The sequence below is a fragment of the Cellulomonas sp. P5_E12 genome (assembly GCF_054049315.1).
This window is the reverse complement of the sequence record NZ_JBFUMP010000015.1, coordinates 53058-96925: the sequence shown is the minus strand read 5'-3', so window position 1 is coordinate 96925 and position 43868 is coordinate 53058. Positions and strand designations below refer to the sequence as shown.

General features: G+C 73.7%; 46 protein-coding genes, 1 tRNA gene and 1 pseudogene (1 of these 48 only partly in view). 27 read left to right on the top strand and 21 right to left on the bottom strand.

Annotation, left to right across the window (positions count from 1 at the left end):
* The 5 genes and pseudogenes from ACXJKA_RS13530 to ACXJKA_RS13510 form a co-directional block, all read right to left on the bottom strand.
* Window positions 1–332, bottom strand: a pseudogene (locus ACXJKA_RS13530) (anti-sigma factor); the annotation flags it as partial.
* Window positions 333–339: 7 nt separating this feature from the next.
* Window positions 340–948 (bottom strand): RNA polymerase sigma factor, encoded by a 609-nt coding sequence (locus ACXJKA_RS13525; RefSeq protein ID WP_456825723.1) that lies wholly within the window; start codon window positions 946–948, stop codon window positions 340–342.
* A 35-nt stretch (window positions 949–983) separates the two neighbouring features.
* Window positions 984–1424, bottom strand: coding sequence for a class F sortase (locus ACXJKA_RS13520; RefSeq protein ID WP_456825722.1), 441 nt, complete (start codon window positions 1422–1424; stop codon window positions 984–986).
* A 207-nt stretch (window positions 1425–1631) separates the two neighbouring features.
* Entirely contained in the window at window positions 1632–2459 is an 828-nt protein-coding gene (locus ACXJKA_RS13515) for a DUF4397 domain-containing protein (RefSeq protein ID WP_456825721.1), read from the bottom strand.
* A 94-nt stretch (window positions 2460–2553) separates the two neighbouring features.
* The gene (locus ACXJKA_RS13510; protein ID WP_456825720.1) at window positions 2554–3255 is read right to left on the bottom strand and encodes an alpha/beta fold hydrolase; all 702 of its coding nucleotides are present in this window, start codon (window positions 3253–3255) and stop codon (window positions 2554–2556) included.
* A gap of 64 nt (window positions 3256–3319) precedes the next feature.
* On the opposite strand from ACXJKA_RS13510, the gene ACXJKA_RS13505 reads away from it, so the two are divergent.
* From ACXJKA_RS13505 to ACXJKA_RS13470, 8 genes are all read left to right on the top strand, one after another.
* Window positions 3320–4033 carry a helix-turn-helix transcriptional regulator gene (locus ACXJKA_RS13505; RefSeq protein ID WP_456825719.1) on the top strand — a complete coding sequence of 238 codons (714 nt, stop codon included), beginning with the start codon at window positions 3320–3322 and terminating at the stop codon, window positions 4031–4033.
* A 120-nt stretch (window positions 4034–4153) separates the two neighbouring features.
* Entirely contained in the window at window positions 4154–5836 is a 1683-nt protein-coding gene (locus ACXJKA_RS13500; RefSeq protein WP_456825718.1) for an ATP-binding cassette domain-containing protein, read from the top strand.
* Entirely contained in the window at window positions 5752–6036 is a 285-nt protein-coding gene (locus ACXJKA_RS13495) for a hypothetical protein (protein WP_456825717.1), read from the top strand. The genes ACXJKA_RS13500 and ACXJKA_RS13495 overlap by 85 nt, the downstream gene beginning before the upstream one ends.
* Window positions 6033–7820: an ABC transporter ATP-binding protein gene (locus tag ACXJKA_RS13490; RefSeq protein WP_456825716.1), complete on the top strand. Its 1788-nt coding sequence runs from the start codon at window positions 6033–6035 to the stop codon at window positions 7818–7820. The genes ACXJKA_RS13495 and ACXJKA_RS13490 overlap by 4 nt, the downstream gene beginning before the upstream one ends.
* Window positions 7821–7901: 81 nt before the next feature.
* Complete coding sequence (locus ACXJKA_RS13485; RefSeq protein WP_456825715.1) at window positions 7902–8897, top strand: hypothetical protein; 996 nt, start codon at window positions 7902–7904, stop codon at window positions 8895–8897.
* A 57-nt stretch (window positions 8898–8954) separates the two neighbouring features.
* Window positions 8955–9170 carry a hypothetical protein gene (locus tag ACXJKA_RS13480; RefSeq protein ID WP_456825714.1) on the top strand — a complete coding sequence of 72 codons (216 nt, stop codon included), beginning with the start codon at window positions 8955–8957 and terminating at the stop codon, window positions 9168–9170.
* A 117-nt stretch (window positions 9171–9287) separates the two neighbouring features.
* Window positions 9288–9938, top strand: a complete 651-nt coding sequence (locus tag ACXJKA_RS13475) for a biliverdin-producing heme oxygenase (protein WP_456825713.1) — start codon at window positions 9288–9290, stop codon at window positions 9936–9938.
* A 100-nt stretch (window positions 9939–10038) separates the two neighbouring features.
* A complete protein-coding gene (locus ACXJKA_RS13470) occupies window positions 10039–11475 on the top strand; it encodes a diguanylate cyclase domain-containing protein (protein ID WP_456825712.1) in 1437 nt (478 codons plus the stop codon).
* 21 nt (window positions 11476–11496) lie between these two features.
* Here ACXJKA_RS13470 and ACXJKA_RS13465 read toward each other — a convergent pair whose 3' ends face one another.
* From ACXJKA_RS13465 to ACXJKA_RS13445, 5 genes are read right to left on the bottom strand one after another with little or no spacing between them, the layout of a single operon-like run.
* Complete coding sequence (locus ACXJKA_RS13465; RefSeq protein WP_456825711.1) at window positions 11497–13482, bottom strand: NHL domain-containing thioredoxin family protein; 1986 nt, start codon at window positions 13480–13482, stop codon at window positions 11497–11499.
* 52 nt (window positions 13483–13534) lie between these two features.
* A complete protein-coding gene (locus tag ACXJKA_RS13460) occupies window positions 13535–14677 on the bottom strand; it encodes a methyltransferase (RefSeq protein ID WP_456825710.1) in 1143 nt (380 codons plus the stop codon).
* 4 nt (window positions 14678–14681) lie between these two features.
* Complete coding sequence (locus ACXJKA_RS13455) at window positions 14682–15287, bottom strand: TetR/AcrR family transcriptional regulator (RefSeq protein WP_456825709.1); 606 nt, start codon at window positions 15285–15287, stop codon at window positions 14682–14684.
* Between the two features lie 37 nt (window positions 15288–15324).
* The gene (locus tag ACXJKA_RS13450; protein ID WP_456825708.1) at window positions 15325–17136 is read right to left on the bottom strand and encodes a sensor histidine kinase; all 1812 of its coding nucleotides are present in this window, start codon (window positions 17134–17136) and stop codon (window positions 15325–15327) included.
* Complete coding sequence (locus tag ACXJKA_RS13445) at window positions 17133–17780, bottom strand: response regulator (protein WP_456825707.1); 648 nt, start codon at window positions 17778–17780, stop codon at window positions 17133–17135. The genes ACXJKA_RS13450 and ACXJKA_RS13445 overlap by 4 nt, the downstream gene beginning before the upstream one ends.
* A 168-nt stretch (window positions 17781–17948) precedes the next feature.
* On the opposite strand from ACXJKA_RS13445, the gene ACXJKA_RS13440 reads away from it, so the two are divergent.
* The 4 genes from ACXJKA_RS13440 (at window position 17949) to ACXJKA_RS13425 (ending at window position 21649) form a co-directional block, all read left to right on the top strand.
* Window positions 17949–18359 (top strand): hypothetical protein, encoded by a 411-nt coding sequence (locus ACXJKA_RS13440; RefSeq protein WP_456825706.1) that lies wholly within the window; start codon window positions 17949–17951, stop codon window positions 18357–18359.
* 111 nt (window positions 18360–18470) lie between these two features.
* Window positions 18471–19733, top strand: a complete 1263-nt coding sequence (locus ACXJKA_RS13435; protein ID WP_456825705.1) for a transcriptional regulator — start codon at window positions 18471–18473, stop codon at window positions 19731–19733.
* A gap of 340 nt (window positions 19734–20073) precedes the next feature.
* A complete protein-coding gene (locus tag ACXJKA_RS13430) occupies window positions 20074–20604 on the top strand; it encodes a DinB family protein (RefSeq protein WP_456825704.1) in 531 nt (176 codons plus the stop codon).
* Between the two features lie 124 nt (window positions 20605–20728).
* Window positions 20729–21649: a hypothetical protein gene (locus tag ACXJKA_RS13425; RefSeq protein ID WP_456825703.1), complete on the top strand. Its 921-nt coding sequence runs from the start codon at window positions 20729–20731 to the stop codon at window positions 21647–21649.
* Here the strand turns inward: ACXJKA_RS13425 and ACXJKA_RS13420 are convergent.
* A complete protein-coding gene (locus tag ACXJKA_RS13420; protein WP_456825702.1) occupies window positions 21646–22560 on the bottom strand; it encodes a transglutaminase family protein in 915 nt (304 codons plus the stop codon). The two genes, ACXJKA_RS13425 and ACXJKA_RS13420, sit on opposite strands and share 4 nt — an antisense overlap.
* Window positions 22557–25142, bottom strand: a complete 2586-nt coding sequence (locus ACXJKA_RS13415; protein WP_456825701.1) for a circularly permuted type 2 ATP-grasp protein — start codon at window positions 25140–25142, stop codon at window positions 22557–22559. Before ACXJKA_RS13415 ends, ACXJKA_RS13420 begins: the two co-directional genes overlap by 4 nt.
* Before the next feature lie 71 nt (window positions 25143–25213).
* Here ACXJKA_RS13415 and ACXJKA_RS13410 point away from each other — a divergent pair, with 71 nt between their 5' ends.
* Window positions 25214–26593, top strand: coding sequence for a DUF1254 domain-containing protein (locus ACXJKA_RS13410; protein ID WP_456825700.1), 1380 nt, complete (start codon window positions 25214–25216; stop codon window positions 26591–26593).
* Here the strand turns inward: ACXJKA_RS13410 and ACXJKA_RS13405 are convergent, their stop codons facing one another.
* Both ACXJKA_RS13405 and ACXJKA_RS13400 read right to left on the bottom strand, forming a co-directional pair.
* On the bottom strand, window positions 26594–27040 hold the full coding sequence (locus tag ACXJKA_RS13405) for a hypothetical protein (RefSeq protein ID WP_456825699.1): 447 nt from the start codon (window positions 27038–27040) through the stop codon (window positions 26594–26596).
* Window positions 27037–27591, bottom strand: coding sequence for an RNA polymerase sigma factor (locus ACXJKA_RS13400; RefSeq protein ID WP_456825698.1), 555 nt, complete (start codon window positions 27589–27591; stop codon window positions 27037–27039). Before ACXJKA_RS13400 ends, ACXJKA_RS13405 begins: the two co-directional genes overlap by 4 nt.
* 150 nt (window positions 27592–27741) lie before the next feature.
* On the opposite strand from ACXJKA_RS13400, the gene ACXJKA_RS13395 reads away from it, so the two are divergent.
* The 8 genes from ACXJKA_RS13395 to ACXJKA_RS13360 all read left to right on the top strand — a co-directional run bounded on the left by ACXJKA_RS13395 (window position 27742) and on the right by ACXJKA_RS13360 (window position 31818).
* On the top strand, window positions 27742–28194 hold the full coding sequence (locus ACXJKA_RS13395; RefSeq protein WP_456825697.1) for an Asp23/Gls24 family envelope stress response protein: 453 nt from the start codon (window positions 27742–27744) through the stop codon (window positions 28192–28194).
* Complete coding sequence (locus ACXJKA_RS13390) at window positions 28191–28583, top strand: hypothetical protein (protein ID WP_456825696.1); 393 nt, start codon at window positions 28191–28193, stop codon at window positions 28581–28583. Before ACXJKA_RS13395 ends, ACXJKA_RS13390 begins: the two co-directional genes overlap by 4 nt.
* A 9-nt stretch (window positions 28584–28592) precedes the next feature.
* Window positions 28593–28772 carry a DUF2273 domain-containing protein gene (locus ACXJKA_RS13385; RefSeq protein WP_456825695.1) on the top strand — a complete coding sequence of 60 codons (180 nt, stop codon included), beginning with the start codon at window positions 28593–28595 and terminating at the stop codon, window positions 28770–28772.
* The gene (locus tag ACXJKA_RS13380) at window positions 28765–29124 is read left to right on the top strand and encodes an Asp23/Gls24 family envelope stress response protein (RefSeq protein WP_456825694.1); all 360 of its coding nucleotides are present in this window, start codon (window positions 28765–28767) and stop codon (window positions 29122–29124) included. Before ACXJKA_RS13385 ends, ACXJKA_RS13380 begins: the two co-directional genes overlap by 8 nt.
* Window positions 29121–29696, top strand: coding sequence for a DUF6286 domain-containing protein (locus ACXJKA_RS13375; protein ID WP_456825693.1), 576 nt, complete (start codon window positions 29121–29123; stop codon window positions 29694–29696). The genes ACXJKA_RS13380 and ACXJKA_RS13375 overlap by 4 nt, the downstream gene beginning before the upstream one ends.
* Window positions 29693–30271, top strand: coding sequence for a hypothetical protein (locus tag ACXJKA_RS13370; protein ID WP_456825692.1), 579 nt, complete (start codon window positions 29693–29695; stop codon window positions 30269–30271). Before ACXJKA_RS13375 ends, ACXJKA_RS13370 begins: the two co-directional genes overlap by 4 nt.
* A gap of 62 nt (window positions 30272–30333) precedes the next feature.
* The gene (locus ACXJKA_RS13365; RefSeq protein ID WP_456825691.1) at window positions 30334–30711 is read left to right on the top strand and encodes a nuclear transport factor 2 family protein; all 378 of its coding nucleotides are present in this window, start codon (window positions 30334–30336) and stop codon (window positions 30709–30711) included.
* Window positions 30712–30714: 3 nt separating this feature from the next.
* Entirely contained in the window at window positions 30715–31818 is a 1104-nt protein-coding gene (locus ACXJKA_RS13360) for an epoxide hydrolase family protein (RefSeq protein WP_456825690.1), read from the top strand.
* 12 nt (window positions 31819–31830) lie between these two features.
* Here ACXJKA_RS13360 and ACXJKA_RS13355 read toward each other — a convergent pair whose 3' ends face one another.
* A complete protein-coding gene (locus tag ACXJKA_RS13355) occupies window positions 31831–33792 on the bottom strand; it encodes a glycoside hydrolase family 15 protein (RefSeq protein WP_456825689.1) in 1962 nt (653 codons plus the stop codon).
* Between the two features lie 30 nt (window positions 33793–33822).
* Window positions 33823–34062 (bottom strand): hypothetical protein, encoded by a 240-nt coding sequence (locus ACXJKA_RS13350; RefSeq protein ID WP_456825688.1) that lies wholly within the window; start codon window positions 34060–34062, stop codon window positions 33823–33825.
* An 83-nt stretch (window positions 34063–34145) separates the two neighbouring features.
* On the opposite strand from ACXJKA_RS13350, the gene ACXJKA_RS13345 reads away from it, so the two are divergent.
* Window positions 34146–34751: a GNAT family N-acetyltransferase gene (locus tag ACXJKA_RS13345; protein ID WP_456825687.1), complete on the top strand. Its 606-nt coding sequence runs from the start codon at window positions 34146–34148 to the stop codon at window positions 34749–34751.
* Here ACXJKA_RS13345 and ACXJKA_RS13340 read toward each other — a convergent pair.
* From ACXJKA_RS13340 to ACXJKA_RS13320, 5 genes are all read right to left on the bottom strand, one after another.
* Window positions 34744–35544: an ion transporter gene (locus ACXJKA_RS13340; RefSeq protein WP_456825686.1), complete on the bottom strand. Its 801-nt coding sequence runs from the start codon at window positions 35542–35544 to the stop codon at window positions 34744–34746. The genes ACXJKA_RS13345 and ACXJKA_RS13340 overlap by 8 nt on opposite strands.
* Before the next feature lie 223 nt (window positions 35545–35767).
* A tRNA-Gly gene (locus tag ACXJKA_RS13335) sits at window positions 35768–35838 on the bottom strand.
* A gap of 58 nt (window positions 35839–35896) precedes the next feature.
* Entirely contained in the window at window positions 35897–36883 is a 987-nt protein-coding gene (locus tag ACXJKA_RS13330; protein ID WP_456825685.1) for an aldose epimerase family protein, read from the bottom strand.
* A gap of 28 nt (window positions 36884–36911) precedes the next feature.
* Window positions 36912–39374, bottom strand: a complete 2463-nt coding sequence (locus ACXJKA_RS13325) for a GH36-type glycosyl hydrolase domain-containing protein (protein WP_456825729.1) — start codon at window positions 39372–39374, stop codon at window positions 36912–36914.
* A gap of 211 nt (window positions 39375–39585) precedes the next feature.
* Window positions 39586–39975 carry a DUF6069 family protein gene (locus ACXJKA_RS13320; protein ID WP_456825684.1) on the bottom strand — a complete coding sequence of 130 codons (390 nt, stop codon included), beginning with the start codon at window positions 39973–39975 and terminating at the stop codon, window positions 39586–39588.
* A gap of 136 nt (window positions 39976–40111) precedes the next feature.
* Here ACXJKA_RS13320 and ACXJKA_RS13315 point away from each other — a divergent pair, with 136 nt between their 5' ends.
* The 5 genes in view from ACXJKA_RS13315 to ACXJKA_RS13295 are tightly spaced (at most 30 nt apart) and all read left to right on the top strand, a layout consistent with a single transcriptional unit that may run on beyond the window.
* Window positions 40112–41221 (top strand): sensor histidine kinase, encoded by a 1110-nt coding sequence (locus ACXJKA_RS13315; protein ID WP_456825683.1) that lies wholly within the window; start codon window positions 40112–40114, stop codon window positions 41219–41221.
* Entirely contained in the window at window positions 41218–41865 is a 648-nt protein-coding gene (locus ACXJKA_RS13310) for a response regulator transcription factor (RefSeq protein WP_456825682.1), read from the top strand. The genes ACXJKA_RS13315 and ACXJKA_RS13310 overlap by 4 nt, the downstream gene beginning before the upstream one ends.
* A 30-nt stretch (window positions 41866–41895) precedes the next feature.
* Complete coding sequence (gene dcd, locus ACXJKA_RS13305; RefSeq protein ID WP_456825681.1) at window positions 41896–42471, top strand: dCTP deaminase; 576 nt, start codon at window positions 41896–41898, stop codon at window positions 42469–42471.
* A 3-nt stretch (window positions 42472–42474) separates the two neighbouring features.
* The gene (locus ACXJKA_RS13300; RefSeq protein WP_456825680.1) at window positions 42475–43611 is read left to right on the top strand and encodes a hypothetical protein; all 1137 of its coding nucleotides are present in this window, start codon (window positions 42475–42477) and stop codon (window positions 43609–43611) included.
* 2 nt (window positions 43612–43613) lie between these two features.
* Window positions 43614–43868 carry the start of an AAA family ATPase gene (locus tag ACXJKA_RS13295; protein ID WP_456825679.1) on the top strand. The gene runs 261 nt beyond the window's last position, so only the first 255 of its 516 coding nucleotides appear in the window; it begins with the start codon at window positions 43614–43616; its stop codon lies off the right edge, out of view.

The following is a 43868-nucleotide window of genomic DNA, read 5'->3' as shown; positions in this document are numbered from 1 at the left end:
CGCCAGGGGCGGGGCGTGCCGCGGCGGGCATCGAGCGGGACCACGGGCGCGAGCGGCTCCGTCGCCGAGGCGACGGGCCGCGTCGGCGCGGCTTCGGTGGCCAGCGCCTGGGCGCCGGGCGAGAGGCCGAGCTCCCCGGCGATGCGGTCCCACACGGCGGGCGCGGGCGCGACGAGCGCGTCGTCGGGGCCGCCGGAGCGCGCCAGCCCGACCACCTCGCGCAGCGACTCGAGCTCGTCGGTGCAGCGCTCGCACTCCTCGATGTGCGCGAGGTCCGACGTCGATCCCGCCTGCTCGCCGAGGGCGAGGAGCGCCAGCAGGTCGTCGTCCACGTGCGACTCATCGAACGGCACCGTCCACCTCCCATCGGGTCCGCAGCCGGGCGAGACTACGCCGGACGTGGCTCTTCACCGTGCCGAGCGGCAGGTCCAGTCTGCTGGCGATCTGGTCGTGCGTGAGGTCGTCGTAGAACGCGAGCCGCAGGATGGTGCGCTGCGGGTCGCCCAGCCGGTCGAGCTCGTCGGCGACCAGCACCCGGTCGACCACACGGCCGTCCACCGAGGGCACCGGCGTCTCGAGGACGCCGGCCACCGACTTGTCCTGCAGTCGCCGGTCCCGTGCGCGCTTCTCGTGCGTGTCCGCGACGACGTGCCGCGTGATGCCCAGTAGCCAGGCCGGGAGCCGTGACTGCGACGGGTCGAACCTCTGCCGGCTGCGCCAGGCCTGGACGAACACCTGCTGGGTGACGTCCTCGGCGTCCGTCAGGCTGCCCAGCGAGCGCAGCGCCACCGTGTGCACGAGCGAGGACCAGCGCCGGTACGCCTCGGCGATCGCAGCCTCGTCGCCCTCCGCGAACGCGGCGCCGAGCTCCTCGACGCCCTCGCCGTCCGGGTCGGACCGGTGCGCCGGGCGCGACGAGCCCGCGGACCCGGTCCCGGGTGCGCTCACCGACAGCTCCTCACTCGCCTGAAGCAGTGTCACGGCTACCCACCTAGCGGCTCGGCCGTGACAACGACGTTGTCCGTATAGTGCCCGATGTCGCGGCGGAACGTGCCCCCGCAGGTCACCAGCACCAGGCGTGGCGCACCCGACCGGTCGAACCACTGGTCGACCGGCGCCCCCTCCTTCGGGACCTTGTCGACGCCCACGACGCGATAGGCGTGCTCGCTGCCGTCGGCGGTCGTCACCGTGAGCGTGGCGCCGACGCCCACGTCCCGCAGCTTCGCGAACTGCCCGATCCCCGTCTGTCGACTGTCGACGTGCGCGGCCATGACGGTCGCCCCCGCGGGGTCGGCGGGTGCGGGACCGAACTCGTACCAGCCGGCGCGGTCGGCGTCCTCGGGGATCTGCATCTCGCCGTCGTCCTGCACCCCGACCGGGTCGACGGGCATGTCGATCCCGACGTCGGGCACGACGAGCCGCACGGGCGCCGGTGTCGCGGCGGCCGGCCCCTGGGGCCGTGGGGGACGGCGACGCCGCGACCACCGGCTCGGAGGTGGGTTCCGGGCCGGTGCACGCGGTCAGCGGGCCGAGCGTCGCGCCCAGGACGACGACGGTCGCGAGCACGCGCGCCGAGGCCCGGGAAGGCGCGAGCGCCGTCCCGGGCCACGACGTCCTGGTCATCGGAAGGATCAGATCCGCTGCGCCGCGGTGCGACGGGCGAACCCGAGCCCGACCAGGCCGGCGACGGCGAGCGCTCCGAGCGCGAACGGCCAGGCGGGGGTCCCGCCGTCGGACACGAGCCCGACCTCGCCGGCGTTCACGCCGGACGGGTTGCCGTGCAGGCCGCTGATGGTCTGTACCGCGAGGGCGAGCGTCGCGGGCGAGGCGGTGGCGCTGCCCCACGCGTAGACGATCGTGTTGGTGCCCTCGGTGATCGGCACGTCGGCCGGGCCGAGCAGCGCGGGCGTCGTCGTGCCGGTGGCCGTCACGCTGGCGGACACCGTGCCGGCGGGGAGGTTGAGGACCTTCTCGTTCGGGCTGGTGAGGTTGGTGATGACCGGGCTGCCGCCGGCCAGGATGTCCACCCCCGGGGCGGCGGCGACGTGCCGGACGGTCAGCCGACCCTGGCCGGCCGCGGTGGTCGAGATGTCGTTGGTGAACAGCGTCGCGGTCGGCGCGCCGGCGGCGTCGAGGTGCGCGACGGCCGTGTAGTTCTGGCCGGCCGCGAGCTGCAGGTCGACCGGGCCGATGGCGGGGGCGCTGGCGTCGGCCGCGTCGGCCGCGGTGATGGCGACCGTGTAGGTGCCGGCCGGGAGGGGGAGCGGGCCGGCCATGGCGCCGGGGGCGAAGTTGTCGAGCGTGAGCTTGTTGTTGACGTAGACGTCGACCGTGAGGCCGGGGACGCCGTGGAAGACGGACAGCTGAGCGTCGCCGTCGGCCGCCGTGGCGGGGACTGCGGCGGCTGTCAGGAGGGCGAGCGTGCCGGCGGCGATGCCGGCGAGGAGTCGAGCGCGCATGGTGCGTCCTTCGAGGACAGGGCCCGGCGGGTTAAGGCCGGGCAGCCGATGTGCTGACACCCCCTCTTCGGCGCTCGGCACGTCCTCGGATGCACTAATCGCGAGCAGCCTCAGCGATCGCCGCCGCCAGGTCGGCGGGCCGGGAGAACATCGGCCAGTGACCGGTGGGCAAGTCGACGTAGGTGAGGTCGGCGCTGTCGCCCAGCTCGGTGTGGAACGGCGGGCCGCCGTGCGCCATCGTCTTGAGCACCTCGGACGGCAGGCTCGTGCAGATCGCCGTGACCGGCACGGTGAACCGGCGCGGGTCGCTCACGTGCACCGCGCCGCGGGCGACGTTCGCCGGGTGGGGCACCGCGCGTCGCCGGAACTCGGCGAGGTGGTCGTCGTCGATCCCCGCGAGGCTCGAGCCCTGGGCCTCGAGCTCCTCCCAGGTGGGCAGCGGCACCTCGACCTCCTCGGTCGTGCCGGCGTCGATGGCCGCGCCCTCCTCCAGGGGTCCCGAGTCGACGTAGATCGCGCGTCGCACACGGTCGGGCCGCCTGTCGACGACCTCGCCGACGACCGCGCCGCCGCCGCTGTGCCCGACGAGGACGACGTCGCCCGAGAGGCCGTCGACGAGGTCGACGACGGCCTGCACGTGGTCGGCGCGCGTGATGTCGCCGCGCGCCGCGCCGTGCTCGAGGCCGGGCAGCGTCACGGGGTGGGCGTCGAACCCGTCCGGCAGGGCCGCCACGACGTCGTCCCATGCCCAGCCGCCGAGCCAGAAACCGGGGATCAGAACCAGGGAAGTTGTCATGGATCCATCGTCGACCCGGTCCGGTGACACCGGGATGTCACCTTTGTGTCACCATGCTGGAACCGTGAACCGCACCGACCGCCTCTACGCCCTCGCCGAGGAGCTCCGCCGCGTCGGCCCCGCCGGCACCACGAGCACCCGGCTGGCGCGGCTGTTCGAGGTGTCCCCTCGGACGGTCAAGCGCGACATCTCGTCGCTGCAGCAGACCGGCCTCCCCGTGGTCGCGCAGGCGGGCCTCGGCGGCGGCTACGTCCTCGCCGCGTCCGTCGCGCTCCCGCCCGTGAACTTCACGCCCGCCCAGGCCGTGGCGCTCGCGCTCGCGGTCCGCGCGCTGCCGCCGGGCAGCCCGTTCGGCGCGGACGCCGACGCCGCGCGCGCCAAGGTCCTCGATGCGCTGGCCCCGGCCGACCGGGCGCGGGCCGACGAGCTGGCCGGCCGGGTGTGGTCGCGGCCCGACGTGCCCGAGGACGTCGCGCCCGCCCGGGTGCTCCGCGCCGTCGAGGAGTCGCTGGGCGGGCGGCGCGTGCTGGCGATCGAGTACCGGAGCTCGTCCGGGGTGGTGAGTCGCCGAAGGATCGAGCCCGTGGTGCTCGCGCGCACGGGTGGCACCTGGTACCTGATCGCGTGGTGCCAGACCCGTGTGGGGCTGCGTTGGTTCCGGCTCGGCCGGATCCTTCGCGCGGACCTCACGCCGGAGCAGTACGAGCCGCGCTCGGTGGCGGACGTCGGAGAGGCGCCGCCCGACGCGCGCCCGGTCTCGGCGCGCGCGTCGGACTGATCGAGCGATAACGGCTGGATGCGGGACGAACCACCCACTACGTTGAGAGCGCTCTCACCTGGTCGAAGGAGTCCGCGTGCGTCTCGTGCTGCCCACCGTCGCGTCCCGCAGGGGTGCCGCATGATCCGGTCCTGGTACCGCTCCGCGGTGCTTCCCCGTCGAGACATCGCCCGGCTGCTGCCGTCCGCCGGCACCGGCCTGGTGGTCGGGCTCGTGGTGCTCGACGTCGTGCTCGGGCTGCTGCCGGTCGCGTTCGTGCTGGCCACGAGCGTGGTGGTCGGGCAGGTGCCGGCGGCGGTCGACGGCGGCACGGGATCGGCAGCCTGGAGCGACCTGGTGCGGACGTTCGTGCTGGCCGCCGTGCTGTTCCTCGCGCGGCAGGTGCTGGCGCCGGTGCAGACCGCGCTCGGCGTGCGGATGCAGCGGCGGATCGACGGGGCCCTGCGGGACCGGGCGCTGCGGATCGCTCTGCGCTCGACGAGCATCGCGCCGATGGAGGACCAGGCGACCCTCGAGGCGCTGACCGAGGCGACCCGCGAGTTCGAGGCCGAGTTCCGCAGCCCGGGATCGTCGGCGGCGGGGCTGCTCGCGCTGGTCGCGCGGTACGTGCAGCTGGTGGGTTTCGCCGTCGTCGTCGGGCTGGTCACGTCCTGGGCCGCGGCGATCGCGATCCTGGCCGCCACGCTGGTGTTCCGGTACGGGCAGCGCGGCGGGCTGCGCAGGTACTCGCAGGTGTGGAAGCACGTGATCGGGTTCCGGCGCCGGTCCGTCTACCTGCGCGAGGTGGCGATGGGGCCGGCCGCGGCCAAGGAGATGCGCGTCTTCGGGCTCGCGGGCTGGTTCACCGACGAGTACGTCGACGCGACCGAGGCGATGCTCGGGCCGGTCGCCGCGCGTCGTCGGCAGCTCTACCTCGTGCCGTACCTCGTCTACACGGCGATCGGCCTGGTGGTCTGCGCGGCCGTGCTGGTGTCGATCGCCCGGTCCGCGTCGGCCGGCGACATCACGCTGACCGCCCTGGCGCTCGGCATCCAGTCCGTCGTCGCGGCGATCGCGCTCGGTGAGTACTACCCGGAGTCCGACGTGCAGACGCAGTACGGGATGCAGGCCGTCGCGGCGCTGGCGGAGTTCGAGGCGAGGATGGCCGACGCCGAGTCCCGCGTCCCGCACGGCGGCGACGCGCTGCCCGTGCCCGCGGACGCGCCATCGACCGTCCTGCGGTTCGAGGACGTGCACTTCTCCTACCCGGGCAGCAGCCGCGCCGTCCTCGACGGCCTCGACCTCGAGCTGCCCGCCGGCCTGTGCACCGCGATCGTCGGTGTCAACGGCGCGGGCAAGACCACGCTGGTCAAGCTGCTGACCCGCCTGCACGAACCGACGGCCGGCCGCCTCACGGTCGACGGGACCGACCTTGCGGACCTCGACGTCGCGGGCTGGCGCCGGCACGTCAGCGTGGTCTTCCAGGACTTCGTGCGGTACGAGCTGTCGGCGTCGGACAACATCCTGGTCGGCGCCGTGCACGCCCCGCGGGACCCGGCGGTCGTCCGGCACGCGGCAGAGCGCGCGGGCATCGCCGACGCCGTCGACGCCCTGCCGGCCGGGTTCGACACCACCCTGTCGCGCGCCTACGAGGGCGGCGCCGACCTCTCGGGGGGCAGTGGCAGCGCATCGCGATCGCCCGGTCGCTCTACGCCCTCGAGGCGGGCGCCCGGGTGCTCGTGCTCGACGAGCCGACCTCCGCGCTCGACGTCCGGGCCGAGGCCGCGTTCTTCGACAGCTTCGTCGAGCTCACGCGCGGGGTGACGTCGGTGCTCATCTCGCACCGGTTCTCGAGCGTCCGGCGCGCGGACCGGATCGTCGTCATCGACGCCGGGCGGGTGGTCGAGCAGGGCACGCACGACGAACTCGTGGCATCCGACGGGCACTACGCGCGGCTGTTCCGGCTTCAGGCGGAGCGGTTCGCGGCGGGGCTCGACGCCGACGGCAACGAGGTGGAGCTGTGATCCAGACAGTGCGAGGAAGCTGGGCGCTGCTGCGCCTGGCGGGGCGGATCAGCCCCGGCAAGCTGGCGCTCTCGGCGGTGCTCATGGTGCTGCAGTCGGTCGCGATGCCGCTCGCGGCCCCCGCGCTGGCGGCCCTGACCGACGCGGCTATCGCCGGGGACGCGCGCCGGGCGTCGATCGCCGCGGTGCTGGTCGCCGTGCTGGTGGTGGCCGCCCTCACCGCCGGGCACTTCGCGCACATCTTCTACTTCGAGCTGGGCGACCTCGCGGTGATCCAGCTCGAGCGCGACCTCATCGGACTGTCGCACGACTCGCCGGGCATCGAGCACCACGAGCGGCCCGAGTACGCGGACCGGCTGCAGGTGCTGCGCTCCGAGCTCGACCGGTCCGGCTGGGGGTCGATGCAGGCGCTGCTGTCCGCCATCGGCCTCGGCGTCGCGCTCGTCATCACGGGTGTCCTGCTCGCACGGCTCAACCCGTGGCTGCTCCTGCTGCCGCTCGCCGCGATCCCGCCGCTGGTCCTGGGCCGTCGCGCGGAGGCCGTGCTGGGCGCCGCGCGCACCGCCGCCGCCACCGACAACCGCCGCGCGCGGCACCTGTTCCTCCTGTCGCTGGACGCGGCGGCGGCCAAGGAGCTGCGCACGTGCGGGCTGGGCGAGGAGGTCCGGGGGCGGCTGCGGACCTCGTGGGACGCCGCGACCGCCGTGCTCTGGGCCGGCGAGGTGCGGGCCGACGCCCTGCGCGCGGCCGGGCAGCTCGCGTTCGCCGTCGCGTACGTCGCGGCCACGCTCCTCGTCCTGCGGGACGCCGTCGCCGGTGAGCGGACGGTCGGCGCCGTCGTGCTCGTCATCACGCTCGCGTCGCAGGTGAACCAGCAGGTCACGGCCGCGGTGACCATCCTGCAGCAGCTGCAGCGGGCCGCGCGGACGATGGCGGACCTCGCGTGGATGCGGGCGCTCGTGCGGTCGCAGAACCCACCGCGGACCACCGTGCCCGCGCCGGACACCTTGCGGGACGGCATCCGGTTCGAGGGCGTCTCGTTCACGTATCCCGGTACCGACGCGCCCGTGCTCGAGGGCGTCGACCTGGTCCTGCCGGCCGGCACGAGCGTCGCCATCGTCGGCGAGAACGGCGCCGGCAAGACGACGCTGGTCAAGCTCCTCTGCCGGTTCTACGCGCCCACCACCGGCGCGATCACCGTGGACGGCGTCCCGCTGGACGACCTCGACCCCGTGGCGTGGCGGGACCGGACCGCGGCCGGCTTCCAGGACTTCTGCCGGTTCGAGCTGCTCGCGCGGCAGAACGTCGGGGTGGGCGACCTGCCGCACATCGGGTCGGACGACGCGGTGCTCGGCGCCCTCGACCGCGCCCACTCGTCGGACGTCCTCGCGCGGCTGGAGGATGGGCTGGACACCCAGCTGGGCACCAGCCACGCGGACGGCGCGCAGCTGTCCGGCGGGCAGTGGCAGAAGCTCGCGCTCGGCCGGGCGATGATGCGGGAGTCGCCGCTGCTCGTGGTCCTCGACGAGCCGACGTCGGCCCTGGACGCCCAGGCCGAGCACGACCTCTACGAGAGGTACGCCGCCCACGCCGCCGCGGTCGGCGCGACCACCGGAGCCGTCACCCTGCTGGTCTCGCACCGGTTCTCGACCGTGCGGATGGCCGACCTCATCCTCGTCGTCGCCGACCACCGGATCGTGGAGTCGGGCTCGCACGAGGAGCTCGTGGCCCATGGCGGCCTGTACGCCGAGCTGTTCGGGATCCAGGCGGCGGCCTACCGCTGACCGGCCTGCGCGTGTGGGCGGTGCAGTGCAGACTTGCAGCGCTCCGGGAGGTACCGGGCGAACCGACCACCAGGGGGATGCATGGACCACGGCGAGGCACGCGAGACCAAGGCGCAGGCCGTCGACCTCGCACGGGAGCTCTCCGAGCGCCTCGTGCGACCGTCCGACGTGGCCGCCGGAGGACCGGCGCTGGCCATCGGCCTCGCGCCGCAGCCCGACGGGTCCTACGCGCTCGCGGTCCGCTACCGCCTGGGTCTGCCGTCGGTCCGCAGCATCGCCCGCAAGGTGGTCGCCGAGCTCCCCGACGCCGACGTCCGGCGCACGGGCCGGATCAAGACCTTGGCTGCCGACGACGACCGCCGCGTCCGGCCCCGCCCGCCCGTCATCACCGCCCGCTCGGTGGGGGAGACCGGGCGCGTCCGCCCGCTGCGGCCCGGCATCTCGATCGCCCACGTCGACGTCACCGCCGGGACCCTCGGGGCGTTCGTGCACCTCGACGGCAAGGTCCACGTGCTGTCGAACTACCACGTGCTGTCGGGCACCCCGCAGGCGAAGGTCGGGGACCTCATCGTGCAGCCCGGGCCTGCCGACGGTGGCCGGGCTCCGCGGGACCGGGTCGGCACGCTGGCCGCGCGCGTGGACCTGACGCCGGGCGGGGACGCCACGGTCGACTGCGCCATCGCCCTGCTCGACGACCAGGAGGTCGACCCCGAGTACCCCGTCGGACGGATCACGACGACGGCCGTGGCCGCCGGCGGCGAGCAGGTGGCCAAGATCGGCCGCACCACGGCGATCACCCGCGGGCACGTGACGGCGATCGAGCTCGACAACGTGGTGGTGGGCTACGGCGAGGAGCTCGGCGAGCTGAGCTTCGACAACCAGATCGAGATCGAGTCGACGGGCACCGGACCGTTCTCCCGCGGCGGCGACTCCGGCTCGCTGGTGTACCGCGAGGACGGCGTCGCGCTCGGGCTGCTCTTTGCGGGCTCGGAGTCGGGGGGAGAGAATGGCACCGGGTTGACGTACATCAACCCGATCGATGCCGTTCTGGACGCGCTCGGGGTCACACTGGTCTGACGATCGTCGGACCGCCGCCCCCGCGGCTCGTCGCGGTCGGCGGGAGGCGGTGCACCCATGGCGGACCTCGAGCAGGCGCGTGCGGCGAAAGAACGCCTGCGCATGGCCTTGAAGGGCCGGTCCGACGTGCGCGGCATCGGGATCGCCCGATCCGGCGACGGCTACCAGATCCAGGTGAACGTCTCCACCAGCACCGGGCCCGACGTGCCCGGCGCGGTCGACGGCGTCGACGTGTACGTCCGCGTGGTCGGCGCCATCCGCGCCAGCGCCTGAGCCCTCAGCCGGCATCGTCGGCCCGGTCGCGAACAAGTTCCTCCACACGGACGCCGAGGGCATGCCCAACCTTTGCGGCTAACGTTCCTGACATCTCGTCACCCTCCGAGGAGTCCCGTGACCGCCACGTCCGTCCTGCCGCAGGCCGTGCCGCTCTCCCTCGCGCTGCGCGAGGGCACGCGGGGCGAGCACGAGGCGGCGGAACGCTCCGGCTTCGTCGAGCTCCTGATGTCGGGCGCGCTCGACCGGTCCGCGTACGCGGACCTGGCTGCCCAGCAGCTGGCCGTCTACACGGCGCTCGAGGCGGCGGGGTCGCGGCTGGCGGGCGACGGCGGGCTGGTCTTCCACGAGCTGGTCCGCGTGCCGGCCATCGAGCAGGACCTCGCGTTCCTGTACGGCGAAGACTGGCGCACCCAGGTGCGCGTCCTCCCGGCGACGCAGGCGTATGTCCGACGGCTCGAGGAGGTCGGCGGCTCGCTCCCGCTGTACGCCGCGCACGCCTACACGCGCTACCTCGGGGACCTGTCCGGCGGCCAGATCATCAAGCGCATGCTGCAGCGGCACTACGGCTTCGAGTCAGCCGGCATCGCGTTCTACGACTTCCCCCAGATTCACAAGCTCAAGCCGTTCAAGGACGTCTACCGCGAGCGGCTGGACGCCCTCGAGCTCGACGCCGGCGCCCGCGCGGTGGTCGTCGAGGAGGCGCGGTACGCCTTCCGGCTCAACACCGCGGTCTTCGGAGAGCTAGGCGCCGTTCACGTCCGCTGAGCCGACTCCGCACGTGCTGCCGCATTTGTGTGATTCAGACGGGTGATCTCACCGTCCACTCATCCATCTGCGTCGCCCGGGACGCGGAACAGGGTCGATGATGGGCGACGTGACGCGTCGCGGGGTGGCCGCTCAAGGTGCGCGCGCGGGCAACAGGTCCGCCGCGGACCTGGTCGGCGTGCGCGCGCTGGCCCTGGCTGCCCACCGCCTGGACCGCTGCCGGTCGATCGACGAGGTCGCCCACGTCGCGGCATCCACGGCGGTCGAGGTGCTCGACGCGCGTCGCGCCGCGTTCTGCCGCATCGACCAGGACACCTGCCGGATCGTGCTGGTCGAGCCGCCGCCCACGGACCCTCGCGTGATCTGGATGGCCCGCGCGTCGTATCGCGCCGACGACCGCCCGGCTCTGCGTGCCCTCATCCGGGACCGTTCCAGCTGGGTGGCCCACGCCCGCACCGTGCACGACGAGCCGACCGTCCCGGACGACCCCGACGCGGGCGACGCCGTCGAGGTCGACACCCTGCGCGAGCTGGACGCGTCCACTGCGCTGTCGTCCCCGATCATCGTCAACGGCAGCGTCTGGGGTCAGCTCTACTCCGTCCGCTCCCGTCCGGGAGCGCCGTTCCAGGTCGACGACGTCGCCCGCTCCGAGGTGCTCGCCGCGCTCGTCGCCGGGGCCGTGGCGCGCGTGGACCTCGAGGCGCAGGTCCGTCACCTGGTGGCCGACGACCCGCTGACCGGCCTCGCCAACCGCCGCGTCGCCGACGCCGAGGCCGAGGCCGCGCTCGAGTCGGGCCACGAGACCTGCATCGTCATGTGCGACGTGGACGGCCTGAAGCGCGTGAACGACGAGCTCGGTCACGACACGGGCGACGACCTGCTCCGCTCGGTCGCGGACGTGTTGCGCCGCGCCGCCGACGCCCTGCCCGGCAGCACGGCCGCGCGCATCGGCGGCGACGAGTTCTGCCTGGTCACGGTCGGGCGCCGGCGGTCCGAGGTCGCCGACGTCATGGCCGCGACCATCGCCGAGTTCCCGCTGCCGCACGGCGCCGCCATCTCCTACGGCATCGCCTCGACGGCCGTCACGGGCTCCGTCTCGGCGCGGCACCTCTTCCGGCAGGCGGACACCGCGCAGTACAAGGCCAAGCGGGCCCGCGCCCGGGCGCTGCGCTCGCTGGTGCCGGCCACGGCCGACCCTGCGGTCACGGCCGAGCGCGTGCTCGTCGCCGGGACCGCGGCGATCGTGGCTGCCCAGTCCGGCGTCGTCCCCCGCCTGTGCGCGTTCGCGGCCGCCGCGACCGAGACCCTGGGCGGGTCGGCGTGGGCGGTGCTGACGCGGCGCAGCCCCGACGAGCCGCCGTCCGCGGTCGCCCGGGGCGGCAGCCCCGCCGAGCTCGGCGTCGAGTCGTCCACCGCGGTGGTCATGCACGACCTCTGGCAGGTCGAGATCGGCATGTCGACGACGGCGGCCACCGGCGAGGTCGTCGCCACCTCGCTCGACGCCCTCGCGGCCGTCGCCATCCTCGGGGCGCGCTGAGTCCAGGCGCGCTGAGCCAGCTCAGCCGTGCAGCGGCAGGGTCAGGGTCGTCGACGCGCCCTCGACCAGCCGGATCGGCACGCCCCAGTCCTGCGCGTTGAGGTGGCACGCCGGGTACTCGATCGCGGGGTCGGCGTCGCAGCTGGCCGCGTGCGCGGTGACGTGCAGGACACCCTCGGTCACCGACGGGTCGAGGCGCAGGAGGCGGTCCAGCGGGACGTCGTCGCCGGCGCCGTCGAGCAGCAGCCCGGGCGGGGTCGACGACACCTGCAGGCGGGTGGACGGGCCGTAGCGGTCGTCGTACTTCTGGCCCGCGGCCGGCGTGAACACGACGTCGAGCCGCACCTCGCCGGGCGCCAGCTCGGTGACCGGGCGCTGGGTGCGGTGCGAGCCCGAGTCCAGGATCTGTCCGACGAGCGTGGCCGGCAGGGCGATCCGCGCGAGGCGGTGGGCCGCGGACTCGACGACGAGCAGCGTCGACCCGCCGTCCAGCGCGACGATGCCGCTCGGCTCGGCCAGCCCGGTGGCCAGGGTGCTGACCTCGCCCGACCCGCCGTCGTAGCGCCGGATCGCGCCGTTGTAGGTGTCGGCCACGACCACGGAGCCGTCCGGCAGGACCGCGGCCCCGAGCGGGTGCTGCAGGCGGGCCTCGCCGGCCGGGCCGTCGCGGTGACCGAAGTCGAAGAGCCCCTCACCGACGACGGTGTGCACGGTCCGCGCCACCGGGTCCACCCAGCGCAGCGCCGAGGTCTCGGCGTCGGCGAGCCAGATCTTGTCGTCGGCACCGACGGCGAGCCCGGACGGCTGCGCGAACCAGGCCTCGTGCAGAGGACCGTCCAGGAGCCCCTCGTTCATGGTGCCGCCGAGCAGCTCGATCGAACCCTGCTTGTCGTCGAACTCCCACAGCGTGTGGTTGCCGGCCATCGCGACCACGAACGCGCCGAGCGGCTGCGACCAGGTGACGTCCCACGGGGAGGAGAGCTTCTGCCGACGAGGGCCGGGAACGAACGGCTCCGGCGGCGCGCTCGCGCCCGGGGTGACCGCGAGGGTCGACGCGAAGGCCGCCGCCTCGTCGCCCGGCACCCCGACGACCGGCATGGACGCGAGCTCCTCGTCCGCCTCGTCCTCCTCCCACGGCAGGAAGTTGTCCGAGGCGCCGACCATGTACTGCTCGCCGGTCCCGGCCACGGTGGTGACGACGCCGTCGGCCAGCCGGACGCCGCGCAGAGCGTGGTTGACGGTGTCGGCGACGAGGACGTCGTAGCCGAGCCTCGCCCGCAGCTCCTCGGGCACCAGGCACAGGCCGTTCGGCTCGCTGAACCGGGCCTCATCGGGACCGCCGTCCACCAGCCCGCGCTCGCCCGACCCGATGCGCCGGACCAGCGTCTCCCCGTCGGCCTCGAGCTCGGCCAGGCTGTGGTGTCCGGCGTCGGCGACCAGCAGGTGCCCGTCCGGCAGGGCGATGGCCTTCGCGGGGAACCGGAGCGTGCCCTCGGTCGGGGCCGGCGGCACGTACGGCCCGTCGCCGCGGTGCAGCGTGCCCTTGGCCTCGTGCTCGGCGATCAGCTCGCGCACCAGGACCTCGACGTTGTGCTTGTGGCCCTCGCCGGACATCTGCGCGACGACGTAGCCCTCGGGGTCGATGACGACCAGCGTCGGCCAGGCGCGCGCGGTGTACGCGGACCACGTGACCAACTGCGGGTCGTCGAGCACGGGGTGGCGGACCTCGTAGCGCTCGACGGCTGCGGCCAGCGCGACCGGGTCGGCCTCGTGCACAAACTTGGGCGAGTGCACGCCGACGATCACCAGGACGTCGCGGTGCTGCTCCTCGAGCTCGCGCAGCTCGTCCAGGACGTGCAGGCAGTTGATGCAGCAGAACGTCCAGAAGTCGAGGAGGACGATCTTGCCGCGCAGGTCGGCCAGGTCCAGGGAGCGCCCGCCGGTGTTCAGCCAGCCCCGACCGACGAGCTCGGACGCACGGACCCGGGGCAGTCGACTCTCACGCACGCACCCATTCTCACCCGAGCACGCCCCGTGAGCGGACCTTGCGTGGTGAGGCTCAGGTGCGGTCGAGGACGTAGATGCGGGGGTGGTGGCCCTTGGCGAACACGCGGGTCTGCGAGCGGACGCGCCAGAGGGCGTCGGCGTCGCGCAGACACTGCTCCATGACCTTGATCTCGTGCGTGAGGACGACGAACCGCGCACCGGGTGCGGCGGCGTCGTAGGCGGCCTGGAGCATGCCGGCGTGGACCTCGGCGTTGGTCGCGTGGGTCCCGTGCAGGGTGCCCCACGGAGGGTCGGCGAGCAGGAGGTCGTAGCCGGTGCCGGCGGCCTCGACCAGGGCCGGGCCGGTGCAGTCGGCGCGGAGCAGGCGGGCGTCGCGGCTGAACGTGGCGGCGGTCAGGTTCTCCGACGAGGCCGTGAGCGCGTCGGCGGAGAGGTCCACGCCGACGGCGTCGGTCACGGGTCCGGCGGAGAGGCGCTCCACCAGCAGCGTGCCGGAGCCACACATGAGGTTGAGCACGCGGTCGCTCGCGTCCACGGAACCGAGCTGCACCATCGCGGCCGCGATCGTCGCGTTGACGGCGCCCGGGTAGTCGGTGACCCGCCAGCGCCGGGCGGACAGCGGCCGCGAGCCGAGCCGGACCAGGACGTCCCACCCGGGGTCGCCGGACGGCCCGGGGCGCACGCCGCGGCGCACGCGGACGACGAGCTCGCCCTCGCGGTCGTCGTAGCGCAGGCCCGTGGCCTCGGACAGGAGCGCCGCCAGCCGCTCGAAGACCGCCGAGTCGCTGCCCGCGGCCTCGAACCGGAAGCTCGACGAGCCGCCGGCGCGCAGCGACACGTAGACGGCGTCGACGATGCGCGCAAGGTGGTCGCCGCTGGTCAGCGACTTGGGGCGGGGGACGTCGAAGTGCAGCACGAGGAACGCCGCGACCGCGGTGCGCAGGGCGAGGGCCTCGGCGGGCGGGCTCCAGACGGAGACCGCGAGGGCGTCGTCGCGACCGGGGACCGGCTCCGGAGAGCCGTCGAGCATGAGCACCGACGCGGCCTCGTCGGCCACGATCGCGCCGAGGCCGGGCAGGAACGTCAGCTCGAGGGCGGTGGACCGCCGGACAGGGGGGCGGGACCCGGGTCGGCGTCCGACGGGATGGCTGCCGTGGTGGGCAGGGGCCGGTCCGCCGCGTGCGCGCTTGGCCACCGGGTCAGGCCGGCACGACGGCAACGGCGCCGACCGCGCGGAGCACGAACGCCTCGGTCTGCCCGATCGCACGCTCGCGCTCGGGGCCGTCGGGGGGCACGCCGCGGCCCGACAGGCAGGCGTTGACCAGCGGCACCGTCACGTCGAGGTCCTGCGGCGGGAACGCGCCGGACTCGATGCCCGCGGCCAGGATGCGGCGCAGGATCTGCTCGACCACGACCACGTGCTCGCGGACGCGCTGCTGGGTGCCGCGGGACAGGACCGAGCGCAGCTCCGGCCCGGGGGCCAGGTGGTACACGCGGGTCAGCGCGGCCTGCTGGCGGACGTAGGTCGACAGCTGCTCGGTCGGGTCGTCGATGTCGTCCAGCGCCCGCTGCAGGGTGGCCGCGTACTGCTCGGTCTCGTGCGTGATGAACCCGAGCAGGAGCGACTCCTTGTCGGGGAAGTGGTTGTAGACCGCCGTGCGGCCGACGCCCGCGGCGGACGCGATCTCGGCGAGCGTGATGGCGTCGAACCCCTGGTCGGCCATGAGGGTCGAGAGCGCCGCGAAGAGCTTCTGGCGGGTCTGCTCACGGTGCTCGTGCAGCGAACCGCCGATGATCTTGGGCATCCTGACATGATCGCACGGTCTGTCACCAAAAGACTGCTCAGGTGACGGGGATCTCCACCAGCACCCGTCCGCCCCCGGCCGCGAACGTCCCGCCCAGCTGTTCCGCGCGCTCCCGCATCGACGCCAGCCCGACCCCGGGCGTCCAGGCGTCGACGCCGGGCCCGTGGTCCTGCACGTCGACGCACAGCTGCCCGCGCACCGCGGCGATGCGCACGTCCGCCACGGGCGACCGGGCGTGCCGGGCGACGTTGGTGAGCGCCTCGGTGACGATCCGGTAGACGGCGACCTCGGTGGCCGCCGTCAGCTCGGGCAGCTCGTCGGCCTCGAGCCGGACCTCCAGCCGCTGGCCGCCCGCGGTGTGCAGGTGGGTGCTGTGCTGGCGGAGCGCGGCCAGGAGGCCGAGCTGGTCGAGGGCGGAGGGGCGCAGGCCGTCGACCAGCCGGCGGACCTCGTCGATGGCGGCCGCGGTGTCGGCCCGCAGCGCGCCGAGCAGGTCCTCCGCGGTCGCCGGATCGGTGCCGACCAGGTTGCGGGCGGCGTCGGCGGCGTACGCGACGCCGGTCAGGGTGGGCCCCAGGCCGTCGTGCAGGTCGTGGCGGAGGCGCCGCCGGTCGTCCTCGACGGCCGTCACCACGCGTTCGCGCGAGTCCTGCAGGTCGGCCGCGAGCGCTCGGGCGTGCATCGCCTGGGCCAGCGCGGGCACGATCATCCGCAGCACGGCACGGTCGCGGTCGGCGGGTCCGAGCTCGCCGGGACGCAGCCCGATCACGAGCGTCCCGGGCACGTGCGTGCCCACCCGCAGGGGGAGCTCGTAGGTGCCGTCGGCCGGCACCGTGCCGGTGCTCACCTCGATCCCCGCCGGCCCGGCGAGGGCCGCGTACGGGAGGGTCAGCACCTCGCGCAGCCCGCGCAGCGCGACCACGGGGTCCGTCGACAGGTCGTCGCCGAACCGGGACACGGCGCGGACAGGGTCGACGGGGTCGCCGAGCAGGAGCCGCTCGACGACGCCGTCGAGCACGCGCCGCAGCGGGGTGAACCCGATGGCGCACGCCACCGCGATCAGACCGAGCTGGCCGACCGGCGGCGTGGTGCCGGTCGCCTGCTGGGCGGTGGCGACGGTCCCGGTGAAGACGGCGAGCACCACCAGCGACGCGATCGTGTACGAGGTCACCCGCAGCAGCACGGTGCGGATGGAGAACGCCCGGGGCCGCAGGATGCCGACGCAGGCGCCGGCCGGCAGCGCCAGGACGACGACGGCGCCCAGGACGATGCGCGTGACGCCGGGCGCGACGAACGCCAATGGCACGACGAGGAGCATGGCCACGCCGCCCGGCACGGCGAGCCACAGCAGCGCGTCCCGATCCGCCGCCGCCGCGCGCTCGAGGCGCCACCAGACGGCCCCGACGACCACCACCGTGGCGACGAGCACGTCGACCTGCCACGCCCACGACATCCCGGGAGAGGAGGCGCTGAGGATCCCGATCAGGCCGAACACGACCAGCACGGGGAGCCCGACCGTGGCGGTCGCGCGACGGAACCCGTCGGGATAGGCGAGCACGGCGCTGGGGAGCACGACGAAGCCGGCGACGCAGGCAAGGGTCGTCGCCGCGACCATGGTCGGCAGCGTCGTCGAGACGGCGAGAAGGATTCCCGCCGCTCCGGCGAGCGCGGCGAAAGGCCGGGCCGCGTGCACCCGGCTGCACAACCACGCCCCCACGGACCAGCCGACGGCCCAGATGACCACGAGGGCCCGGTCCGCGAGGGGCCACGGCGTGACCATGGTCGCCAGGAAGTAGATCGCGACCGCGTGCACCACGGCCGAGGCGATGCCGAGGGCGACCCGCGTCACCGGGGTGCCCGCCCGAGTCCCGACTCCCGCGCGATCACGATCGCCTCGGCCCGCCCGGCGACCGCGAGCTTGGCGAAGATCGAGCCGATGTGGTTGCCGACCGTCTTGGGAGACAGGTGCAGCTCGGTGGCGATGCGGCCGTTGGAGTCGCCGCGGGCGATGTGGTCGAGAACCTCGCGCTCACGCGGCGTGAGCTCCGGGAAGGCGACGCCCTGGGTCGGCGCCGAGAGGTAGCCGAGCACCCGGGCGGCGACGCCGGGACCGAAGATGATCTGCCCGGCCACCACCGACCGCAGCGCGTGCGCGATCGCCTCCTGCTCGGCGCCCTTGAGCAGGTATCCGCGGGCGCCGGCCTGGAGGGCGGCGAAGACGGTGTCGTCGTCGTCGTGCATGGTCAGCACCAGGACCGCGACCCGCGGTGCCGCGGCGGCGATCCGACGGGTGGCCTCGAGCCCGTCGACTCCGGGCATGGAGATGTCCATGATCACCGCGTCGGGAGCCAGCAGCAGGGCCTCGCGGACCGCCTCTGCGCCGTCGGCGACGTCGCCGACCACCTCGAACCCGTCGAGCGAGCCGATGAGCGCGCCCAGCCCCCGACGCACGACCGGGTGGTCGTCGGCGATCAGGACGCGGATGGTCTCCACCTGACCATGATCGGGCCGTGGGCCGGGCCGGGAATAGGGCTCTACCCCCATGACAGCCGGGGAGCCGCCCGGCAGGGTGGGTCGTGCACCGATCCGGCGGGGGGTCGGCGCGCGACACGGTGGTCCGCAGGCGGCCCACCAGCGGTCGCCACGAACTGAGGAGCTCTCATGTCCCAGCAGACCACCACCACCAGCACCGCGCCCCGGCCCGCCCTGCTCGCGCGCAACAAGGTCGGGCTCGTGATCCTCGGCGTGCTCGGCGTCGCGGACCTCACCGCGCTGGCCTTCCCCACGCCCGACGGGGAGGTCGGCCCGCCCGACTCGATCCTGTACCTCGACACCGCCCTCGGTGTCATCACGGTCGTCGCGGTCATCGTCGCGCTGGTCCAGCGCCGCCGGGGTGCCGTGCGGCTCGCCGCCGGCGCCCGCGTGCTCTCGGTCCTCACCGCGATGCCGGCGTTCTTCGCCGGGGTCGAACCGTTCGTCGTCGTCCTGGTCGCCGTCGTGCTCGTGCTGACGGTCGTCGGGATCGTCCTGGCGCTCAGCCCGGGCCGGCGCACGACTCCCGTGACCGACTGACGCGTCTGCAGGACTCGTGCCCGAACGAGGGGGCGGGACGCGTGTCCAGTTCGTACACTTTCGAACAACCGCGTGATCGCGCGGTCGCGACGACGTGCGCGAGGAGGAGCGATGACGGAGCTCGCCGACTCCGCGCGCGTCCGGGCCGCGCACGACCGCTTCGTCACCACCGGCCAGCTGTCCAGCCGTGCGGTCCGCTCGGTCGTCGCGGCCTCGTGGCGCCGCAGCCAGCGCAGCGGCGTCGACCCCGAGGTGCACAACGTGCCGGTCGACATGGGCGGCAACGACCTCGTCGGATACCGCAGCGCGCTGGCACTCGCGGCCGCGATGCCGGTGGTCCGCGAGCTGCTGGTGCGTCCGGGTGCCGATGCGGGGTGGGTGACCGCGCTGACCGACGACGTCGGCCGGATGCTGTGGGTCGAGGGCGACCGGTCGGTGCGCCTGGGCGTCGAGGGCGTGGGGTTCGTCGAGGGCGGGGTCTGGCGCGAGGACTGCGCGGGTACCAACGCCCTCGGCACCGCGCTCGCCACCCACCAGCCGATGCGGGTAGTCGGGACCGAGCACTACGCCCGCAGGGTCCAGCCGTGGAACTGCGCCGCCGTCCCCGTGCACTCGCCCGAGGGGAAGGTGCTGGGGGTGCTCGACGTCACCGGGGGTGAGGTCGTCGCGTCCCCGCTGGTGATGTCGCTGGTCCGGGCCACGGTCGCGGCGATCGAGGCCGAGCTCGCGCGCGTCGCGCCGACCCCCGCCCCGCCGACCTCGCTGCTCGTCCGCACGCCCGGCCCGGCGGCCCGACTGCGGGTGCTCGGACCGCCGATGGTGCACGTCGGCTCGGCGGACGTCCGGCTCAGCCTGCGCCACGCGGAGATCCTGCTGCTGCTCGCCCGGCACCCGGCGGGCCTGAGTGCCGACGAGCTCGCCGTGCAGCTCAGCGAGCACGAGCTGTCCGACGTGACGGTGCGCGCCGAGGTCTCGCGCCTGCGCCGGCTCGTCGGCCCCCTGCTCAGCGAGTCGCGGCCCTACCGGCTCACCTCGCAGCTGCGCACCGACGCCGACATGGTGCACACGCTGCTCGAGGCCGGAGACACCGAGGCCGCGCTGACCGCCTACCCCGCACCGGTCCTTGCCCGCTCCGCCGCGCCCGGGGTCGAGCGGATCCGCGACGAGCTCTCGGCGGACCTGCGGGCGGCGGTGCTCGCGAGCCGGATGCCGGGCGTGGTCAGCCGGTGGCTGGCCTCCGACGCGGGCGCCGACGACTGGCAGGCGTGGGAACGGCTGGCCTGGCTGGCGCCCAAGGGGTCGCCGGTGCACGTCCGCGCGGTCGGCCGGCTGGACCTGCTGGGCCGCCGGCTCGACGTGCCGCGGCGCGGGTAGCGCTGCAACCCACCTGCAACGCGCCGCGCCCTACCGTCCACCTAGCGAGGGCGGCCCCTGCGGGTGCCGGACGTGCGCGCGGCGGCTGGGCGAGGATCGGAGGGGAGCTTCGCCCGGCCGCGACGTGCGACGCCCAGCGAGGCGAAGGGGGCGGGGCATGGCTGCACGACCAGGGGACCCCGGCACGCGCGACGACCAGTGGATCGTCGGCGAGATCGTGGCGCCGGACGCGGCACGGTTCGACACGACTGACGACCGCGTCGTCGTCCGCTGAGCGGTTGGCGGGACATCGACGGCCGCTGGCTGCACGTGCCCGGACGCGTCGTCTAGCGTGCGGTGCATGACGACGAACGAAGAGATCCAGCCGGACACCAAGGACTGGACCTGGGTGCTGTCCCAGCGGTGCCCGGAGTGCGGGTTCACCGCCACGGACGTCGCCGGCCCGGCCATCGGCGGGACCGTGCGCGACCTCGCGCCGCGCTGGGTCTCCGCGCTGAACCGGCCCGACGCTCGCGTGCGACCCGCGCCCACCACGTGGTCGACGCTCGAGTACGGCGCGCACGTGCGGGACGTCTTCCGGATCTTCGGCGGTCGCCTCGAGCTGCTGCTCACGCAGGACGACCCGATGTTCGAGAACTGGGACCAGGACGCCACGGCGCTCGCGGACCGGTACGACCTGCAGGACCCGACCGTGGTGGCCGACGAGCTGGCGGACGCGGCCGACGTCGCCGCCGCGCGCTTCGACTCGGTGGCCGACGACCAGTGGGAGCGGTCCGGGCGCCGGTCGAACGGCTCCGAGTTCACCGTGCTGACCCTCGGGCAGTACTTCCTGCACGACGTGGTCCACCACCTCCACGACGTCCACGGCTGACGGTTGTCCACAGGCGTGTGCAACATCGCTGGAGCTGTGGATAACTGCGTGACCAGGGTGAACTAGCCGGGTGGGCGCCGAACCGTAACATGCACGCCTCACAACCTGTGTACGGTGCGCGGCCATGACCCAGTCGCAGGTGCACCTCCCGGGGGATCTCGACGGGCGGCACGTCCTGGTCGTGCCCCGCGGCACGGACGTGGCCGCGCTCGCTTCAGCCTGGTTCCCGGACGCCGAGTGGACCCGACCGCCGGTGAGCGCGGCCCAGGCGGCGGCTGCTGCCCGGCCGATGACCGGTGCGCGGTTCCGAGGGAACTCGGTCGATGTCACCGTGCCGGTCGCGGGAGTCCTCCAGGTCGCCGCGGCGGTGACGCTCGTAGGTCCGACCCCGCTCGGCGGTTCCGACGCGAGGGCGGCGGGGCTTCCCCCGCACGACGTCGACCTGTACGCGCTGGTGCCCTCCGACGAAGGCGCGCCGCTCGACCTGATCGACGGCTGGATGACTGCGGCGGCCCGGCGCGTCGCCGGTGCCGTCGTGCCGGCGGACCGCACCCGGCTGGTCACTCCGGACCCCGGGTCGGCGGTCGACCTGACCCTCTGGTCGCCGGTGCCGCTGTCGGCGCAGGACGCCCTCCCGCTCGTGCGGCCCGCGTTGACCGGGGCGCGGGTCGGTGTCCCGCAGTCGTCGCAGGCCGAGGGCACCCCCGGGCCGGCGCCGTTCGTCGTGACCGGGACGTTCGAGTACGACGGGTCGATCACCGTGCGGACCGGTCGGTCGCGGGAGGTTCCCGTGGCGCTGTCGCGGCTGGACTGGCGGGAGTTCGGGCCGTGGTCGTACCACGTCACCTGGCAGCCGCCCGAGCCCGAGGAGCTGCGCAGCGAGCACCCCTCGCAGCTGCACCTCATCGCGCGGTCGCGCGTCGAGCCCTCCGTCGCCCGGGTGGTCGCCGCGCTGTGGCGGGCCGTCGGCGGCACGATCGTCGACGCCGGCGGGTTCGTCGTGCCGCCCGACGAGGTGCGGGACCGCGCGGCGGCCCGACGCTAGACGAACGGTGCGCTGCCGCTGGGCACCAGGTCCACCGAGACCTGCAGGCGCGAGCCTGAGCCCTCGGTGAAGATGACGCCGCGCAGGGGCGGGACGTCGTCGTAGTCGCGACCCCAGCCGAGCAGCACGTACCGGTCGTCGACCAGCTGGTCGTTGGTCGGGTCGACCTCCACCCAGCCCGCACCGGGCACCCACGCGGAGACCCAGGCGTGCGACGCGTCCGCGCCACGCAGCTTCTCGCGGCCGGCCGGCGGTCGCGTCTCGATGTAGCCGCTGGAGTACCGGGCGGGCAGCCCGTGCAGCCGCAAGGCCGCGATCATCAGGTGCGCGAAGTCCTGGCAGACGCCTGCCTTCTGGGCGAGCAGCTGGGCCTGCGTGGTGTGCACGGTGGTGGAGCCCGAGCGGTACGCCAGCTCGGTGCGGATGCGGTGCGCCAGCTCGACGAGGACCTCGACCAGGGGTCGGTCGCCCTCGAACGTCGGGGCCGCCCAGTCGCGCACCTCGTCGGCGAACGTGACGTGCGGGGACGGCAGCAGCGCCTCGCGCAGGTCGACGATGCTCGGGTCGAGGCGCCCGATCTCACCGGCCGTAACGCGGCGCGCGACCTCGTGCCAGCCGACCGTCGGCAGCGCCGCGGGGTCGGGCGCGTGGCGGGTGACCTCGATGGTGGACCGCGCCGTGACCACCAGCCGCGTGTGGGGCGTCGTGACCCCGAAGTACGTGGTCCGGTTGCCGTAGTAGTCGACGTGCGCCGCGGTGTCGGCGGGCGGCGGCTCGATCTCGATCGCCGAGGACAGGCACGCCTGGCCCGGCACGTCGCGCGGGGTCATCGTCGTGCGGCCGTACGAGTCCGTGACCGAGTTCGCGTACGTGTACGTGGTGCGGTGCACCAGGTCGTAGGTGCGGGTCACTCCCCACCACCGTCCCGCGCGTCCCACGGGTCCTCGAGCGGGCGGCTCGGGGCGAGGCGGACGAAGTGCACGCGCTCGATCTCGTCGGCGGCCGAGTGCAGGCGCCAGAGCATCGACTCGAGGGTCTCCGCGAGCCGCGCGCGCCGTCCGTCCTCGGTGGTGACCGCGGCGATCGCGACGGGGTCGACCTCCGCCAGCAGGTCGGCGACGTCGGCGAGCAGGTGGTCGCGCTGGTCGGGCGCGCGGCCGGCCAGCGGCACGAGCGCCAGCGACTCCTGCAGCCGGTCCACCTGGTACGCGAGCGAGCGCGGGTTGGTGCCGTCCAGCAGCAGCAGCTCGAGCACCTCCGCCAGACCTGCGCCCGTCTGGTGCCGTCGGCGGTAGGTGATGGCGGACTCGTGCGCCAGCAGCACCGACTCGCGCAGCACCGACTCGACATCGTCGGGTCGCCGCTGGACGACGATGGCCAGCAGGTTCTCGACCAGGTTCTGCGCGCGCTCGATGCGCCGGCCGGCGTCGAGGAAACGCCAGCCGACGTCGCGCACCAGGCCCTCGGCCGTGATGCCGGCGACCGCGAGCAGCCCCTCCAGCACCTTCTCGAGCGCGGGCCGCAGGCCCGCCGTGACGGCGCCGCCGCCGGTGACGCCGAGGTCGAGCGAGTCCGGCCCGTGGGTCCGACCGCGGGTCTTGTTGCGCTCGTCGCGCAGCGCCCGGTCGATGCGGGCGAGCGGGCCGAAGGTGTCGGTCGAGAGCTGGTCGCGGACCGCCGCGGCGGACGCGGCGAGCCGCCGGACCGACCGTGCGACGGTGCCGGACGTGCGGGGGTCGAGCACGAGGTCGCGGAACGCCGGGATCCCCTGCTCGGTGGGCGTCAGCGACGAGAGCAGCACGTCGAGCGCCCGCCCGCCCGCCGACGCCGGCCGCTTGTGGAAGTCGTCCCACCGGTCGATGACCACGCGCAGCACCCGGGTTGAGCCCTCGGCGCGCTCGGCGTAGCGGCCCATCCAATAGAGGTTCTCGGCGGTGCGCGGCGAGATGCCGGTCGCGGGACGGCGCGGCGTCGGAGTCTCCCCGGCGGACGACTCGTCGGACGGCACCCACGGCTCGAGAGGCGCGTCCGGCTGCGTCGAGAGCACCCACACGTCCTTGGCGGCGGCGCCGAGGGCCGACGAGACCACGTGGCCGGGCGCGACGCGCGCGAGCCCGCCGGCCATCACGGTGTACGACGACCGGTGCGCGACCGCGTAGGTCCGCAGCACCGCGGCCCGCGGGCCGAGGTCCGCCGGACCGACACCCTCTGCCGACGGCAGGTCGCTGCCGACGCCGACGGGCGTCCCGTCGATCGTCGGCCCCGCCGGACCGACCGGCTCCTGCCCGACCCACAGCCACGGCTGCGCGGTGATCCGCGCGGCCAGCTGCTCGCGCTCGTGGTGGCTCAGCGTCCAGCCGAGGATCGTGCCGACGTCGGTGCCGCGGACGGTCGGCAGGATCACCAGCTGCTCGAGCCGGCTGACCACGTGCTGCAGCGACCTCGGCTCGCCGCACCACCACGTGGGGGCCGACGGCAGCGCGAGGTCCTGGCCGAGCACGGCGTTGGCCAGCCGCGGCAGGTACGTGAGCATCGCGGGGTTCTCCAGCACCGAGCTGCCCAGGGGGTTCACCACGCTGACCGTGCCGGCCCGCACGGCCCGGACCAGGCCGGGGACCCCGAGCCGCGACCCCTGCCGCAGGTCCAACGGGTCGCACCACTCGGCGTCGACGCGCCGCAGCACCACGTCGACAGGCTCCAGGCCCTCGACGCCGCGCATCCAGACGCGGCCGTCCCGCACCAGCAGGTCCGAGCCCTCCACCAGCGGCAGGCCGAGCATGGACGCGAGGTAGGCCTGGTCGAAGGCGGTCTCGCTGGACGGTCCGGAGGTGAGCAGCACGACCCGGGGCTGCTCGGCGTCCCCGGGGGCGACGTCCCGCAAGGCCAGCCGCAGCGCCCGGAAGAACGGCCCGAGCCGCTGGATCGACGCCTGCCGGTACACGCCGGAGAGCACCTGCGACACGATCCGCCGGTCCTCCATCGCGTACCCGACCCCGGAGGGCGCCTGCGTCCGGTCCGCCACCGCGCACCAGGCCCCTGCGCTGTCGCGCACCAGGTCCGTGGCGGTGAGCACCAGCTCGCGGCCGCCGGGCAGCCGCAGCCCGTCGACCGCGCGGACGAAGCCGGGGTGCCCGAGCACGATCGTCGGCGGCAGAAGCTTGTCGGTGAGCAGGGTGCGGTGGCCGTACGCGTCCTGCAGGATCGCGTCGAGCAGCTCCGCGCGCTGCACCAGGCCGGCGTCGAGGCGGGCCCACTCCGGCTCGTCGACGATGACCGGCAGCGGGTCCAGGTGCCACGGGTGGTCGCCGTCCTCCTGGTCCGCGCCGTACGTGACGCCGTGGTCCGCCAGGAGCCGCTCGGCCTCGTCGCGAGCCCGCGCGAGCTGCGGCGCGGAGGGAACGTCGGAGGGGTCGGGCAGCCACGACCAGTCGGCGCGATGATCGACGACCCCCGACTCGCCCTGCAGGCGGGGGGACGAGAGCAGGTCGGTCACACAGAGGAGTGTGTCCTACGCCGTCGCACTCTGCGCTGGCCGGACCTGCGTGTCCCCACCAGACTCGGGCCATGACCCTGCCCGGAGACCTCGGTCGCGTCCGACTCGACGGCGAGCTGCCGGCGCGCGAGGACCTGCCCCTGGTGTTCGACGCGCTCGACGTCCAGCTGGCCACCCAGGTGTACCTGTGGGCCCTGCCGCTGGTCTCGTGCGCGCAGTGGCAGCACCAGCACCGCACGGTGTTCCTGGCGACCGAGTACGACATCGTCCACTACGTCACGTACGCCGACCGGCTCGGCATGATCACCGCGAACGCCACGACGCCGTACCTCGTCGCGTTCGTCGACCTCGCCCGCACGGGTCCGCTCGTGGTCGAGGTGCCGCCCGGACCGGTGGCCGGCCGGGCGTCGGACTTCTGGCAGCGGGACTTCGCGATCCTCGGGGAGACGGGGCCGGACCAGGGCGGCGGCGGCAAGCACCTGATCCTGCCGCCGGGCGTCGAGGAGCCCCCGCTGGACGAGGAGTTCTATGTCCACCGGGCCACCGGGATGAACGTCATGTTCGGGTTCCGCACCCTGGACCCGGACCCCGTGCGCGCGCAGGGCATCGTCGACGGTCTGCGGATGACCCGGCTCGACCGGCTCGCGTCGCCGGCGACCCGGATCCTCTCGCCCGACGGTCGCCGCTGGGACGGCGACCAGCCCCGCGGGCTCGCCTACTTCGAGATGCTGCACGCGGTCTACCAGGACGAGGTCGTCGACGAGCGCGACCGGTTCTTCCTCGCGATGATGCGGCAGCTCGGGATCGAGAAGGGTGCGCCGTTCGCGCCCGACGAGCGGCTGCAGCGGATCCTGGCCGAGGGTGCGTCGGCGGGCGAGGTCATGGCGCAGGCCAACACGTTCGCCAAGCGGTTCGAGGGCTCGGCGTACTGGCCGGACCGGGCCTGGGACCTCGCCGTGCCGATGAGCAACCCGGCCCAGCGAGGGCCCTGGTACGACGAGCTGTTCGAGCGGGCGTCGTGGTTCTACGAGGCGGTGGGCTGCTCCGCGGACATGACGAGCCAGACGCCCGGCAAGGGTTGGGCCTACCTCGCCGCCTACACCGGGTCCGACGGGCAGTGGCTCGACGGCGGCCGCGACTACACGCTGCACGTGCCCGCCGACGTGCCCGCGGCAGGCTTCTGGTCCGCCACCGTCTACGACGTCCGGACGCGCTGCCTGATCGACAACCCGCAGCAGCGCGGCGACCGCGACTCGCGCGACGAGGACCTGGTCCGCAACGCTGACGGGTCGGTCGACCTCTGGTTCGGCCCGGACGAGCCGGCCGACCGCGAGGCCAACTGGGTGCAGACGATCCCGGGGCAGCACTGGTTCTCGTACTTCCGGTTCAACGGTCCGTCGGAGCCGTACTTCGATCGGACGTGGATGCTCGGCGACATCACGCCACGGTGATCACAGGTGCCGTGCGTCGTCCGTGACGTCGCCGACCGACACGTCCACGCGAACGCGCGCCAGCGGGGGGTCCGTGAGGCCCAGGGTCTCTGCGACGGCGGTCGCGGCCCGGCGGCGGACCTCGTCGGCGAGCGGCAGGAGGGGCGTGCCGTACAGCGCGACGACCTCGACGGTGAGGCGGTCCAGGTCGTCGTCGGGCGTGGTCGTGCAGGTGATCCGCAGGGCGCCGGCCCGCGGGAGGTCGGCGAGCGCGTCCCGCACGCGGGCCACCAGCGCTGTCGACGCCACCGACAGCTCGCCGCCCGGCAGCCGGCCGCGGACGGGCGCCGACGGGCGGAAGGCGCGGACGGCCGCGGCGACGACGTCGTCGCGCAGCGCGACCCAGCCGGAGTCGGTGTGCTCGCGCAGCGTCCGGGCGGCCTGCGCGAGGAGCTGGTCCCCGTTCATCGCCACGCCTCCATCCGCCGGATCAGGTGGGCCCGGGCCCGGTGGAGCTGGCCGCGGACAGTGCTCGTCGTCGTGCCGGCGACCTCGGCGATCTGGTCGTAGGACATGCCCTCGACCTCCCTCAGCAGCCACGTCGAGCGCGGACCCGGCGGGAGCTCGCGGAGCGCGATGTCGAGCGCCTCGCGCAGCTGCGCCGCCTCGGCCGACCGCTCGGGGTCGACCGCGTGACGATCCACCTCGTCGTCCGGGGCGAACGGCAGGGGCATCGCGGTGCGGGGGCGGAGACGCTGCAGGGACCGCACCTTGTGCGCCGTGATGGCGAACAGCCAGGTGCGCAGCGTGGACCGGCCCTCGAAGTGCGGCAACGAGGTCCACGCGGCGGAGAAAGCCTCCTGCACGCAGTCCTCGGTGTCGCGAGGATCATCGAGCATGCGACGGGCATAGCGATAGAGCGCGGGACCATGTCGGTCGACGACGACCGCGAACGCCCGGCGGTCGCCGAGCCCGGCTCGCCGGGCGAGCACCTCGTCGGGAACCTCGTGCTCGTCCATCCCGAGCACTGTCTGCCCGGCTGCCGACGAGCGCATCCCGACAGGTGTGACGCACGTCACACCCGGCCCGGTGTGACGAATCGGGCGGAACGCCGACCAACCAGGGGCAGGCGCCGATCCAGCGCCCGCAATCGTCGAGAGAAGGACACCATGAGCGAGTCCACAACCGTCGCGGCCCCAGCTACCCGCACGCGCCAGAGCGCGCTCGTCACCCCCGAAGGCAGCACGACGATCGCCGACACCGTGGTCAGCAAGATCGCCGGCATCGCGGCGAGCGAGGTGACCGGCGTCCACTCCCTCGGCGGTGGCGCCGCCCGGGCGATGGGCACCCTGCGTGAGCGCATCCCCGGCGCGCGCACCAACCACTCCCAGGGCGTGTCCGTCGAGGTGGGGGAGACCGAGGCCGCGGTCGACCTCGACCTGGTCGCCGAGTACGGCGTCTCGATCGCCGACCTGGCCAACGGCATCCGCCGCAACGTCATCAGCGCCGTCGAGCAGATGACCGGCCTGCACGTGGTCGAGGTCAACGTGTCCGTCAACGACGTGCACCTGCCGCAGGACGACGCGCAGCCGGCCGCCCCGCAGGAGCAGCGGGTCCAGTGACCGACCCCGACGGGCCGGCGCAGGACGTGCCGACGCCGCTGGAGATCGCTCCGGACGTCGCGCGGCTCGACGTGGTCGAGCCCGGAGTCGCCGTCATCGCCGACGACGCCCCGGACCCGATCACCCCGGCCGAGGCCGTGGCCGCCGCGGTGCTCGCGGTCCCCGGCGTGGTCCGGCTGCACGGCGGACGGTTCGGCGAGCTGGGCACCTACCTGCCCGGACGCCGGGTGACCGGGGTCCGTCTCGACGACGAGGGCACCGAGGTGCACATCGTCGTCTCCGACCTCGTCCCCGTGCCCGACACCGCGGCCCGCGTCCGGCGCGCGGTCTCCGCGATCGCCCCGATGCCCGTCCGCGTCCACGTCGAGGACATCGACACCATCGTCTGAGGAGTCACCATGTCAGCTGTCGCCATCGGGCTGTTCGCCGGCCTGCTGCTCGCGCTCGTCGCCGCCGTGGGCGGGTTCAGCATGTTCGTGCTCGCCCTCGTGCTCGCGGCGGTCGGGGTGCTCGTCGGCCTCGTCGTCGAGGGTCGCCTCGACGTCTCCGGGCTCGTCGCCGGCCGCCGCCGTGGCTGACGTCCGCGGCACGCTCACCATCGCGGACCGCGCGCTGACCCGGATCGCCCGCCAGGTGACGCTCGAGGTGCCAGGCGTCGCTCCGGAGGAGTCCGCGGGGACGATCGAGCGCCGGCTCGGGCGCGGCTACCCCCGGGTGCACTGGCAGCGTGCCGGCACCCACGCGCGGGTCGAGGTCGAGGTCGCGATCGCCTGGCCCGCCTCCGCCGCGCGGGTCACCACCGAGGTGCAGGAAGCCGTGCGTCGCGAGCTCGAGCGGCAGGCGGGCCAGGACGTCACCTACGTGGGTGTCGCCGTGCGCGAGGTCGTGCGCGCCACGGCCGACTCCCGACCGGTCGCGAGGGTCCGATGACCCACGTCGAGACCCCGCGCGGCTTCGCACCCGCGGCCGCGGCGACCCGCGCCGGCCGGGTCGGCTGGTGGAGCATCGCGCTCGCGGTGCTGCTGGTCGCGCTCGGCGTGATCGTGGTCCGCGACGCCCTCGTGGCGGCCGGGACCATCGACGGCGAGCCGTGGATCGCCCCCGCCGTGGACCGCCTCGACGGCGTCGGACCGTCGACGCTGGTCGCCGTGGTCGGCGTCCTGCTCGCGCTGCTGGGCCTGTGGTTCGTGACGGTCGCGCTCGGCCGCCGCGTCCGCACGCGCCTGGCCGTGACGTCGTCGGCGGGCACCACCATCGGGATCGGCGATGCCGCCCGCCTCGCGGCCGCGGCCGCCGACGACGTCGACCGGGTGCTGTCCGCCCGTGCCTCGGCCACCCGCCGCTCCGTCACGGTCACCGTGACCACCTTGGAGGGAGACGACGTCACCGACGCCGTTCGGGGGGCGGTCACGGCGCGGCTGGCGCCCCTGGTGCAGCCGCTGTCCGTCCGCGTGACCAGCACGGTGACCGCGGGTCTGCACGCGGGGGGTGACCGACGATGAGGCGCTCGGTCCTCGCGTTCGACCGCGTGGTCCTCCTGCTCCTCGGGCTCGTCCTCCTGGTGGTCGGCGTCGCCGCGGTCGGGTGGCAGGTCGGCTTCCTGGGCGACGTGTGGCCGGGTGTCCCGTCGTCCGTGGAGGTCGACACGAGCCAGGTGACCGAGGCGTCCAGCTACGCCGTGCTCGCGGGCGTCGTGGGCGTCGTGCTCGTGCTCCTCGGCCTGTGGTGGCTCCTGGCCCACCTGCCGCGCCGCTCCGTCGGGTCGCTGCGGCTGCCGGCCGGGCAACAGGCCGGCCGGCTGGTGGTCGACCCCGGTCCGGCCGCGGCCACCGCCGCCGAGGTGCTGGCCGACGACCCCCTGGTCCGGTCCGCGCGCGGCGCCGTGCTGGCTGATCGCGGCGAGCTCGTGGTGCGGCTGCGCGCCACCGTCGACCCGGACTCGGACCTCGACGCCGTCGTCTCGGCCTGCGATCGCGTGCTCGCCGACCTCGCGCACGTCCTGCCCGCCGAGCAGCTGCGCTCACGCGTCGAGCTGTCCGTGCTGCGGCGCGGGGAGGCCGCACCGCGCGTGCAGTGACGATGTCGGACGCCCGGTGCAGACTCGACGCACCGACATCCGTCGAGTTCGAGGAGCACGCCATGGGCAAGGACGCGGTCACCGGCTGGGTCGAGCGGTACGAGCACGCCTGGCGGGCCCAGGACGTGGACGGGCTGGACCGGCTCTTCCACGAGGACGCCCGCTACCTGCGCTCCCCGTACGACCCCGAGCCGCTGGAGGGTATCGACGCCATCCGCGGCTTCTGGAAGGACGACACCCCGTTCGAGATGACCGCGACCGTGATCGCGGCCGACGGGCCCGACGCCGTGGTCCGGGTCGAGGTGCGGTACGGCGGCGAGAAGCCGCAGGAGTACCGCGACCTGTGGGTGCTCCGGTTCGGTCCGGACGGGCGCGCCGAGCTCTTCGAGGAGTGGGCCTACTGGCCCGAGAAGACGTACACGACGTCGGGCGACGCCTGACCCGTGCAGCCGTTCACGGTGCACGTGCCCGACGAGGTCCTCGACGACCTCCGGGACCGCCTGCGCCGCACGCGCTGGCCGGCCACGCTGACGTCCGTGGGCTGGTCGCGCGGCGTGCCGGTCGACTACCTGCAGGGGCTCGTCGGTCATTGGCTGTCCGGGTACGACTGGTGGCGGGCCGAGGCGCGGCTGAACGCCGTCCAGCAGGTCCGGACGCAGCTCGATGGCCAGACCTTCCACGTCCTGCACGCACGCTCGGCCGATCCCGCCGCGCTGCCGCTGGTGCTCACGCACGGGTGGCCGGGGTCGGTGCTCGAGTACCTGGACCTGCTGGCACCGCTGACCGCACCCGGACCGGATGCCTTCCACGTCGTGGTCCCGTCGCTGCCGGGCGTGGGCTTCTCGACGCCGCTCGCCGACGAGGGCTGGGACCACCGCCGGATCGCCCGGGCCTGGGCGGACCTCATGGCGTCGCTCGGCTACGGGCGGTACGGCGCGGCGGGCGGGGACACGGGGTCGGTGGTGTCGCCCGAGCTCGGGCGCGTGGCACCCGGCAGCGTGGTCGGGGTCCACGTCCACGGCAACCTCGACGTGCCGTCGGACCACGAGGCGCGCACCGACGCCGAGCGCGAGCGGCTGGCGTGGGCCGCCCGTCGTCGCGAGACCGACCGTGGCTACTCGACGCTGCAGTCAACCCGGCCGCACACGCTCGGGTACGCGCTGGCGGACTCGCCGGTCGCGCAGCTCGCGTGGATCGTCGACAAGGTCCACGACTGGACCGATCCGGCCGTCGACGACCCGGCCGAGGCCGTCGGCCGCGACCACCTGCTCGACCTGGCGACGCTCCTGTGGGTCACCGGCACCGGCGCGACGTCGACCCACCTCTACTACGAGAACCGGGTCGCGCCGGCCCGGCCGGTCGTCGCCGACGACGTCCCGTTCGGCCACGCCCTGTTTCCGACCGACCCGGCGATCCGGCACGTCGACGCCCGCGCGCACCGGCTCGTGCACTGGACCGAGCACGTGCGCGGCGGCCACTTCGCGGCTCTGGAGGCGCCGGACCTGCTGGTGGGCGACCTGCGCACGTTCTTCCGCCCGCTGCGCTGACGAACTCGTCACCTACCCGCCGCGGTTGGGCGGCTCGAAGTGGATCCCGTCGTGCCCGGTCGCCTCCTCGGCGCGGATGACGTGCATGACCGCGTTGATGAGCGCCAGGTGCGTGAACGCCTGGGGGAAGTTGCCCAGGTGGCGGCCGGAGCGCGTGTCGATCTCCTCGGCGTACAGGTTGAGGGTGCTGGCGAACGACAGCAGGCGCTCGCACAGGGCCCGTCCTCGGTCGAGCTCCCCGATCTCGACGAGGGCCGAGACCAGCCAGAACGAGCAGATGGTGAAGGTGCCCTCCTCGCCGGACAGGCCGTCGTCGGTCTCCTCGACGCGGTAGCGCAGCACGAGGCCGTCGGTGGTCAGCTCGTCGGCGATCGCGAGGACGGTCGCGCGCACCCGGGGGTCCTCGGCCGGCAGGAAGCGCAGCAGCGGGACCAGCAGGAGCGAGGCGTCGAGGGCGTCGGACCCGTAGCGCTGGACGAACACGCCACGCTCGTCGACCCCGTTCGTGCAGATGTCGGCGTGGATCTCGGCCGCGAGCTTGCTCCACTGGGCGGCGAAGTCGTGCTCGTCGTGCATCCGCGCCAGCCGGGCGCCGCGGTCGAGGGCCACCCAGCACATGAGCTTGCTCGACGTGAAGTGCTGGGGCTCGCCGCGGACCTCCCAGATGCCGCGGTCAGGCTCGTGCCAGTGCCGGATCGCCGCCTCGACCTGTCGCTTGAGCACCGGCCAGAGCGCCTCGGGCAGCTGTTCGCGCGAGCGGGTGTGCAGGTAGACCGAGTCGAGCACCGCACCCCACACGTCGTGCTGTTGCTGGTCGTAGGCCGCGTTGCCGATGCGCACAGGCTGCGCGCCCTCGTAGCCGGACAGGTGACCCAGCTCGAACTCCTCGAGCCTCTCCTCGCCGCCGACGCCGTACATGATCTGCAGGTCCTTGTTGTCGAGGCAGACGTCGTGGATGAACGCGAAGAAGTCGTTGGCCTCGCGGTCCAGGCCGAGCGTGTACAGACCCCACAGGGCGAACGTCGAGTCGCGGATCCACGCGTAGCGGTAGTCCCAGTTGCGCTCGCCGCCGGGCGTCTCGGGCAGCGAGGTGGTGGCCGCCGCGAGCAGGGCGCCCGTCGGAGCGTAGGTGAGGCCCTTGAGGGTCAACGCGCTGCGCTGCAGGTAGGTGCGCCACGGGTGGTCGGGGAAGACGCCCTGCGTGATCCACTCGCGCCAGAACTCCTGCGTCCGCCACAGCTGGTCGGCGGCGGCCTCCCACGTGGCGGGCGCCGGGAGGGGCGACCAGGACAGTGCGATGTAGGCCTTGTCGCCGTTGACCATGCGGGTGCGGGCCGACGCGGTGCGTCCGTCGATGCCCATCCGCAGGCTGGACGTGAGCCGCAGCGTCGGGCAGCGGGAGCCCTCCGGCGGTGTCGCGCGGACGGCGTTGTAGCCGTTGCCGTCGTACTCCCACTGCACCTCGCCACGGCCGTAGTCCGGCGACGGGTCGCACTCCACCTGCAGGTCCACCGTGCCGCTCACGCAGGTGACGGTGCGCAGCAGGATGTGCTCGGCGTCGTCGTCGGTGGGCGTGCGGCGGTGCGTCGCCGACCGTTCGTCCTGGTTGTGCCACGGGCCCATGACCATGGCGTCGCGCACGATCAGCCAGCCGGTGGGCGTCTGCCAGGTGGTCTCCAGGACGAGGGTGCCGGGCAGGTACCGGCGGGCCGTCGGGACCCGGATGCCGTGCGGGCCCACCCGGAACGAGCCGGCGCCACGGTCGAGGATCGCCGCGAAGATGCTGGGTGAGTCGGGCCGGGGGACGCACATCCACTCGACGGCGCCGGTCGGGGAGATCAGGCAGTTCGACTCGCAGTCGGACAGGAACGCGTAGCTCGCGATGGGCGGGAAGGGCGAGCGGTGGGCGCCGTCGGAGTCCGAGGTGGCGCGGGCGACGGCGGTGCTGGGCGAGGGCGTGGGGGCCGGCGTCATGGTTCAGCGTGACCGATCCGCCCGAGAATGTCAGTACAGGAGGCTGACGATCTCGTACGTCTCGGGCCGTGCCTGCGCCTCGACGCGCTCGTGGGCGAGCGCCAACGCCTCGGCCGGCGTCGCGACGACGCCGCTCGCGTGCAGCTCGGGCGCGCAGCTCAGCACGCCGTACAGCGGGCCCAGCGGGTTTCCGTCGTCGTCGCACTTGCCGACGGCGACGACGAACACCCGGTGCAGGACGTCGGGGGTGGTGTCGGTGAGGAGCGTCACTCCTGAGACATCGGCACGTCGGGACCGGTCCTGGAACGAAAGCGTCGGGCATGCCGTGAACGACCCGTGAGAAGGTCGTGCTCATGCCCGCTGTCATCCGGCCGTTCCACCCCTCCGACCTGCCGTCGCTCTACCGCATCTGCTTGCTGACGGGCGAGGTCGGAGGCGACGCGACCACGCTGTACAGCGACCCTGACCTGCTCGCGCACGTGTACGCCGGCCCGTACCCGGTCGCGGACCCAGGGCTCACGTTCGTCGTCGTCGACGAGCTCGGGATCGTCGGCTACATCGTGGCGACCGCCGACACCGCCCGGTTCGAGCAGTGGCTGGAGCAGGCCTGGTGGCCGGCCTTGCGCGCGCGGTACCCGCTGCGGGAGGACCCGCGCGACGGCACCGAGGACCACGTGCTGGTGCAGCGGATCCATGACTGGCCGCGTGCCGACGAAGCCCTGGTCGAGCGGTTCCCCGCGCACATGCACATCGACCTGCTGCCCCGCGCGCAGGGCCAGGGGCTCGGGCGCCGGCTGGTCGAGACGCTGGCGGAGACCCTGCGAGGTCGCGGCGTGCCTGGCCTCTACCTGGGCGTCGACGACCGGAACGAGGGCGCGATCGCGTTCTACCACCGGGTCGGGTTCGAGCTGGCCGACAAGCACGACTGGGGACGGACGCTGACGCTCGACCTCACGTGACGGGGGGTTCGTCTCCCGGGGGAGCGTCCCGCTGCAGACCGAGGACCCGGTCGACGTCCGTGAGCGTCGCGCCGGGCAGCGCCATGACCGCGCGCAGGCGCTCCAGCGGGTCCTCGGGCGAGCCGGCCGGCCGTGCGGCAGCCTTGCGGGGCGTCAGGAAGATGTTGGCCAGGTAGCCGGTGAACGTCCCGAAGATGCCGACGCCGACGACGATGATCATCGATCCGATCACCCGACCCGCATTGGTCACCGGGTAGCGGTCGCCGTAGCCGACGGTCGAGATCGTCGCGATCGTGTACCAGAGCGCGTCGGACGCGTCGGTGATGTTGGCGCCGGGAGCGTCGATCTCGACGCGCAGGACCGCCATGCTGCCGAACTGGAGCACGAGGATGCCCGTGAACAGCAGGGTGTAGAGCGCGCTGCCTGCGCGGTCGCGCACCAGCCTCCGCAGGACGGTCCGGCCGCCGACCTGGCGCAGCAGTCGGAACACGCGCACGAGGCGGAAGATCCGCAGGAACTTGAGCTGCGCGAACGGCAGGCTCGCCAGCAGGTCGGCCCAGCCGAAGTGCCGGAAGAAGTAGGCGCTGCGCGAGGGTGCGGTCGCGAGCCGGTAGCTGAAGTCGATGAGGAAGATGCCGCTGAAGATCGCGTTCATCACCAGCATCACCTCGTCCAGGGCGCCGCCCCGCGGGGCGAAGGCGATGAGGACCAGGTTGAAGATCGACAGCAGCGAGAGCGCGCCGATGAAGATCTCGTAGCCGATGTTCTTCAGCTCAGTGCGCTTCGCGCTCACGATCGGAGTGTCTCAGCCGGGGCGCGGCGTGGCGCTGACCGACGCGGGCGAGGACGGGGCAATGTCCCGTCATGACGGCGGTCAATGACTGCTTGACTCTGGTGCAGTCGGAGGCGCACTCTTGGGGAGACGTCGCAGGGCCGGATCCCCAGGAGGGTGGGGATCCGGCCCTGCGCGGACGTTCGGGGGTGGGACGGAGTCGTCGCGACCACGTGGTGCTGGGAGCGGGTGACGAGAATCGAACTCGCGCTATCAGCTTGGGAAGCTGAAGTTCTGCCACTGAACTACACCCGCGCGACCGACAGGATCGGTCCGGCAGAGAGCATACCCGGATGGGTCGCCGCCGCCGAACTCAACCCCGCAGGGTCATGGTGAACGCGCCGCAGCGCTCCTCGCCCGGGTCGAGGACGAAGACGCCGGTCCCCGGCACTCCGGCGGCGTGCAGCGAGAAGCCGTTGTTCACGTTGGTCACCGGCTCGACCGCGAAGTAGGACCGGCGCCGGGGGGCGTAGACGACGAGGTGCGCGTACACGGGGTCGGCGTGCACGTCGACCGAGACGCCCAGGTCCTCGTACGTGATCCGGGCGGGCGCGCCCGGCTCCCAGTCGGTGAGGACGTCGTCGACGAACCCGGAGCCCAGGCGCCGGGCCACGCGGAAGTCGGCGCGCGCCGGCACGTCGCCTGCGGGGCCCTGCGCGAGCGCGTTGACCAGCGAGTAGCCCTTGCGGGTGGGGACCTCGAGCACGGGCTGGCCGGGGGTCGGCGGGGCCGGCGTGCCCACGGGCTCGAGCGTGCGCTGCAGGTACGGGTGGTGCCCGAAGCCCGCCGGGAACGGCTCGACGTCGATGTTGCGCACGGAGGTGCCGACCGTGAGCCGGTCGCCGGTCAGCGCGTAGGTGATCTGCGCGCGGAACTGCCAGGGGAAGTTCACGCCGACGAGCCCGGTGGTGTCGAGCTCGAGCACGACCCGCGACTGCGACCGCTCGGTGACCGACCAGGCCGAGTACGCGACGGCGCCGTGGATCGCGGTCCCGTCGGCGCCGTTGCGCTGGAGCTGCCACGAGCGGCCGCCGAACGTCAGCAGACCGTCGCTGATCCGGTTGGACCACGGCACCATCGGGAAGCTCGAGCACTTCTCGGGCTGGCCCAGTGCGGTCGGCCGGGTCGGCCGCAGGAGGTCGCGCCAGACCCCGTCGGACGTGCGGATCCGGCCGCCCGCGAGCGACGCGCCAGTCGCCGGGAGCACGTCGACCTCCCACGACGCGCTCCGCAGGGTGACCACCCGCGACGTCTCGAGTGCGGGTGGCGCAAGCGCTTCGATCTCCTGGACAGCCGTCATCGCAGCATCCCGTCGGCCCCCGGCGGGGTCAGACGGTGACCTCGACCTGGACGACCTGACCCGCGGCGGCGTACGGGACGAGGTTGCCCTCGACCGAAGTGCCGTCGACCGTCAGGCGCCCGCGGGCGCCCTCGGTCCCGGAGTTGGTCACGCGGATCTCGTACGTGGCGCCGCGGGCGACGCGGGTCACGGTGAACGACGGGACGTCGGGGCCGATCTGCGGGTCGACGACGAGGCCGTCGTAGTCCGGGCGCACGCCGAGCAGGTACTGCGACACCGCGACGAAGTTCCACGCCGCCGTGCCGGTCAGCCACGAGTTCTTGGCCTCACCGGCGCGCGACGCCTCCTTGCCGGCGATCATCTGCGCGTACACGTACGGCTCGAGCTTGTGCGTGTCCGAGATCTCCTCGCGGTACGCCGGCGTGATCCGCTTGTAGTAGTCGAACGCCTTCGCGCCGCGGCCCACCACGGTCTCGCCGATGATCACCCACGGGTTGTTGTGGCAGAAGATGCCGCCGTTCTCCTTGTACCCGGGCGGGTAGGTGGAGACCTCGCCGAGCTCGATCTGGTACGTCGTGTACGCCGGGTACTGCAGCACCAGGCCGTGCGGGGTGCCCAGCATCTCGCCGACCGAGTCGAGCGCCTTGATGGCGGGCGACTCCGTGGACGTCCCGTCCACGCCGATGCCCGCCATGACCGCGAAGCCCTGCGGCTCGATCCAGATCTTGCCCTCGGGCTTGGCGTCCGTGCCGATCGGGTTGCCGTAGAAGTCGTACGCGCGCAGGAACCACTCGCCGTCCCAGCCGTGCTCGAGCACCGCGGCGCGGACCTCGTCGACGACCTTGCGGGCCTGCGAGGCGACCTCGGTCAGGCCGCGGCGCGACGCCAGCTCCGCGAACTGCGCGCCGTAGAGCACGAACTGCGCGGCGATGAACACGGACTCGGCGTGCCCGCCGGCCTGGTTCTCCGTCGTCTGGAACGACTCGCCCGGCGTGGTCGAGAAGCAGTTGAGGTTGAGGCAGTCGTTCCAGTCCGCGCGGCCGATGAGCGGCAGGCCGTGCGGGCCGCGGTTGTCCACCGTGAACTGGAACGAGCGGACCAGGTGCTCGAAGAGCGGCACCTCGGAGCCGGGCGCGTTGTCGAACGGCACGGGCTCGTCGAGGATCGCGTCGTCGCCGGTCTCCTTGATGTACGCGGCCACGCCGGCGATGAGCCACAGCGGGTCGTCGTTGAAGCCCGAGCCGATGTCGTTGTTCCCGCGCTTGGTCAGCGGCTGGTACTGGTGGTAGGCCGAGCCGTCCTCGAACTGCGTCGAGGCGATGTCGATGATGCGCTCGCGCGCACGCTCGGGGATGAGGTGCACGAAGCCCAGCAGGTCCTGGTTGGAGTCGCGGAAGCCCATGCCGCGGCCGATGCCGGTCTCGAAGAACGACGCCGAGCGCGACATGTTGAACGTGACCATGCACTGGTACTGGTTCCAGATGTTGACCATCCGGTCCAGCTTCTCGTCGTCGCTCTTCACCGAGTACGTCGACAGCAGGCCGGTCCAGTGCGCGCGCAGCTGCTCGAACGCGGCGTCGGTCTGCTCGGTCGTCGCGAAGCGGCCCAGCAGCGCGTGCGCGGGCTCCTTGTTGATGACCTGGTGGGCGTCGTCGGCCCACTTGGCCTCGTCCGGGTTCTCGATGTAGCCGAGCACGTAGGTCAGCGCGCGGGACTCGCCCGGCTCCAGCGTGAGCTCGACGGAGTGCGAGCCGATCGGGTACCAGCCGGACGCGACGGAGTCGGCGGACTTGCCGCTGCGCGGGACGGTCGCCTCGCCGAGGCCGTTGTAGGCGCCGACGAACGTGTCGCGGTCGGTGTCGAAGCCCGTGGCGTGGGTGTTCACGCCGTAGACGGCGTAGTGGTCGCGGCGCTCGCGGTACTCGGTCTTGTGGAAGACGGCCGACCCGTAGGGGCCGTCCTGCTCGACCTCGACCTCACCGATCGACAGGTTGCGCTGGTAGTTCGTCTGGTCGTCCTGCGCGTTCCAGAGGCAGAACTCGACGAACGAGAAGAGCGAGATCGTCTTCGCCTCGTCGGAGGTGTTGGTGACCGTGACCTTCTGGATCTCGGCCGTCTCCCCGATGGGCACGAAGAACAGCGTCTCGACGGAGATCCCGCGGCGCTCGCCCGTGATGCGCGTGTAGCCCAGGCCGTGGCGCGTCTCGAAGTGGTCGAGGTCGGCCTTGACCGGCAGCCACGACGGGGTCCACACGTCGCCGCCGTCGTTCACGTAGAAGTACCGGCCGCCCGCGTCGGCGGGGATGTTGTTGTAGCGGTACCGCGTCAGGCGCCGCATCTTGGCGTCGCGGTAGAACGAGTACCCGCCGGACTGGTGCGAGATGAGCGAGAAGAACTGCTCGGAGCCCAGGTAGTTGATCCACGGATAGGGCGTGTGAGGCGTCTCGATGACGTACTCGCGTGCCTCGTCGTCAAAATGGCCGTACCGCATGGACATGCCCCTCGAGTGCTCGGCAGTGGCGCCCGCTGCTCCCGACCTCCCCCCGCAGCAGCGCGGGTGGTGCGTCGTGGCTTCCGGCGCGATATCAGTGTGCGAGAGCGCTCCCACGCATCTCTCGGACGGAAGCATAGCCGCCCGGCTCGGCTGGTGGAACGGGCTCGGGGGCCGACGAGGAGAAAACCCTCATCGGCCCCCATCCCGCTCAGGCGGCGAGGACCTGCGCCCTGACCCGGACGCGGCGCGGGTCCAGGCCGACGGCGATGACCGTGCCGACCACCAAGTGGAGCGTGAGCAGGGTGCCCCGCGCCGCTGGCGTCGTCGCGCCGAGGGGGCCGAGCAACGACACGAGCAGGACGATTCCGCAGGTCAGCCACCAGGCGACCGGTGTGCGGTTCTTCAGCCACGTGCGTACGGCCCAGCCGCCGAGCGTCGCGACGAGAGCGACGACGACGACGGACGCGGGGCCGACGGTCAGTGGGGGCTGGCCCGCCTCCAGGTCGACGCCGGCGACCGGGACCGCGAGGACCCAGATGGCGACGGCGAGCGCGGTGGCGGTGACGGCGACGAGCCAGACGGGGATCGGACGGGACATGAGGTTCTCCTGACGTCGAGGTGGACGCCATCGACCCTCGTCGGCGTCGTCGTGCGCGTCGTCGGCCGGAGGTGCCCGTCGGCCCCCTCCTTTGGTCGGTGGTGGGCCGCGCCGTGGCGTTCCTACGCTCGGCGCCATGAGCTGCTCCCCGTCCCGTCGCGACCTTCCCGGTGTCCCCGTGCTGCTCGGCCTGCTGGCGGGGATGGCCGCGCTCACTTTCTTCGCCGCGTGGGCCGCCCGGGGCGACGGCGTGCCGCTCGCGGTTGACCTGCTGCTCGGGGTCGCTGCCATGGCGGTCCTGCCGCTCCTGCGCACCCGACCGCTGCTGGGTGGCGCCCTGCTCGGGGTCCTCTCCGCGCTGAGCCCGGCCGCGACCCCGTCCGCCACGGCCGGCACGTACGTCGTCGCGCGGCGCGAGCGGCTGAGGATCGCCATCCCCGTGGCGGGTGCGAGCATCGTCGGGCACGCGGTCCAGGCGCTGTGGCGGTCGGTGGGGCTGCCGCTCGGGTGGTGGCTGCTGTGCGACGTCGCCGTGCACGCGGCACTGCTGGGCTGGGGCGCCTACGGCCGGACGCGGGACGCGCTGGTCGAGGAGTGGCGGGCGCGGGCGCGGCGCGCCGAGCAGGAGCAGAGCCGCAAGGTGGCCGAGGCGCGCAACGCCGAGCGCACGCGGATCGCGCGGGAGATGCACGACACGCTGGCGCACCGGCTGACGCTGCTGGCGACGACCGCGGGCGCGCTGGAGTATCGGTCGGACCTGTCGCCGGAGCAGGTGCAGGCGGCCGCGGGCGTCGTGCGGACTGCCGCGGGTGAGGCGCTGGACGAGCTGCGGGCCGTGATCGGCGTGCTGCGGGAGTCGCCGGAGGAGCTGCGGCCGACGCCGGGCATCGCGGACGTGGTCGCGCTGGTGGAGCAGGAGCGCAGGGCGGGAGCGCGGGTCTCGCTGGAGGTGGCCGAGCTCGTCGTGCCCGCCGCGGTCGGCCTGGCCGTCTACCGGACGTGCCAGGAGGGCCTGACGAACGCGCGGAGGCACGCCCCGGGTTCGGCCGTCGACGTCGTCGTGCGCAGAGACGACGGGCTCCGGGTGCGCGTGGTGAACGGGCCGGGCGGCCGCGGCCTCGGACCGGGGACCGGGACCGGCCTGATCGGGCTGACCGAGCGGATCGAGCTGCTGGGGGGGACGGTGTCGGCGGCGTCGACGGCGGACGGCTTCGCGCTGGAGGTGTGGCTACCGTGGGAGGCGTGACCGTCCGGGTGCTCGTGGTCGACGACGACGCGCTCGTGCGCTCCGGGTTGACGCTCATGCTCGACGGCGCGCGCGGGATCTCGGTGGTCGCGCAGGCGGCGGACGGCGGCGCGGTGCCCGCGGCGCTCGACGCGCACCCCGTCGACGTCGTCCTCATGGACCTGCGCATGCCCGGCGTGGACGGCATCGCGGCGACCCGGGCGGTGCGGCGGCGGCAGGACCCGCCGGCGGTCGTCGTCCTCACCACGTTCGACACCGCCGACGAGGTCGAGGCCGCGATGCACGCCGGCGCGAGCGGTTACCTGCTCAAGGACACCGACCCCGAGCGCATCGTCGAGGCCGTGCTCGCGGCCGCCGCGGGCGAGCCGGTGCTGTCGCCGCGGGTGGCCCGTCGGCTCATGGACGCGACCGCCCGGGCGGGTGGCTCCCGGGCGGCGGCGCGGGCGTCGCTGGGCCTCCTGACCGACCGCGAGCGGGACGTCGTCGCGGCGATCGGGCGCGGGGCGAGCAACGCCGACATCTGCCGCGAGCTGTTCGTCTCGCTGGCCACGGTCAAGGCGCACGTCTCCAGCGTCCTGCTCAAGCTGGGGCTGGAGAACCGCACGCAGGTGGCGCTGCTGGCCCGGGATGCGGACCTGCCCTGACCGCACGGCCAACCGGACTACCGTGGCCCCGTGCTGCTCTCCGACCGTGACATCAAGGCCGAGCTCGAGTCGGGCCGCGTGGCCCTCGACCCCTACGAGCCGGCCATGCTCCAGCCCTCCAGCATCGACGTGCGGCTCGACCGGTACTTCCGGCTGTTCGACAACCACAAGTACCCGTTCATCGACCCCGCGGCCGACCAGCCGGAGCTGACGCGGCTGGTCGAGGTCTCCGCGGGCGAGTCGTTCGTGCTGCACCCCGGCGAGTTCGTGCTCGGGTCGACGTACGAGGCCGTGACGCTTCCCGACGACATCGCCGCACGCCTCGAGGGCAAGTCCTCGCTCGGTCGGCTCGGCCTGCTCACGCACTCGACCGCGGGCTTCATCGACCCCGGCTTCTCCGGTCACGTGACCCTCGAGCTGTCCAACGTGGCGACGCTGCCGATCCTGCTGTGGCCCGGCATGAAGATCGGGCAGATGTGCTTCTTCCGGCTGTCGTCGGCCTCCGAGCACCCCTACGGGTCGTCCCAGTACGGCTCGCGGTACCAGGGCCAGCGCGGCCCGACGGCGTCGCGGTCGTGGCAGAACTTCCACCGGACGGACGTCTGAGCCATGGCGAGCCTGCCTCGTCTCAGGGCTGAGGACCCCGCGCTGCGGACCCGGCACATCCTCGCGCTGCCCGACGACGTGGGGGTCGACGAGGTCGAGGTGCTGGCCATCAGCCGGTTCGCGCAGGCGCGCTGGGAGGACGGCGAGCTCCCGCAGCCCCGCGGGATCATGGGGCCGATGACGGCGGCGCTCGGCATCCGCGCCGTCGGCTCGTCGACCACGCCGGCCCGCGCGCTGCGGCTGGCCCGGCTCTCGACGCTCACGGGTCCGTACCGGGTCGAGCCCGACGACGCCGTGAGCCTGGGCCTGCCGACGACGTCGGCCCTCGCCTACGTGCTGGCCTGCCCGCGCGAGCGCGGCGAGCCGCCGTATCCCGGCGGGGACCGTGACGGACTCAAGCGGGCGTTCCCGGAGGCGATGCCGATCCGCGAGGAGGAGCGGGTGCTGCAGTGGCTCGTCGCCGCCGCGCGCCGGCTCGGCGGCACGGTGCGCACGGGTGAGCACGGCATCGTGCTCACGCCCGACGTGGACAGCGCGATCGACCTCACGGTGCTGTCCGACTCGTGGCTCGAGCCCGCCGAGGCCCTCGCGGTCGTGCAGTCGGTGCTGCCGCGCGCGCGGCTCAGCGAGGTGACCGTCACCTGGACGGGACCGCAGCCCGGGGTCGGCCGCGACTCCGGCGACCGCCCGGAGTGGGTCGCCGAGGCCGGCGGGCGCGGGCTGTCGGCCGCGCTGGAGGAGCACGGGGTCACCGACGAGGTCGAGCGCAAGCGGCTGCTCGACGAGGCGGCCGCCTACGACGAGATCATGATCGCCGTGCCGCCGGCGCCCGAGGCCTACGGGGTGCTCGTCGACCTCGGCCACGACGGGACCCTGTCCGTCGAGGCGGGCGCCGAGACCACGCTGCCGCCCCTGATGCGCGGCCTGCCGTGGACCGTTGGGGGCGTCGTCGCGTACCGAGTGCACTGGGAGCCGCCGTTCATCGAGGAGCTCGAGGCGGAGCGACCGTCGTTCGAGCACCGTGTCGCCCGGTCCCGCGCCGCCCCGCTGGTGCAGGCCGTCGCCCGCGCCGTGCACGGGGCGATCGGCGGGGAGATCGCCGACGAGGCGGACTTCCTCGTCGACCCCGAGGACGTCTGACCGTGCCCGGTTCGGTGGTCCTGATCACCGGGGTCATGGCGGCCGGAAAGTCGACCGTCGCGCAGCTGCTGGCCGAGCGGCTGCCACGGGCCGTGCACGTGCGCGGGGACGTGTTCCGGCGGATGGTCGTGTCGGGACGCGCCGAGATGGTGCCGGAGGGCTCCGACGAGGCCGTCGCCCAGCTGCGGCTGCGGTACCGGCTGGCCGCGCTCGTCGCCGACGAGTACGCCGATGCCGGGTTCACCGCCGTCGTGCAG

What these genes read in the sequence shown, in the direction of transcription:
- ACXJKA_RS13515 (WP_456825721.1), bottom strand. Translation starts at nt 2,459, where the DNA reads ATGCGCGCTCGACTCCTCGCCGGCATCGCCGCCGGCACGCTCGCCCTC.
- ACXJKA_RS13510 (WP_456825720.1), bottom strand. Translation starts at nt 3,255, where the DNA reads ATGACAACTTCCCTGGTTCTGATCCCCGGTTTCTGGCTCGGCGGCTGG.
- ACXJKA_RS13500 (WP_456825718.1), top strand. Translation starts at nt 4,154, where the DNA reads ATGATCCGGTCCTGGTACCGCTCCGCGGTGCTTCCCCGTCGAGACATC.
- ACXJKA_RS13485 (WP_456825715.1), top strand. Translation starts at nt 7,902, where the DNA reads ATGGACCACGGCGAGGCACGCGAGACCAAGGCGCAGGCCGTCGACCTC.
- ACXJKA_RS13480 (WP_456825714.1), top strand. Translation starts at nt 8,955, where the DNA reads ATGGCGGACCTCGAGCAGGCGCGTGCGGCGAAAGAACGCCTGCGCATG.
- ACXJKA_RS13470 (WP_456825712.1), top strand. Translation starts at nt 10,039, where the DNA reads ATGGGCGACGTGACGCGTCGCGGGGTGGCCGCTCAAGGTGCGCGCGCG.
- ACXJKA_RS13455 (WP_456825709.1), bottom strand. Translation starts at nt 15,287, where the DNA reads ATGCCCAAGATCATCGGCGGTTCGCTGCACGAGCACCGTGAGCAGACC.
- ACXJKA_RS13440 (WP_456825706.1), top strand. Translation starts at nt 17,949, where the DNA reads ATGTCCCAGCAGACCACCACCACCAGCACCGCGCCCCGGCCCGCCCTG.
- ACXJKA_RS13435 (WP_456825705.1), top strand. Translation starts at nt 18,471, where the DNA reads ATGACGGAGCTCGCCGACTCCGCGCGCGTCCGGGCCGCGCACGACCGC.
- ACXJKA_RS13430 (WP_456825704.1), top strand. Translation starts at nt 20,074, where the DNA reads ATGACGACGAACGAAGAGATCCAGCCGGACACCAAGGACTGGACCTGG.
- ACXJKA_RS13425 (WP_456825703.1), top strand. Translation starts at nt 20,729, where the DNA reads ATGACCCAGTCGCAGGTGCACCTCCCGGGGGATCTCGACGGGCGGCAC.
- ACXJKA_RS13410 (WP_456825700.1), top strand. Translation starts at nt 25,214, where the DNA reads ATGACCCTGCCCGGAGACCTCGGTCGCGTCCGACTCGACGGCGAGCTG.
- ACXJKA_RS13405 (WP_456825699.1), bottom strand. Translation starts at nt 27,040, where the DNA reads ATGAACGGGGACCAGCTCCTCGCGCAGGCCGCCCGGACGCTGCGCGAG.
- ACXJKA_RS13400 (WP_456825698.1), bottom strand. Translation starts at nt 27,591, where the DNA reads ATGGACGAGCACGAGGTTCCCGACGAGGTGCTCGCCCGGCGAGCCGGG.
- ACXJKA_RS13395 (WP_456825697.1), top strand. Translation starts at nt 27,742, where the DNA reads ATGAGCGAGTCCACAACCGTCGCGGCCCCAGCTACCCGCACGCGCCAG.
- ACXJKA_RS13385 (WP_456825695.1), top strand. Translation starts at nt 28,593, where the DNA reads ATGTCAGCTGTCGCCATCGGGCTGTTCGCCGGCCTGCTGCTCGCGCTC.
- ACXJKA_RS13375 (WP_456825693.1), top strand. Translation starts at nt 29,121, where the DNA reads ATGACCCACGTCGAGACCCCGCGCGGCTTCGCACCCGCGGCCGCGGCG.
- ACXJKA_RS13370 (WP_456825692.1), top strand. Translation starts at nt 29,693, where the DNA reads ATGAGGCGCTCGGTCCTCGCGTTCGACCGCGTGGTCCTCCTGCTCCTC.
- ACXJKA_RS13365 (WP_456825691.1), top strand. Translation starts at nt 30,334, where the DNA reads ATGGGCAAGGACGCGGTCACCGGCTGGGTCGAGCGGTACGAGCACGCC.
- ACXJKA_RS13355 (WP_456825689.1), bottom strand. Translation starts at nt 33,792, where the DNA reads ATGACGCCGGCCCCCACGCCCTCGCCCAGCACCGCCGTCGCCCGCGCC.
- ACXJKA_RS13345 (WP_456825687.1), top strand. Translation starts at nt 34,146, where the DNA reads ATGCCCGCTGTCATCCGGCCGTTCCACCCCTCCGACCTGCCGTCGCTC.
- ACXJKA_RS13330 (WP_456825685.1), bottom strand. Translation starts at nt 36,883, where the DNA reads ATGACGGCTGTCCAGGAGATCGAAGCGCTTGCGCCACCCGCACTCGAG.
- ACXJKA_RS13325 (WP_456825729.1), bottom strand. Translation starts at nt 39,374, where the DNA reads ATGCGGTACGGCCATTTTGACGACGAGGCACGCGAGTACGTCATCGAG.
- ACXJKA_RS13320 (WP_456825684.1), bottom strand. Translation starts at nt 39,975, where the DNA reads ATGTCCCGTCCGATCCCCGTCTGGCTCGTCGCCGTCACCGCCACCGCG.
- ACXJKA_RS13315 (WP_456825683.1), top strand. Translation starts at nt 40,112, where the DNA reads ATGAGCTGCTCCCCGTCCCGTCGCGACCTTCCCGGTGTCCCCGTGCTG.
- ACXJKA_RS13300 (WP_456825680.1), top strand. Translation starts at nt 42,475, where the DNA reads ATGGCGAGCCTGCCTCGTCTCAGGGCTGAGGACCCCGCGCTGCGGACC.